A 57,671-nucleotide genomic window follows, 5' to 3' on the forward strand; every position below is an offset into this window, starting at 1 on the left:
GTTACACGGTGAGACTACTGCCAAAGGAGCTTGGCACGCCAGATGAAATATTGGAACGATATGGGATCGAACGGTCAACTTAGCACACGTTCTTTCTTTTTTCCCTGGGCTTATGTCAAAACCCCAGGATTTTTGTCTGAGAAAGAAGGGATTCGCGGGAATTTAGCGAATATGTTGTTAAGAATTTATGTTAAGGAATTCATCGCGGTACTGAAGATAACAATCGAATAGATCTCAACGATAAAGGCAAACCCATCGTGAGGTGGGGACGCAAAGCCTCGGGCCTACTGTCAGAGTAGGAAGCCGGGTTACCGAAAGAGACTATCTTTGTATAGTAGGGGCAGTCCAGGTCCTTTCCTTTATTGTTGGGATCTGGGCTGCTTCTTGTATCTATGTTCGGAAGGAGTGAAGACAATGCAAACTAAAGCCATCGCTGGTTTGGCCTATGCCTTGGATGTGGCGGCCCTCAGGCACGAGATCATCAGTGAGAATATCGCCAACATCCATACGCCGAAATACAGGCGGAAGGACCTCCAGTTTGAGGAGACCTTGCAGCAGGCCCTGGGCCAAAGCCAGCGGTTGCAGCTCGTGGGTACCAATGAGAAACATATTGGGGCCCGGCTCAGCACTGGCCCCTTGGTGCAGGAAGTCCGCACTAAGATCCGCCAGGACGGCAACAATGTGGATTTGGAGTACGAGAATGCTACCCTAGCGAAGAATACCCTCTATTACCAAGCGGTCTCGACGGTGTTGACTAGTCATCTGAAGATGCTAGGGGCGGCCATTACCGAAGGGAGACGATAATCCATGGGTTTCTTCAGCTCCTTTGATATCAGCGCTTCTGCCCTGACCGCCGAGCGGTTGCGGATGGATGTGATTTCGGCGAATATCGCCAACGCCCAAAGTACCCGCACCGAAACCGGTGACGTATACCGCCGGAAAATGGTGGTATATCGTCCCGCAAGCTATGCGCCCAGCTTCGCCCAGATCCTAGCGGGCTTGCAGGGGGACAAGGCGGCGGTGTCCGGCGTACGGGTGGCGGCCATCGTGGAGGACCGGTCAGAACTGCGCCGGGTCTATGAACCGGGACACCCCCACGCGGACCCCGAAGGCTATGTCACCTATCCCAATGTGGATGTAATTCGGGAAATGGTGGATATGATCGGAGCGGTCCGGGCCTATGAGGCCAATGCCACGGTGATTCAGGCGGGTAAGACCATGGCCCAAGCGGCCCTGCAGATCGGCCGATAGGGAGGGATGCTGGGATGAGAGTCGAGAATATTCGTCCGTTACAGATCGAAATCCAGCAGCCCCTTAACCAGCGGGTGCAGGGAAATGGACGTAGTTTTGCCTCGTTCCTCAAGGAAGCGGCAGAGGAACTTTTGCACAGCCAGCGGGTGGCCCATGAGGAGGCTTTGGCTTTGGCCCTTGGCCAAAGGGACGATCTGCACAATGTGATGCTGACAATGCAGAAGGCAGAGCTGAACTTGCAGCTTGTCATTCAGATCCGGAACAGAGTAGTAGAAGCTTACCAAGAGATTATGCGGATTCAAGTTTAAAATACCCAAGGATTGAGTGGCTCTTATGGAAATGTTCCAGCAGCTATTAGGCAGATTAAACGCGTTACCCCGTTGGACGAAAGTGTCCCTTGGGATTGGCCTGGTGGTCTTCATCGGGTTGGTGGTGGGCCCTATCCTTCTGTCCGGACGTCAGGAGTTGGTTGCCCTCTTTACTGGTCTGGATCCTAGGGACTCCGGGGAGATTGTGCGCAAGCTGGACGAACAAGGCATTCCTTACCGTCTCAGCGACCAGGGCAGGACCATCCTTGTTCCCCAAGACCAGGTGTATAAACTCCGGATTGACCTTGCCGCGGAGGGCTTACCCAGCGGTGGAGTGGTGGGGCTGGAAAGCTTCAAGGAAGCTAGTTTTGGCAGCACCGAGTTTGACCGGAGGGTCCAGTACGCCGCAGCCTTGCAGGGGGAACTGACTAGGACTTTGAGGCAATTGGAGGAAGTGGAAGACGCCCGGGTGCACCTGGTGATTCCCGAGCAGAGCATTTTCCTCAGGGATCGCTATGAGCCCACCGCTTCGGTGTTGGTTAAGCTGCGGCCTGGACGGACCCTGAGCGAATGGCAGATTCGGGGAATTGTGAACCTGGTGGCCTACAGTGTGGAGGGTATGAAGCCCAAAAACGTCACCGTGGTGGACACCCAAGGGAACACCTTGTCTGCTTTCCTGGCGGAGGACGGGGTCTTCCAGGTATCCGGTATGCAGATGCTCACCCAGTTTCAGCTGCAGCAGCAATATGAGCGCCATTTGGAGGATCGGCTCCGTGGTCTTTTGGAGCAGGTCTTCGGTTTCGGTCGAGTGGTGGCCCGGGTGAGTGTCTCCATGGACTTCGATTACCGGGAGATCACCAGTGAGGTTTTCGAACCCGGGGAAGAGGGGCAATTGATCCGCAGTGAGCAGTTGTATGAAGAGACCTTCCGGGGTAGCACCGAGATTCCCGGGGGGATTGCCGGCATCAGTTCCAATATCCCCACCTATGAGCAGGCCGAGGGAAGTACGGTGGGGGATTACGCCAAAAGCGACATTACCCGGAACTATGAGTTGAATCGGCATGTGGAAAGGACCATCGTCGCGCCAGGCAAAGTTACCAGTTGTTCCGCCGCGGTTTGGATTGATGGGGAACTGACCCCGGAACTGGAACAGCAAGTGCGGGAGACGGCTCTGGCCACCTTGGGTCTTGGGGACCGGGTACCGTACCAGGTAGCGGTCTACTCCACTGCCTTTGCTGCCACCCCCTTCGATCAGCCAGATATTTGGGAAGAGCCGGTGGTAGAACCCGTACGTGATTATCTGCCCTGGGCCCTATTCGCCGCCGCATTAGCAATAATTATTATTCTCGTTATAGTTCTGATAAGGCGGCGGAAGCATGCACCGGCGGAAGAGAGCGCAGTTCCCGAGTGGTTGAAGGCTGCCATCGAGGCGGCCGCCGATGACGGCGCTTCACAGGAAGCAAGGAATACGCAGCACGACCTACAACAGGAAATTTCTCGGATGTACAAGGAGCAGCCGACGCAAGTAATAGATGCTTTACGAGCCTGGTTGGGGGATGTATGAGATGAAGACACGCATGTCGGGGTTACAAAAAGCAGCAGTGCTGATGATTTCCCTTGGAGCGGACCTGTCCGCGTCCATGATCCGCCAGTTGGATCCCACCGATGTGGAAGCCCTGGCGGCGGAGGTGGCCTCCACTAAGAGCGTGGACACGGAGACCCGACAGGCCGTTTTGCAGGAGTTTCGGGACATGTGCTTAGCCTTCGATTACGCCTCCCGGGGTGGTATCGATTACGCCCGGGCCATTTTGGAGAAGGCCATGGGACGGCAACAGGCGGAGGAGATCCTCTCCCGCCTGAAGAGCCGGTTCCAGCAGCGTCCCTTTGAATTTGCCCGGCGGGCTTCGGTGGATCAACTCCTCAGTTTCCTAGAGGGAGAACATCCCCAGACCGTGGCCCTCACCCTGTGCCACTTAAGTCCCGGTCAGGCGGCCGCCATTTTGGCCGAGCTGCCGCCGGAACAGCAGGCTAACGTGGCCAAAAGGATCGCCAGTATCGACCGGATTGCTCCCGATGCGGTGGCTTTGGTGGAACAAGCCCTCAAGGAGAAGCTCGCTTCCTACGAAGGTCAGCATGTAAACGTCTCCGGGGGTATCGACGCCATCGTAGACATCCTGAACCGGGTGGACCGTACTACGGAAAAGGCGATCCTGGATCGATTGGCCCAGAATGATCCCGACTTAGCCGAAGAGATCCGGGAACGGATGTTCGTCTTTGAGGATATCATCTTCCTGGACGATCGGGCAGTCCAGCGGGTACTGCGGGAGGTCAGTTCCCGGGATATCGCCTTGGCCCTCAAGACCGCCAGCGAAGATGTGGCCAATGTCATCTTCAACAACATGTCTTCCCGGGCTGCCGAGGCTCTTAAGGAAGATATTGCAGTGATGGGCCCCGTGCGACTACGGGAAGTGGAAGAGGCCCAAGGTCGGATTGTCAATATCATTCGTCGGTTGGATGAACTGGGCGAGATCGTCATCGCCCGGGGAGGGGAGGATACCGTCGTTGTCTAGCTTAGTGAAGGGTCAATTTGTTTGTAAGGTGCAAAACGGCAGTGTTACCTATGCCCTGTATCCGAAAGAGGTACGCACCCTGGAGGAGATTCGCCACGAACTGATGGAAATCCAGCAAAAACTGGCGGAAAAGAAACGGCACCTCCAACAGGAATTGGCCAGGGAGAAGGCCATGGTGTTGGCCCAGGCCCAAGAAGAGGCCGAGGGGATCGTGGCCGCAGCCAAGGCCGCCGCGGACGAAATCCGGGAAACCGCCAGGGAAGAGGGTTTCTCTGCGGGGTACGCGGAAGGCTTTGCCCAAGGCCAGGCAAAGGCCCAGGAGCTCATCGATCAAGCCCAGCGGGTTTTGGACGCGGCGGTGGCCGACCGACGGCGTAAGATGGAGGAGTTGGAGCCCCAATTGATCGGGCTTCTGTGTGAGCTTGCTGGCAAGCTGGTGTCCTATCAGGCCAAATTCGACGACGATGTGTTGGCCGGGATTATCGAAGGGGTGCTCACGGCCGCGGAACAGGCCCGGCAGATTACCCTCCGGGTCCATCCTCACCGGGTGGCCTTGACGAGGGAACTTACGGCCCAGCTGCCCTACGAGGTGGCAGTGTTGGGCGATGACACTTTGGGTCTTGCTGATTGCTATCTAGAGTCGGATATCGGGGAGTACGATGGCCGGCTAATCAGTCAAGTGGCGCGGCTGAAACAAAGACTGATTGAGACGGCGTAGGAGTTTAGCTATGGAGTTGTTGACCAAGTACCGTTCACGGATCAGGGAAGTAGATCCCATCGTCCGTCTGGGGCGAGTGACCCGGGTGGTGGGGATCATTGTCGAGTCCATCGGGCCCGATGTACAGGTAGGCGAGTATTGCCTCATTGAAACCGGCGAGGGCCAGGAGCCCATCGGTGCGGAAGTGGTTGGTTTTCGGGATGGGCGCATTTTGCTCATGCCCCTAGCTGAAATGGATGGTATCAAGCGAGGCAGTCGGGTCATTGCCACCGGCGGCCCCCTGAAGGTCCAGGTGGGAGAGGCCCTCTTGGGCCGGGTGGTGGATGGCTTGGGACGCCCCATCGACGGCAAAGGACCCCTTACCGGTTCCTGGCGTTCGGTAAACGGACGGGCGCCGGAACCCTTGAGCCGGGAGGTTATTGATGAACCCTTGTCCTTAGGGGTTCGGGCCATTGATGGTCTACTTACCATTGGTAAGGGCCAACGGATCGGCATTTTCGCCGGTAGTGGTGTGGGTAAGAGCACCCTCATCGGAATGATCGCCCGGAATTGCGCCGCCGATGTGAAGGTCATTGCCCTGGTGGGGGAACGGGGGCGGGAAGTGAAGGAGTTTGTGGAAAGTCAGCTTGCCGCAGGCCAGGAATCGGTGGTGGTAGCCGCCACCAGTGACACTCCCCCCTTGATTCGACTGAAGGCCGGCTTTACTGCCACCACCATCGCAGAATACTTCTGCAATCAGGGGGCCGACGTGCTTTTGATGATGGATTCGGTGACTCGTCTGGCCATGGCCCAAAGGGAAATCGGCCTCAGTGCTGGGGAACCTCCCACCACCAGGGGCTACACCCCCTCCATGTTCAGCCTTCTGCCCAAGCTGATGGAGCGGGCGGGAAAGGCGGAACGGGGGAGTATCACCGGGATTTACACGGTGCTGGTGGAAGGAGACGATTTTAACGAACCCGTCTCCGATACAGCCCGGGGAATTCTGGACGGACACATCGTCCTTACCCGGAGACTGGCGGAACAGGGCCATTTTCCGGCCATTGATGTTCTGGCCAGCATCAGTCGGTTGATGCCGAAGCTGGTCAGTAAAGAACACTTGGTCAATGCCCGCAAGGTGGTTAAGCTTCTGGCCGCCTACCGCGAGGTGGAGGACTTGATCCAAGTGGGGGCCTACAAACCGGGCAACAACCCGGAGACCGACTTGGCGGTGGAGATGTATGGTCCCTTGAACGGATTTCTGCAACAGGACCAAGAGGAAGCCATACCCTTTGAGGAAACCTACCAGCAGCTACAAGCCCTGGTGGGACACCTGTAGATAGAAGAGAACTGAGAGGGAAAGGAGGTGAAAAATGATGGAATTATCCCTGGCCATTGGGTCAGTACACAATCTGGTGGAACAGCTGGCACCGGGACAATCCACTAAAACTTCGAAAGAACACTTTCAAGCCACCCTGGCTGGGATCTTGGAGCTTTTGGTTCGGGGTGAGGCCAAGAGGCCTCCGGAACAGGCCTTGAAACAGCTTAAGTTGCCCATTAAGGGATTGAATGCTACTGGGGATCAGGAGATACCCCTGGATCCCAAGGAACTCTTGCAGGCGGTACTGGCCGTACCCATAGGGATGAGTCCCCTGGAGACTGTGGAGTTGGTGCCGGCCAAGGAAGGAGAAGGGGTTGCCATTGAACCCATCGGTGTTGGAGATCAAGTTTCTGTCCAATCTGCCAAGGAGGCTATGGTACAGCCCAGGTCCTTTGTCCATGGGCCCGAGATGCTTAGTGACCTGCCGGTGGCCTTTACAGCCCCCTCCGAGGAAGGGGTGCGCAACCCCCAAGCCCCAAAGATGCCACTGGCAGGAGCCGGGGATCCGGCACTGGAAACCTTCCCCACGGTCGACCCCAGAGGGACGGAATTGGAACTGGACAGGGTCCAGTCCGTAGGGGAGGAAGAGGTAAGCCTCCTGTTCCCAGATTCCGTGGGGGAAGGGTCAAGGGAGACCACGGTACAGCGGCCACCCTTAACCCAGGGGGTGGAAGGATCGGTACCGGGCATGGTGCCTAAGGAGACTCCCTTGGAGGGTCCCCAGGGGATGCTGGTACCCAAGTCTTCCCAGTCCCCAGATCTTCTCCGAAGCCGTGGGATGGTCCAACAGGGAACCATCCTGGATCAGAAAACCGAGTGGGAGTCCGGTTCCTTGTGGCAAGCCCTAGGGGAGAGGTTGGTGGTAGAGGTAGCGCCTGGACCAAGGGAGTTTACCCTTTCCCCAGAAAGACCCCGTCGTAATCACTGGGTTCCCGGAGAGCTGCGGTCCAGTCAACCCTCGGGACCCCGGGAACTAGGGATCCGGGTCAATCCACAGCCACATAGACCCTTGGGGCAAGCGACCATCCCGGAGGTGGAGGCCTTCTCGACTTCTCAAGTAGCTTCCCCGGAGGAGACCCCGCGGGTGCAAAGGCCGGTGGATCTTTCGGTCTTCCCGGAGCAAGTCCTAGAAAGGGAACTGTTGGTTTCGACGGTGTCAAGGAATAGGGAAACCTTCAACCTCGTCGTTGGCGGCCAAAGGGAGGATACACGGCCTAGGGAAGTTGGGGAGAGGGTCCTTGTCCAGGAGCCCGCTACTGTGGTTTTTGAGGTGGTGCCATCTCCCAAAACGCTGGAGATACCTCTGATGATGCTTGGGTCCCGGGATCTTACCCCGGTGGAGGACCTCACCCGACAAGAGGAAGACATAGCCCATGGGGAACCTTTGGTTTTCGTGGAAGAAGAGCAAGGACAACCCCAACCGGTGCGCATGAAGACTCCTGTCCTGGTGGAGACAAGTTCCGGTATCGAGGTGCCAAGGGGAGGATCCCAACGGGTGGACACCGTCCCTTCCGAGGATACTCCAGAGCAGAACGGACAGGTTTTGGAGATGGAAAGGAGCCGCTTCTTACCGGAAGCTTTAGAGGGTGTAGCCTTTATTGAGGAGACAAGCTTCGCCGAGGAGATAAGCTCTCCGGAATTGGCAAAGGTCCAGACTGCGGAACCGGAAGGGCAAAGGGTTCGGGAAGAAGGGCCGTGGTGGATAGTTCGGGAACCTAGCCCGGAGCCAGCACCCCGGGCCGTATCAAACCCAGTGGCAACACCACAGGGGGACCGAGGCTTTGAGCCTACGTTGGACGTGCCCCCACAGGCCCCAGCCCAAGTCTTGGACAGAGCGATTTCCAGAGGGCCTTTGGAAGAAGGAACGCAACCCTTGTCCGGGCCGGCTACCGAGCAACCCAGGGAAGACGCTTCGGGCCAGAGAACGGCACCGGCGTCGGCGCAAGTGCCCCAACCGGAGCAGTTTACCGACCGGGTCATCCCGGAACAAAGGGTAGTGGAGCCGATGGGGCAGGCAAACACCACCCAGCCGGTGGTGACCGAAGTGGAACCGAAGGCTGCGGAAAGGATCGTAGCCCACGGTTCCCGGGAGCAGCCTTTCTCCGGAGAAAGGCCCAACTCCCGGCTGATCGGGGGGACGGAAGCGAAGGAGGCTTGGGTGGAAGACGTTTCCGTCGTCACTTTTCTGGACCAAAACCCTGCGGCCCGTGAAGAGACCGGTGATCACCGGCGGGATGAAACACCACTGGGAGCCCGGCCGGAGGTCGTTCGGAGGAGCGAACCGGTTTTGCAGGAGCCTGCCTATGGAACAGAAGCGTTGCAATCTCCAGGTTCCCGGACGCCGGCGGTTTCGCTGGAGGGGGCTTTAGGAAAGGCCAGCGGTGAACCAGGGAACTTCCCGGTAGAGGAACTGGTGGAGGAAATCGTGCAGGCGGCCCAGCTGGTCTCGGCGGGGGAGGAACGGACCTTCCATTTGAAACTGGCCACCGACAAGGCGGAGATTAAGGTGGTTCTCAGTTTGGCCAATGACCGGATCAGCGGCCGGTTTGTGGTGGAAGAGGCGGCCTTGCTGCAGGTTTTGGAGGAGCGCTTGCCGGAACTGAGGGAAAGCTTCACCCGGGCCGGCGTGGATTTGGCCTCCTTTGATGCTTTCCTGCACCAGGAGCAAGGTCAACAGCATAGACAGAGTTTTTCTGCTGAACCTTGGCCCACTGTCGGATTGGCGGTGGTGGTGCCCCAGGTACAGCACCGGAAACCGACCAGGCAACTGGTTGGCACCAGTATCAATTTGCTAGCGTAGGGAGGGAGAATGATGTCTGTATCGGCGGTCAATCGGCTAACGGGAGGGCAACCTCAGACCACTGTGGAGAGCGCGGCCATGGCCGGTGAGGATTTCTTGAGACTGATGCTGACCCAGCTGCAGATGCAGGATCCTACTGAGCCGTTGGACAACTCCGAGCTTTTGCAGCAGTTTCTGGCCATGACTACTATCCAGTCGCTGCAGGAGTTGTCCACCAGTAATAATCGGATTATGTATGATTCCTCCAAGTTGCTGGGTATGCACTTCCTAGGCCGCGAGGTCACGGTGGTAACCCAGGATGAGGAGATCAGCGGTCTGGTGAAGGGCCTCCGTTACGACGCGGGCAAGGTATTCTTAGTCATTGACGGCAAAGAGTACGCTTTGAGTGATGTGGTGGCGTTGTTGGAAAACCGTTAGGAGGCATTGCCTTGATCCAGAAAGTCGGTAATGTACGGACGCAGGTGGGGGTACAGGCGCCGGGCCGTGGGGCTTCCGAATCCTTTGAGCAAGTGCTCCGGCAGACCTTGCACCCCCAGAGTACGGTGCAATTTTCCGCCCATGCCAAACGCCGGATGGCGGTACGGAACGTTACCCTTTCACCGGAGCAGTTGCAACGGCTAGATAGCGCTGTGGGGCAGGCGGCGGCCAAGGGGCTCAAGGAACCCCTGGTGCTGATTGAAGATCTGGCCCTGGTGGTTAGCGTCACGAACCGCAAGGTGATCACGGTGATCAAGGGTGGAGACGCAGAACAACGGGTATTTACCAATATCGATGGGGCGGTGATCGGCTAGGCTGGCCCTTTTGGAGGAGAGCCTATAGCCTAAGTCAGAAGGATTTAGGCTACCCATTGACTTCAAAGGAGGTTGACGCAATGCTAGGTTCACTTTATTCCGGTGTCACGGGGATGCGGGTGCATCAACAAAAACTAAATGTGATTGGTAACAACATTGCCAATGTGAATACCATCGGGTTCAAGAAAGATCGGGTGGTCTTCCAGGAGACCTTTGCCCGGACCTTGCAGGCGGCCTATGAGCCGGCGGGCAACCGGGGTGGTGTAAACCCCATGCAGGTGGGTACAGGGGTGGCCTTAAGCAGCATCGACACCATCCACGAGCAGGGGGATCTGGCTAGCACCGGCCGGATGCTGGATCTAGCCATCCAAGGGGAAGGGTACTTCATCGTGGCCCAGCCCAACGGAGTAGTCTATACCCGGGCTGGCTCCTTCGATATTGACGCCGCGGGCAACCTGATCAATCCAGCGACGGGAGGTTTTGTCCAGGGCTGGAACGCGGTGGGAGGCGTCATTGACACTTCCGGTGCCCCCACGAACATCACCATTGACCCCAGGCATCTGGGATTGGGCGGGGGCAGTGCCAGCGAGCGGTTGGAGCAACTGACCATCGATGACCGGGGTCGTCTCATCGGTGTGTTGGCGGATAACACCCCCATCATCCTGGGACAGGTGGCCTTGGCGATGTTCCCCAATCCCGCCGGGTTGAACAAGGTGGGTGGCACCAGCTTCAGTCAGAGTCTGAACTCCGGTGCTCCCCAGGTGGGCGAACCCCAAACCGGTGGTCGGGGCCGGATCATCCCCGAGAATTTGGAGATGTCCAACGTGGATCTCGTACAAGAATTCACGGAAATGATTACCACTCAACGGGGGTTCCAGGCCAACTCCCGAGTGATTACCACATCGGATGAACTGCTCCAAGAGACCCTGAACATCAAGCGGTAGTTTGGTGGGAGGACCTCGGGCGGGTCCTCCCGCAAAGAGGTGTAGACATTGGATAGAGCAACCATAATCGGTCTTCTTCTTGGGATTGTCGTTATCGTGGGTGGAATTCTCTCCAGTGATGGTTTTGGGGGCTTTTGGAACTGGCCCTCGGCGGTCATTGTGGTCGGAGGGACACTAGCGGCCACGGCCGCTGCCTTCCCATGGGAACAGCTGAAGCGGATCCCCCGTGCCATCCGTACAGTGCTGCGGCCGGACAATTTCCAAGTGACGGAGATCATTGACCAGATTATCCAGATGGACGATCTGGCCCGGCGCCACGGGCTTTTGGCCCTGGATGAGCAGCTGGATGATATTGCAGATTCCTTCCTGCGCCGGGGCGTGATGCTGGTGGTGGACGGGACCGACCGGGAGGATTTGGAGTATACCCTGGAGACGGAGATCATGCGTACCAAGCAGGAGATCAGCGGGGATTGTCAAGTCTTTGAGACCATGGCGGGCTATTCACCGGCCTTCGGAATGTTGGGTACTGTCATTGGGTTGGTGAATATGTTGGGGAACCTGTCGGATCCTGAGTCCATCGCCCCGGCCATGGCGGTGGCCCTCATTACCACCCTGTACGGGCTGATCCTGGCTAACCTTCTGTTCGGCCCCGTGGCTACCAAGCTTGCCGCCCGGGGGGAGGAGCGGCTCCAGACCATGGAAGTGATCTTCGCGGGGGTGTTGGGGCTGCAGGCGGGAGAAAACCCCCGGAACCTCCGGGAGTCCTTGGAGGTCATTGCTGGCCTGCGGCGGGAGGTGAGTGACCCTGGTGGAACGGAACGGACAAGGGAGACGCGGGGATCGCTGGAATGGCCTGCCTAAACGTAGCGCCCCCAATTACTGGCTGACGACCTATTCCGACTTGGTGACGCTGTTGTTATGTTTCTTCGTTTTATTGTACAGCTTTTCCAGTTTGGATGTGCAACGGTTTCACAGCGTCATCCGGGGATTCCAAAGCCTCTTTGGCTCTGGGATCATGGACGGGAGCTCCGGGATGTTTGAGGAGACCGCGGAGATCATGGACACTGGCCCCGCCGACTATTCTGCTACGCTCTATGGCCTTTTGAAAAGGGATTGGGAGCAGTTGGCGAAGGTGGAACAGGAACTGGCCCATCTGCTGCGGCTTAGGGGTTGGGAGGAATTGATCAGTGTTCACCGGGAGGAATGGGGGTTGGTGCTGGGTTTCAAAGACAGCGTGTTATTTGAACTGGGGAAAGCAGATTTAACCCCCGAGGCCTTGGGGATCTTAGCCGAGATTAGCCACTTCCTGTCCCAGTGGCCGAATCATGTGCGGATTGAGGGTCATGCGGACAATCTACCGATCAATAACGAACGCTTCCCCTCAAACTGGGAATTGTCCACGGCTAGGGCCACTACGGTACTGCGCTACCTGCTGGGGGAAACAGGCTTTGACCCAGAACGGATTTCCGCAGTGGGTTACGGGGAGTACCGGCCGGTGGCGCCGAACGATACGCCCGAGGGCAGGCAGCAAAACCGACGGGTGGATATTGTCATCCTTCGGCAGTCCCTGTGGGAGGCCCATGGATTGGATATTGAAGAACTCTTGAGTGGGGAGGAGACGGCCAGTGGCGGAGACGACCAGTAAAGTGGCTGGACGCTGGGGGTTTGTTGTCCTCGTCATCTTTCTTGCGGTGGGGGTGACGGTGGGCTCGGCCCTGTTCGCATATTATCTCATCCTCGGCGAGGTGTCCTTGCCCTTCTCGGGTAAGGGGGACGTCGCCACCGGTCCCATCGTGAAGTTGGGTGAGTTCATGGTGAACTTCGGTTCGCCGGACCGAATTGGTTATGCCCGGTTCGCGGTGGAATTGGAGTTGTACGAGAAGAAGGGCGTTGACATGGTGGAGAAGCGGATGGCGGCCCTACGCAACGCCGTGATTTTATACATCAGGGATTGCACCTACGACGACTTTGGTAGCAGTGCTAGTCTGCGGCAAGTGGCGGAGGCCTTGATGGACAGGTTGAACAGCATCTTGCCCACGCCCATGATTGCCGACCTGTACTTTGTTGAATTTGCGGTGCAATAGAAGGTAGGTAAGGAAGTTGGGAAAGCCACAAGTGGAGATTCGCCCAGTGAAGTTTGTGGAATTTGCCCCGCCGGAGGGGGCTGACGGGTTGGTGGAACGGGAAGAGATGGTGGATCTACCGGTAGAGGTAGTCTGTGAGTTGGGGGCCACCAGTTTGACCTTGGAGGAGATCGCCCAGCTGAAGACCGGCTCGGTGATCGTCTTGAACCGGGGAGCCGGCGAGCCCATTCCCCTCAAGGCCAACGGGCGGCAGATCGCCGAAGGAGAGATCTTCCTACTGGATAACCGGCTAGCCTGCCGGATTTCCCGGACCACGTTGACAAGACAAGAGGAGCAGAAGGGGACAAAACAGTGAAGCTGCCGCAGAGAGGGTTAATCTTGGGAGGTTGTGGGGTGCTGGCCCTGGTTTTGGCGCTGGTGTTTCCCCAGGAGGGGGAGCTAGGCTTCTTCCGCCAGCTGTTGATGGTGCTGGCGATCCTGCTGTTTTTGCTGATGGCCCGGGAGTGGTTGCTGGACAGCCAAGGGGAGGCCAAGTTCCGGCGGGATATTCTGAAGGTGGTGGCCTGGCAGAAGCTTAGCCCCAGCAGTGGCATCTGCGTGGTGGAGGTTATGGACCGGGTATTGGTGATCGGGTACACCAAGGAGCAAATCCAGCTGCTTTATGCGGTGCCCGTTGAAGGAGAAAAGAAGGATCGTGAAGATGCGTAAGACCATCGGCAAGTACAGTTTGATTCTGCTGGCCTTGGGACTTTGTGTGGCCATTGGATTGGAGGAGGCTTCTGCCCAGCCGGAGACCCTTTTGGACCTCATCGAGGAGCCGGGTTCCCGGGAGGGCTTTTTGGCCCTGGAGATCCTAGGGGTGCTCACTTTACTGTCCCTGGCGCCGGCTTTGTTGATTACCCTCACCTCCTTCACCCGGATCGTCATCGTTTTGTCCTTTGTCCGCAGTGCCATGGGCACCCAGCAGCTGCCGCCCAACCAGGTGATTATCGGTATGGCGCTGTTTTTGACCTTCTTCGTCATGGCACCGGTGGGTCAAGAGATTAACGATCTAGCCCTGCAACCTTACCTGGCTGGGGAGCTGAGTTTGTCCGAGGCCTATGATGCCGCCGTTAAGCCTTTGCGGGACTTTATGTTTTCCTTTACCCGGGAGCAGGACTTGGCGGTGTTTGTGGAGCTGGCGGGGATCGAGGAATTATGGGATGAGGATGATGTTCCTACCTATGTATTGGTGCCGGCCTTCATGGTCAGTGAACTGCGCACGGCCTTTCAGCTGGGGTTCTTGCTGTTTATTCCCTTCTTGGTCATCGATATGATCGTGGCCAGCACCTTGATGTCCATGGGCATGATGATGCTCCCGCCGGTGATCATCTCCTTGCCCTTTAAGCTTTTGTTATTCGTACTGGCTGACGGGTGGAATCTGGTGATTAGATCCTTGCTTTTGACGTACCAACGATAGGAGCGACCGCATGAACGAGCTTTGGGTAATCAACATCGCACGACAGGCCATCACCACCACGCTCATGGTGGCGGGACCTTTACTGGGGATTGGCCTTTTGGTGGGCCTGGTAATCAGCATCATCCAGGCGGTGACCCAGATCCAGGAACAGACCCTGGTCTTTGTGCCCAAGATCCTGGCGATCTTGCTCACCTTGCTATTTCTGGGTCCTTGGATGCTGCGGATTATGCTGGATTTGGTGCACCGCCTTTGGGTGGACGTCTGGTTGGGGTTGTTCTAAGGGGGAAGGGCGATGGATCTGCAGCTTCATCTAAACCATGTCTTCCTGGTCTTTACCCGTACCGCTGGGATTTTGGCCGGCACGCCGGTGCTCAGTGGCCGGACGGTGCCCACGGTGGTGAAAATCTGGGTGACCTTGACGGTGGCTTTGTGTCTGGCCCCCATCGTCTCCCTGGAAAGGCCGGTGCCCGCCCACTGGACGGATCTTGTCCAGGCCATCGTGCAGGAGGCACTGATTGGGATTAGTATCGGCTTTGTGGTGCTCCTCTTCTTCTTGGTTATGCAGATGGCTGGTACTTTCATCGATCTGCCCATCGGCTTTCGGATGGCGGAGATCCTCAGTCCCCAGGTGGATGCCCGCTCTGCCCCCTTGGGCCAGTTGTATTATCTGGTGGCGGTTTTGATTTTACTGGCTACCGATGGGTACCAGTGGATCTTTCGGGCGATTGCCGAAAGCTTCGAGCTGTTGCCCCTGCTTACGCCCCCCAGTGGGGTGTGGGCCTCCATGGCCGATGGGTTGGGACGGTTGATCTACCAGCTTTTCAAGATTAGCCTGCAGATCGCCTTTCCGGTGATGGCGGCCATTTTCGTGGCGGATGTTTTGTCGGGGATTATTGCCCGGGCGGTGCCCCAGATTAACATTTTTATCCTGGGGTTTCCCATCAAGATCGTCTTGGGCCTGTTGATGGTATTCTTCACCCTGCCCTATTTTGCCGGCCTATTGCGGGGGGTCTTCGAGTTCATGGGCCGGATGTTGTTGGAAGTTGTGCTTGCTTTGGGAGGCTAGGACCATGGCACCCTTGCGGTGGGATTTGCAGCTGTTTGCGGAGAAAACGGAACAGCCGACGGAGAAGAAAAAACGGGATACCCGGAAAAAGGGTCATGTGGCCAAAAGTCAAGAGTTAAGCGTGGCCGCCAGTGTCCTGGTCCTTTTTGCTGGTTTTCATCTATGGGGAGATCACCTGGGGCGGGGGGTGTACCAGTTTTTCCACCGATGGCTGTTTACCCTGGGGGATCAAAGGGTAGATGCGGCCAGTGTTGGTGCTTTGGCCGAGACTACAGTGCAGGGTTTGGTGTCCATGTTGCTACCGGTCTTCTTGGTGAGTCTGTGTACAGGGATTGCGGTCCAGTTGGTGCAGGTGGGGTTTATGTATAACCCCGGGGGATTGGCTCCGAAGCTGGAGCGGATTAACCCCGTGGAAGGCTTCAAACGGATCTTTTCCAAACGGGCCTTGATCCAGTTGATCAAATCCCTCGCCAAGTTGATCCTTTTGGCCGCGGTGGCCTTTGTGCAGATTAGAAGGGATTACCCCCTGTTTGTGGCGAGCATGGGTAAGCCCTTGGAACAGAATCTGGTCTTCTTTGGCCAGTGGGTGTTAAAGCTTGGGGTACGTCTGGGCTGGATTCTGGTGGCCCTAGCCCTGCTGGACTATGCCTACCAGCGGTGGGAATTCACCCAGAACCTGAAGATGACCAAAGAGGAAGTGAAGGAAGAACTGAAACAGACCGAGGGGGATCCCGTGGTGCGGGCCAGCATCCGCCGCAGGATGCGGGAGTTGGGCACCCGCCGAATGATGCAGATGGTGCCCCATGCCGATGTGGTCATCACCAACCCCACCCATATTGCGGTGGCTCTGCTTTATGACCTCAAGCAGCGGCCTGCTCCGGTGGTGGTGGCCAAGGGCAAGGGTCATGTGGCGGAAAAGATCAAGCAAATCGCCAAGAAGCACGATGTGTACATTATGGAGAATCCGCCTTTGGCCCGGGCGTTGTACCAGTCGGTAGAGGTCAATCACATGATCCCCGAGGAGCTGTTCCAGGCGGTGGCCGAGGTGTTGGCCTTTGTCTATCGGCTGAAGGGTAAGGTTTTGTAGGGAGGAATGGGCAAGTGAACGGGAAGAAGGGGCTGCGGGATTACCAAGATGTGATCATGATGGTGGGGATCGTGGGGATCGTTGTAATGATGGTGATCCCTTTACCACCCGCTGTCCTTGATCTGCTCTTGGCGGGGAATATCAGCTTTGCGGTGGTGCTGTTGCTAATCAGCATGAATGTGAAACGGCCCTTGGACTTCTCCGCCTTTCCCCCGGTGTTGTTGGTGGCTACCCTCTTTCGCCTGGCCCTCAATGTCTCCTCCACCCGGCTGATTCTCCTCAGGGGCTATGCCGGGGAGATCATCAATGCCTTTGGGAACTTCGTGGTGGGGGGTAACTATGTCGTAGGTTTTGTGGTGTTCTTGATTCTGGTGATTATTCAGTTCATCGTGATCACCAAGGGTGCCGAACGGGTGGCGGAAGTGGCGGCTCGCTTTACGTTGGATGCCATGCCCGGCAAGCAGATGAGTATCGATGCGGACCTCAATGCGGGTCTCATTGGGGAGGACGAGGCCAGAAGACGCCGGGAAGAGGTGGCCCGGGAAGCGGACTTCTACGGAGCCATGGACGGAGCCAGCAAGTTTGTGAAGGGTGACGCCATCGCCGGCATCGTGATTACCTTTATCAACGTTGTCGGTGGGCTGATCATCGGTGTGGTCCAGGGGGGCCTGACGGTGGACCAGGCCATTAAGAAGTATACCTTGCTTACGGTGGGAGACGGATTGGTCAGCCAGGTGCCCGCCCTGCTCATCGCCACCGCCACCGGTATGATCGTTACCCGCAGTGTCTCCACGGGCAACCTGGGTGAGGTGGTTATCGGGCAGGTGGGCGGGCAGCCCAAGGCCATGGGAATCGCCGCGGGAGTGCTTTTGGCCTTCAGCTTGGTGCCCGGCATGCCCTTTGTGCCCTTCATGGTGTTGGGGCTGATGTTGGGGTTCTTGGCTTATCAGATGACTAATATGGCTAGGCAGGAAGAGGAGCAAAAGCAGCAGGAACTGGCCCAGGAGCAACTCCAGCGGGCGGAAATCGTCACCCCAGAGGACGTGCTGGACATGATCAAGGTGGATCCCCTGGAACTGGAAATTGGCTACGGACTAGTGGTCCTCACCGACGAACAGCAGGGTGGCGATCTGTTGGGCCGGTTTGGGGCCGTCCGGAAGCAATGTGCCTTGGAGCTGGGTATGGTGGTTCCCATGATCCGGATCCGGGACAATGTACAATTGGGGGCCCATGAATATGTAATCAAAATCTACGGGGCCAAGGTGGCCGGAGGCGAACTTCGTCCCCAGCGGTTCCTGGCCCTCTGCGGGGGGCCGGTGGAGCTAGCTGGGGAACAGGTGAAGGATCCCACCTTTGGGATGCCCGCGGTGTGGATCGAAGAGGACCAGCGGGAAGAAGCCGAAGCGTTGGGTTGTACTGTGGTGGATGCTTCCACGGTACTGGTAACCCACGTCACCCAGGTGATCAAGGATCATGCCCATGAATTGATCAGCCGCAGTGACGTACAAAAACTGCTGAACAGTGTCAAGGAGGAGCATGGGCCCTTGGTGGAAGAACTGGTGCCTGGTCTTTTGAATGTGGGACAAGTCCAAGGGGTACTGAAGAATCTGCTGCGGGAAGGGATCAGTATTCGCAACCTGGTGGGTATCTTGGAGGCCATGGCGGATCATGCCGCCACCGCCGATTCCCTGGAGACTTTGACGGAACTGGTGCGTCAGTCCTTGGCCCGGCAGATTACCGACACCTACGTGGGCCCCGATGGGATCCTGCGGGTGATACGGTTAGATCCCGCCTTGGAAGAGGTCCTCCGGGAGGAGGCCCAGGAGGGAGGCACCGTGGATTCCCAGTTTGTCCACCGGCTGATGCACCGCCTCATGCAGGAGATCCAGAAGCTAGCCGCCGGAGGTTATCCCCCGGTGGTGCTGACTTCGCCGATGGTCCGACGGACCTTCCGGCGGATCATCGAACCGATGGTTCCCCAGCTGGTGGTCCTCTCCTTTGGGGAGGTTGACCCCCGGGCCCAGTTGGAAGTGGTGGGGATGGTCAAACTTGAAGGTTGAAAGGCAAGGAAGTGATTGGCATGTTTGCGAGGGAACACATCGAAGCATACAAGGTGCAAAGTCCGCGGGAGCGGCAGAAGGAACAACTTATTGAAGAGCATCTCCCCCTGGTACGCCGGATCGCAGAACGGTTGGCTATCGGCCTGCCCAGCCACATGCAGGTTGACGATCTAGTCAGCTACGGCTACTTGGGCTTGTTGGAAGCTGCGGACCGGTACGATCCCAGTCACGGCGTGCTGTTTTCCACCTTCGCCTCCAAGCGGATCCGCGGGGCCATGCTGGACGGGATCCGCTCGGAAGATTGGCTGCCCGATAGCCTCCGGCGGAAGATTAAGGCCATGGAGCGGGCCTATACCCAGCTGGACAACCAATACGGTCGTCAGGCCACCGATGAGGAAGTGGCCAAGTTCCTAAAGATCGATCTGGATCAACTGTATGATCTTCAGAAGAAGGCCGCTTCCACCATGATGCTGTCGTTGGAAGCTATGATCAATTCCCCCGACGGGGACGGAGGTCCCCTGGCCGATGTGATCCCGGACCAGCAAGCGGCCAATCCCCAGGAGGAACTGATCGAAGAGGAGCTAAACCAGCGTTTGGCCCAGGCCATCAGCACCCTTCCCGAAAGGGACCAGATGATCTTGTCTTTGTATTACTACGAAGAGCTGACGGTGAGTGAAATCGGCGAGGTCCTTGGGATCTCCAAAGGGAGAGTGTCCCAATTGCATACCAGAGCCATTATGAGGCTTAAAGAACTGCTTAGTGATGAGGAGTGCACGCTGGGAGGGGAGGTGTGTTAGATGATCCGTGGTCTTTATACGGTGGCCAGTGCCATGGTCTTGGGGGATGTGCAGATGAATGTACTGGCCCACAACCTGGCCAACGCGTCCACCGACGGTTTTCACCGGCAACTGTTGATCCAGCAGGGCAGCCTGGGCCAAGCGGTCCATCGGAATGATGGCACCCGTACCACCTATATCGGCGATCTGCCCACGGGAGTGGTGGCCCAGGAGCTCTTCGTGGACACTAGCCAGGGTTCCCTGGTGGACACCGGCCACAGTCTGGATTTTGCCCTGGAAGGGGAGGGGTTCTTTGTGGTCCAAACTCCCCGGGGCCTGCGTTACACCCGCTGTGGAGCCTTCACCCTTACCGCGGAGGGGTTGCTGGTTACCAAGCAAGGTTACCGGGTCCAAGGGGAGCAGGGGGATATTTACCTGGAACCGGGTACCTTCCAGGTGAGCACCGCGGGGGAGATCACCCAGGGGGACGACCTAGTGGCCCGCCTGCAGATTGTGCGTATTCCCCCTGGGGACTTGCAGCCGGAGGGTCATGGCCTTTATGCCACCGGTGCCTCAGAACGGGTAACTTGGGCCCAGGACTACATGGTGGTTCAGGGGTCTTTAGAACAGACCAACGTTAGTGTCATTGAGGAAATGGTGAAGATGATCAGTGCCGTGCGGGCCTATGAGACGGCCCAGCGGATGATCACCGCCCAGGATGAAGTCTTAGGACATGCAGTGGAAATTGGAAAGGTATCTTAAGAAATCAATTTATAGGAGGTAATGCCCTATGATGCGCTCATTATGGATTGCCGGTTCAGGAATGACTGCCCAGGAGCTGAGTATTGCCACCATCGCCAATAACCTGGCCAACGTGAACACCACCGGCTTCAAGAAGGCCCGTGTGGACTTCCAGGACCTGCTGTACCAGACGGTGCGGTACGGTGGAACCCCGGTGGTTCAGGGGGCCCAGATCCCTACAGGCATCCAGGTGGGTCATGGTGTGCGGCCGGTGGCCACCCAGAAGATCTTCACCCAAGGGGACTACCAACAGACCGATAACCCCTTGGATCTGGTGATTGAAGGCGAAGGCTTCTTCCAGGTCACCTTGCCCGACGGTTCCACCGCCTACACCCGGGACGGAGCCTTCAAGGTGGACAGCAATGGTCTGTTGGTGACCTCCGACGGCTTTGTGCTGGAGCCGGAGATCCAGATTCCCGCCAACGCCCTGGATATCTCCGTCAGCACCGACGGGACCGTCTCTGTGCTGACCTCCGATGATGGGGTACCGGTGGAAGTGGGGCAAATCACCCTGGTACGGTTCATGAACGCGGCGGGCTTGCGGAACATTGGCCGGAACCTCTTCAAGCAGACTCCCGCCTCCGGTGAGCCCATCTATGGTACTGCGGGACTTGATGGCTTTGGGACCATCGCCCAGGGGTACCTGGAAATGTCCAATGTGAAGGTAGTAGAGGAAATGGTGGCCATGATCACCGCCCAGCGGGCGTATGAGGTGAACTCTAAGGCCATCCAGGCCTCTGATGAGATGCTGCAGACCGCAAACAACTTAAGAAGATAAGGTGAATACCCATGGTACGGATCTTTCCCCTGATTCTCCTGTTAGTGCTCCTTAACGGCTTGCCGGCGACGGCGGGCCAGATCCGCATTGAGATCGCAGAACAGGTGGAAGTATCCGGCAGCAAGATTTACCTTGGGGACATTGCGGAGATAGGGGGAGCGGACCCGGAAACACTGGCCCTCCTGCGGGCGGTGTACCTCGGGGAAGCCCCCCTTCCGGGCCAGCGCCGGACCATGACCCTGAGTCTGCTGCGAATGCGTCTGCAGCAGGCTAAGCTTCCCCTGGGGGAGCTGGAGCTTGTGGTACCGTCCACCTTTCAGGTGACCACCCGGTCCCAGCTTTTGGCAGGGGAACAGCTTCTGGGACTTGCCCAAAGGGTGCTGCAGGAGGCCTTAGCCCCCTATCCAAAGGCCCAGTGGGAACTGAGTAGTGCCGTGACGGATCTGTCTTTGCCCGCAGGGGAGGTGCAGTTGGTCCCTGCCGGACTGCCTTCTTTGGCCCGGACCATGGGGGTGCCCGTGGATATTCTCATCGACGGGGTCATGTACCGACGGGTGGTGGTTTCCTTCCGGGTGACTTTACCCGTGTCGGTGGTGGCGGTGGCGGATTTTCACTCCAAACACGAGGTATTGGAGCCCGAACGCTTGGTGTTGGTGGAACGGGATTATTTCACCCTGCCGGGGATGCCCTTCGAAGGCTTGGAAGACCTGGTGGGAATGCGGGTGAAGCGCTGGGTCACCCCAGGGACGGTGCTCACCAGGGAGCTGGTGGAGCCCATTCCCGAAGTGGTGGCCAACCAAGTGGTGACCCTGGAAAGCATCTATGGTAATGTGCGGGCCGTAACCCAAGTGTTGTCTTTACAGGATGGTTACATTGGTGATTGGATTGAGGTGGCAAATCCCCAGTCGGGGCGGGTGATCATTGCGGAGGTGGTGGGTCCCGGCCGGGTGGTGTCCATTATGGTAAAGGGGGTATGACGATGCGAAAGGCGCGCCTTGCTAGTGCCATGATTCTTGTTTGGTTGTTCGTCTTTTCCCAGGTGAGCCATGCTTCCTTCTTTGCCGGTTTGCTCCGGGATCGTAAGGCCTACAAGGAAGGGGATTTGGTGACGATTGTGGTGGTGGAACAGGCCCAGGCTACCCAGACGGCCTCCACCCAATCGGGGAAGGAGGGTTCCGTGGGGATCGGTCCGGGATTGGGCCTGTTGGATTTTATCCCCCTGCTGCGGGCCAGCGGCGGCGATGATCTGAGCAGTCGGGGGACCACCTCTCGGGGTAGTTCCCTGCAGACGAAGATTACTGCCCAGATTGTGGAACGCCTGCCCAACGGCAATTTTGTAATTGAAGGGAAGCATTCCTTCACCTTGAACGGGGAAAATCAGCAGATTTACATCCGGGGCGTGGTCCGTCCCGATGATATCGATGGGAATAATCAGGTTTTGTCTACCCAGATCGCCGATGCGGAGATCAGCTACGAGGGGTTCGGCGTAGTGGGAGACAAACAAAAACCAGGGATTCTAACGAGGCTGTTTCAGTGGCTGTTCTAACAGGAGGGATTTGTGTTGAAGCTGCTTGCCATCTTGTGTAGTTTGTGCCTACTGTTCAATGCCGGTTTCATCGAGGCCGCCGATTCCCCAGGCCCCACCGTGCGGCTGAAGGACATTTTGCGGGTGGAAGGGGTTCATCCCCAGCAGTTGGTGGGGGTGGGCTTGGTGACCGGTCTGGCCGGTACCGGGGATTCCAACCGAAGCCCCACTTCCGAAGTGTTGAGCAACCTGCTCAAAAGTTTTGGCATCTCCGCGGATGCTGTACCTAGCCGCAACGCGGCCCTGGTGATGGTCACCGCCGAGCTACCCCCCTTTAGTCGCCCGGGGGACCGGATTGATGTCACCGTGTCCTCCATCGGTGATGCCCGGAGTTTGGCCGGCGGCATTCTGTTTTTGACACCCCTGATGGGGGATGATGAAGAGGTTTACGTTTATGCCCAGGGGCCTGTCTCCGTCGGCGGCTTTTCCGCCACGGGACCCACAGCTTCCGTGGCCCGGAACCATCCCACGGTGGGGGTTGTCCCCGGTGGGGGTCTGGTGCAGGTTCCCGGTGCCACACCACAGCTAGATGCAGGAGGATACTTGATTCTGGTATTGAATAATGAGAATGCTGATTTTACCACCGCCGCTCGGGTAGCGGAGGTCTTGAACCGGACCTTCACCCCCGACACGGCCCTGGCCCTGGATCAAAGCCGCATTGCGGTGATTATCCCGCCGGCCTACGAGGATTACCGGATCGTGGACTTCATCTCGGACCTGGGGCAGCTGGAGGTCAACCCCGACAGCGTGGCTAAAGTGGTGGTGGATGAGCGCACCGGTATTGTGGTGGTCGGTGAACATGTGCGGATCGCGCCAGTGGCGGTGGCCGCCGGCAACCTGCAGGTGACCATCCAGACCGAGTACGGGGTGGTGCAGCCGCCGGCCTTCTCCGATGGGGAGACGGTGGTGGTACCAGACACCCAGATTACGGCCACCGAAGCCCAGAGTCAGATGACGGTGCTGCAATCGGGAAGCACCATCCAGGATGTGGTGGCGGCGCTGAACGGTCTGGGTGCCAGTCCCCGGGATATTATCGCCATTTTGCAGGCGATCAAGGCCGCCGGGGCTTTGTACGGCCAGCTGGAGATTCGCTAAGGGGGATGGACGATGGAGATTCGTGCTGTTTCCGCGGGGTTGAGGAATGAAGAGGCTACTCAGCTGAAAAAGGCCTGCCAGGAGTTTGAGGCCATGTTCTATCGTCTGCTCCTTAAGGAAATGCGCAAAACCATTCCGGAGGGCGGCCTGATCAACCGTGGGTTGTCCATGGAGATCTATGAGACCTGGCTTGATGAGCGCCTGGCCGATGAATTTGCCCTCCGAGGCGATTTGGGGATCGGACGGGCCTTGTATGCCCAGTTGAGCGGCTTACTCAGGTAGTTTGACGCAAAGGGGACAGTGTTGTGAGTGAAGTATTAAGTCAGAAGGAAATCGATGAACTAATTGGTCAGCTATCGGAAGGGACTGTGGCGGAACGGCTCCCCGATGTGGTGCCCTACAACTTCAAACAGCCCAACAAATTCTCCAAGGACTTGATTCGTAGTATCGAGCGGATCTTTGACCAATTGAGCAGGAGCCTGAGTAGCAGCCTGTCCATGCTGATCCGTACCCGGGTTACCTGCCGGGTGGTGTCAGTGGAGCAGTTGAGTAACGATGAGTTTCTGCGGTCCATTCCGAATCCCTGTATCGTGGCCGCCTTCGAAATCGATCCTTTGCCCGGTGTCGCGATGATGGAGATGGGTATTGACATCGGCCTGGTCCTGTTTGATATCCTCTGTGGGGGACCAGGGGAAGCGGTGGATCAGCGCACTGAACCCACAGATATTCAGCTGCGGGTCCTGCGCTACCTGATCAATACGATTCTGCAGCGGGATTTCCCCAATGCGTGGCGGGACGTTGTGAATATGCAGCCGGCTCTGCAGAGTATTGAGACCAACAGTGAATATTTGCAGCTAAACGCACCGGAGGAAATGGGGATCTTAGCCTCCCTGGCAGTGCAGGCCGGTCACCATGAGGGGATCCTGAACTTTTTTATGGGTTATAGCAGTCTGGAGGGGATCATTCCCCGCCTGCAGCGGGGATACCGGGGAGAGACCCGCAGTGTTTCCTCCGTGGAAGCGAAGGATTTAGAATCAACGGAACTGGCCAACGTGCGGGTACCGGTGGAATTGGAGTTAGGGCAGGCGCGCCTTACCTTGGCCGAAGTGAAGGCCTTGGAGAAGGGTGACGTCATTTTGCTGGGCGATCTTGATCAACCATCCCTTGTACGCATTGCCGGCCTGCCCAAGTTCCTGGCGGTACCGGGAGTATATAAAAGGCGGCTGGCCGGTAAGATTATTGGCATATGGGAAGGGGAAACCGATGAATAGGTACGAAATAACGGACCAACACAGGGACATATTGGGAGAAATCGGGAATATTGCTATGGGATCTGCCGCCACGGCCCTGTCGCAGATCCTCCAGGAAGAAGTGTTGATCACCACCCCCGATGTGGAGCTGGTGAATCTCGCTGAGCTGGAGGAACAGTTTCCCATACCTTGTTTGGTCTGTGAGATCAATTACGTTGCGGGACTGACCGGTTCCAACATCTTGATCCTCAAGCAGGAGGATGCTCGACTGATTGCTTCCCTCATGATCGGCGAGGAGGTTTCCGAGGACTTGGAAAATGACGAGCTGGCCCTCAGCGCCTTGGGGGAAGCGATGAACCAGATGATGGGCTCCGCTGCCACTGCCATGTCCCAGTTCTTTTCTACAAGGGTGGTGATCTCGCCCCCGGCGGTGCAGGTGAACATGGTGCGGGGCGGGAGTGGCTTCTTTGCAAACTTTAGCAGTGATCACAGCGTGGTGCGGATCCGGTTTGAGATGACCATTGGTGATCTTTTGGCCAGTACCATGGTTATGGTGATTCCCATCGAGTCCGCCATGGCCATGACCGATGAATTGTTGGGGGGGTTAGGGGAGGAAGCTAGTCCGGAACCGCCACCCCAGAAACCAGAGGTTCCAGAACCCAAGCCGGTGGAGCCGGTGAGATTCTTTGCCGAAGAAGAGGAGCAGAAATCAGAAACCCAGTTCGACTTCCAGGTGTTAAAGGATACTACGCTGAATGTGAAGGTGGTCCTGGGGCGGACAGAGATGACCATGGCCCAGATTCTGGCCCTGAGTAAAGGTTCCATTGTGGAACTGGATCGCCTGGAGGGCGAACCCGCGGAGATCTTGATCAACGGTAAAAGGGTGGCCTGGGGCGAAGTGGTGGTGGCCGGCGAACAGTTGGGTGTGCGCATTACAGAATTTGTCTAATATCCGAATCAGGGCGCGCCTGCGCCCTGAATTTGGCCCCTGTGTTGCTTCTTGTCTTCCTCTTGTTTTACCTCCCTGCCACGCTACTGGGCATTGGACAAATCCTGTAAGTTTAATTGTATGTCTGAAGGGCAAAGGGTGGGGGAGAGTGGTACCCCGCGATGGAATGTGATATACTAACGTTGTTATGCTGGTGGTAGCGGAAGTTGCCGGTGGTTTTTCCGTGTTCTTACAGGGTCCTTGGTTTACAGGGGACAAATAGGGCAAAGGGAGGCATTTTTATGCAAGTGCTTTTCATCACGCTTTCCCGAACTGATGTGTTGCACGATATCCTAAGCGATTTCGTGGAGGCCGGCATCAAGGGTGCGACGGTCTTTAACACCCACGGCTTAAGTGAGCTGATCCCTGAGCGATTGCCTCTGTTCGGAAGACTAAGCCACCTCACCGCCGGAGCGCCAAAGGAACATCGGACGATCATGACGGTGATCGAGGAACAGCAAGTAGAAGAAGCCATCCGGATCGTGGAAAACTACGTCGGGGACCTGGATGAACCGGACACCGCGGTGGCCTTCACCGTGCCTGTACTTTTCGCGAAGGGGCTGAGCGGTCACGAATGGCACGAGCAGGAATAGGAGAGTAGGTCTACTTTCCCCCAAAGCTTACGACAGGTATGGTGTCCAGTGGTGGGATTCTCTCTCCTGTGCCGACTATGTCCCGACAGAACGATTTTTCCGCCGCTGTTTTATACTCCCCAATAAAAAGAACGGCCTGGATAGACATCTGAGCTGTGCTTGTCCAGCGGAAGTTCGCGGGCCGTAGCCGACTAGTGAATTTGCCAATCCTGGTTTCAGGTTGCCAGGTTCATCGTCAATGGAAACAACCCATGCTTCCTTTCCATTCCTAGCATCAACCTGATAGACACTTCTTAGGGTTACTACGCCTGTATATTTGTATAAATATACATGTGTGTTTATCTATGTCTTGGTGTGTGTCAGACGAAGCCGATTACTATGTCTGAAATCATATAGAAAGATGGAGTTGAGGTCTTGATGTTGGCAGCTGCAGGTGTATTGATGATCTTGGCCCTCTTTGGGGGTAAATTGGTCAACAGGGTCCATCTACCCAGCATCACCGGTTGGGTTATTGTCGGACTGTTGCTGGGTCCTTCGTGTCTGCGGGTGCTCACCCCTGAAATTACGGAGCTGCTCCAGCCCATTGAGGGGCTGGCCCTGGCGGTAATTGCCCTGGCCATTGGCGGCGAGTTGACGGTGCGCTCTCTAAAGAAGCTGGGCAATGCGATCATTACCATCACTTGGGTGCAGATGCTGGTCACCTTTGGGTTAGTCACCTTGGGCACGTACCTGGCCTGTGGTTCCTGGGCCCTGGCCGCATTACTGGGGGCTATGTCTGCGGCCACGGCACCCGCGGCCACCGTAGCGGTGATCCATGAGTTGAAGGCCAAGGGGCCCTTTACTAGGACTTTGCTGGCGGTGGTGGCCCTGGATGACGCCTTCACCATTGTCCTTTTTGGTATAGTCATGAGCTTTGTGGAGACCGCCTTGGGCGGTTCTGCTTTGAACGTTAGTTCTCTGGCCGCTCCCTTCTTGGAGATTCTCCTGTCCACTTTGCTTGGTGTGGGCGCGGGTCTGTTGGGGGTGGTGGTTCTGGACCGACTGCAGCACCGGACCGAAGTGTTGCCCTTTGTGCTGGGCCTTGCCCTGTTGGTGGGGGGAGTGGCGGAACTTTTCGGCTTGTCTTTGCTGCTGGCGGCTATGGTGGCGGGCTCGGTCATCGCCAATCTCGGCAAAAGACCCCGGGTCATGTTTGAAGCCTTGGAGTCGGTGGAACAACCCATCTACATCCTCTTTTTCTCCCTGGCGGGGGCTAAACTCCAGCTCGGTGCCTTGGGTGCAGTGGGCCTGCTTGGGATCAGTTATGTTCTGGCCCGCAGCTTCGGGAAAATACTGGGTAATTACCTGGGAGCCTGGCTTGCCAAATCCCCCGAGGCGGTGCGCAAGTACTTGGGATATGCTATGCTGCCCCAGGCCGGTGTGGCTATTGGTTTGGCTATTGTGGCCTTCGAACGGCTGCCTCAGTATGCTGATGTGATCATGACCACCACCTTGGCGGCAGTATTCATTTATGAGCTCATTGGTCCCCTAGCGGCCAAGTATGCCTTGGTTAAGGCCGGAGAGGTGCCTCAACGGGCAGAACCGGAGGTTACTTCCACCCCATAGAAGGATTTCTCCTCCCGCTTTTTGTAAACGGCGCATATAGTGATATGAGAGCCGTTTGACGCTAGGAGGTAACCTATGGGAGGAGAGCGCAACCTTGTGATTGTAAATGGCTATTGGCTGCCCGAATCCGGAGTGGAACTGATTGATAACAACGTGTATGTGGAGATTGGGCTGTTGGCTGCAAGCCTCGGTATCAACTACCAAAAAGAAGAGAAAGGATACATCCTCAGCCGCATCGAGCCGGCCCTGTTCGGTAGAATAATCGCTATTGATCCTGCCCACGGCGGAGCGGACTACGGAGTGGTGGGACCCAATGGGGTGCTGGAGAAGGATGTGAATCTGGATGTGGCCCTGCGCCTGTCCATCATGTTGGAGTTGGCCGGGGGGACCGTAGTCCTCACCCGCAAGACCGATTCCGCGGTGACACCGGAGGCCCGACAATCCACGCTCCTGGAGGCAGGGGTGGAGTGTTTGATCATCATCCATCAAAGTGATGCCCCGGGCATCCGGGGGTACCACCGGGGGGATCTGGAATCCCACCGCTTTGCCTCCGCCATGCATCAAGAGCTTGTTTCTGACCTTCAGCTTAGGGATCTGGGGCTTCATGTAGCCACCATGGACCTTCTGCACCTGATCCCAGTACCCGGGGCCATTGTGGAAACCATGTCCTTAGCCGATGCCTCCACAGAGAAGATGACCACTTGCATCCGAAAGCGACAGCAGGCAGCCGCAGCCCTCTACCGGGGCATCCGTGCTTTCTTCGAAGGGATCTAGTCTGTTTCCCTCCTGTCCCTTGCCGTTAGCTCCTACGGTGGAGGAATGGGAGGGAGACCCTCGGGCCCGGGGTTTACACAATCACTGGTAAAGGGTCATAAACGGGGACAAGCCCTGGTTTTCCTGTGACCTCCCATTTGGAAAAAGCCATTTTTCCCCTTTGGCAAGTGGAACAGTGGTTCTTCTGTGTGAAATTCTTCGGTACTTACGGGGATAGAGCGGCACAATCGTAAGGTTTTTCAATAATAATTGGGCACTTGCTTCTTGACAGTCTGCTTGTCTATGTGATACATTATCTAGTTTATTGACATGGGGCACCACCTGTGGTATCATATAGGGGACTACGTGGAGAAGAAGGTGATCAAGTGACAGCAAAGGTTAACTCTCTTCAGGCAATTCGCCATGATTTGCAGAACTACGTAGGAAAGCCCATTCGATTGAGAGCTAACCGGGGACGTAAAAAGATCCTGGAAGCGGAAGGTATTCTGGAGAAGACTTATCCTAATCTGTTTGTGATTCGCTTGGAAGATGGCAGTCCTGTGCAACGGATGTCCTACACCTATGCCGATGTTCTCACGGAGACCGTAGAGCTTAAGTACCTCGATCGGAGAATTGGCGTCAGCTGATTCTTGGCCGTTCTTAGTGTTTTCCTCCTCTTGTTGTGCCCTGGGGTGAAGTTTGCCCCGCAGGGGCGTGGGCTAGCGTGCCCGTGTTTTCATGACCGTGTTTCCCAAATCCAACAAGCATTCTTAGCGGAGTCGGTGAATATATACAGACATAGACCAACCTTTTGGGGAGATGGCTATGTCTTGGATACAGAGAGAGCCCGGCCGGCGCATCCTGAAAGAGGGGATGCGGGGGACCGATGTGGTTTGGCTCCAGGAGCAGCTGATCCAATGGGGTTATGCCCTTAATGGGGTCGATGGACATTATGGTCCCTTGACCGCTGGAGCTGTGAAGGAACTCCAACGGGATTTTAAACTCAGGGCCGATGGGATCGCTGGGCCCATGGTGTTCTCCCTGTTAAAATCACCACCTCCCTTTCATATCCATACTATTACCCAGGATGTGACCTTAGGCAGTATCGCGCGGCAATGGGGAATCGGGATCGTCGGGCTGAAGGAGACTAATCGCCGCGTGACCCGCGCCGGCCTTTACCGAGGCCGTAGGCTGATTATCCCTTGCCGCCATATACTGACCTATGGGGATCCCGTTGGGCCTCGTCTGCTCAGCCGACTGACGGAAAACGCCCCGCAGATTACGGGTTTGCTTCTGCCGGTTTCCTCTGGTGAAAAACCGAAGGAAGAACTCTTGCGCCTTGCCCTAGACCAGGATCTTGGGGTCTATCTGCAACTTTGCATCGATGAGCAGTTTCCTCTTTTTGTGCGGTGGCGACGGCGCAAGGAGCTTCTGCAGGAGATCTCCCGGCTTTGTCATCGGACGATGGCTAGGGCCGTGTTAGTTGATTCCTTGTCCAACCCCAGGTTCTTTATCCTTTCCTTCCTAGGCCGCCTACGGCAGGTCCTGAACGAAAGACAACGTCAACTGATGGTTACATACACCCACCGCCGGAAAGGGCCGGTGTTTACGGGTTTAGCCCAGGGTGATTGGGTGGTACTCCAGCTTCCCCAGGAGGGATCCGCCCCTGGGCTGCCCCCCTGGTCCCTTTTGCGGGCAGGGATCCTGCGTCTTCGCCAACTGGTGCCTCCCTGGCGCATCCTCCTTAGCTTGCCCCTTTGCGGTTGGCGATACGACCCCGACACACAAAGGACAGAACCCATCAGCCACTGGGAAGGTTTGGAGCTGCTACGCAAGGCCCGCAGCAAGCCCGGCTTTTCCGAGGAGTTCAAGGCCATGGAGTTTTCCTATGGCGCGGTCCAAGTGTGGCTGCCCACCGACTCTACCCTGGCCCACTGGCTGTGGCTGGTGAACCGGTATAATCTCGGAGGTGTTGTCCTTACGGGTGTGGGACTGGAGGATGGTCGCCTGTGGCGGAATTTTAAACAGCATTTCTTAATTCATAAATGACCCCGCGGACAAATATATTTAAGTATCCAACCCCGGAGCGATTCCGTGGCAAGTTTGGGTTGCAACGTGCATATAGTTAACTGAATGGTCAAGCTTCGACAGGGAGGGGAATGCCGTGGGTTGCAAGGCAACGACTCGCATACTTACACTGGAGGAAATAATCGGTACGAGTGTGGAGGAATTTAGGTTGGACGGCATGCTGGTGATTGGGGAGGACAGTCCCAGCGCCGAGGAGATCGTCTATTGCCGGGTGGAACCGAAGCTAACCCAGGTGAATGTAGCCAAGGACGCGGAGGGGGTGGAGGTCCGCGGGGTTGTAGACGTTTCCTGTGTTTACGTGGGCCGGAACAGCCCCGAGGCAGAGGCCGCGTTCACCAGCGTGCGGTGGGAGCAGGCCCTTACCTTTCACCGGGTAATTGAGATCCCGGGCACCGAGGACACCATGCTTCCCTACGGGGAGGTCTGTGTCACCGGGATGAGTCAGGAACTACAGCCCGATGGGCGAACGGTGGATATCCACTTGGATCTGCGAGTAGATGCCAAGGTTACCGCCCTGCGCCGTCCCACCATCATCGAAGAGGTGTTGGTGACGGAGCCGGAGAAGGCCAAAGTGGATAAAGAACAGGTGCGGGTGGACGAAGTGATGGAACAGCTGAAGGCGGAGGTCCAGGCCCAAGGCACCTATGTCCTGGAGGAGGGTCAGCCCGCGGTGGGCCGGGTCCTGTCCTACAGCGCCGTCCCCAGGGTCAACAGCACTAGCCTTGACGGGGACTGGGTGGTGGTGGACGGGGACGTGGAGTATAAGGTGATCTACGTGGTGGAGGAGGAGCAAAGGTCCGAGGATGCGGCCCCGGTGGAGACCACCCTCGAGGAAGAGCTCTATAACAGTGAGTGGGCCCAGTGGCAGCAGGAGACCGCCCCTATTGCGGTGCAGGAAAAGGTGGCGGTGGTGACCTTCCGGGGGGTATCGCCCTTCGTCTGTCGGATGGAGGCCCGGCACACCAAGGAAGGGATGCGTTTTCATCCCCAAGTTACCCTGCGGGACCTTACGGTACAGGGCGAAGGCCGGGAGCTTGCGGTGTCCTGTAAACTTGAGTTGCAGGGCAACACCATCCACCGGCACAAGGTGACTTTGGTGAAGGATGTGGTTTCCAGCCAAGGGCGGGAGGTGTCGGTGCGGAAGGAGTTTATCCCCGTCACCGAAGTGGGCAGCGAGGGTCTGGCCCGGCGGAAGGCGGAACTGACGGTGGATATCCCGGAAGGAAAGCCTGCGGTGGAGCAGATCCTAGATATGACCGCCAAGGTTTGGACCGAAGACTACCAGGTGTTGGAGGATAGGGTCCTGGTGGAGGTGGGGGTGTTCTTGGAAGCCTGGTACACGCCCCATGACGGGGGAGGTTACGCCCCGATGCAGATGGCCAGCTGGAATGTGGAGAACCAGGTGACCATGGCCATTGAGTTGCCGGTGAACGACACCACCATGCATCCGGACCTAGAGCTTTCGGTGGAGTCCGTTGATTGGGATTTGGTCACCCGGGGTCAGATCGAGGTGAGCTTGATCATCCAAGCCAACTGTACCCTGAAGAACCACGGGGAACGGGAAGTGGCTGTGGAGTTGGTGCTGGTGGAGCCCGAAGAGGACCGGCCGCCTTCCTATCGCTTTGTCATTGTGCAGCCGGGGGACACCCTGTGGAAACTAGCGGCCAAATACCGGACCACGGTCCAAAGGATCATCGAAGCTAACCAGTGGCTGTTGGAGCAGCAGAATCTAGACGACCTGCAGCAGGGTTGGAAGCTTTTGATTCCCACCGAGAAAGTGAGCGAACTACGGCCCATCTCCTAGAACCGAAGAACAGCAGTTTTCTTGAAGACCCCAATTTCAGCGGGGTCTTTTTTCATGGTGTTTGGTCGGTGGTTTTCGGACCATTGCCAATGCCCAAGGATTACAAGCAGGAAAACTGTCCAGGGAGGCGAAATGTAGAATATACATTGATGAGTTATCTTGCATCTTTTGGAGGCTTTTAGCATGCGGAAGCACTTCGCCTTATTTCTCATTGTCATGATCCTCTGTGCAAACTTCGGTTTGCTTTATGCCCAAGATTTCGATTTGCCCGCCCGGGCGGCGATCCTAATGGACGCGTCTACGGGGCAGATTCTCTTTGCTAAGAATGAACATGAGCCCATGCCGCCGGCCAGCATCGTGAAGCTGATGACTACTTTGCTGGTGTTAGAGGCCTTGGAAAGCGGCCGGGCCAGCCTGGATGACATGGTGGTCACTAGCCACTATGCCAGCAGTATCGAAGGTTCCAAGGTTTTCCTGGCACCGGGGGAGACCCATTCCCTGGAGAAGATGATGCAGGCCATCGTGATTTACTCCGGCAATGACGCCACGGTGGCGGTGGCCGAGTATCTGGCGGGGACCGAGTCCAATTTCGTACGCTTGATGAACGAGCGGGCCAAGGAGCTGGGGATGCACAACACCCATTTCATCGATTCCAACGGTTTGCCCATCGGAGAAATGGATAACTACAGTACCGCCTACGACATCGCCCTTTTGAGCCGGGAAGTGGTGAAGTATCCTAAGGCTTTGGAGTGGGCTTCTACGGAGTTTGCCATCTTCCGGGAACAGCCTCGGTTTGACATGCCGAACCGGAATCGATTGATCAGACTCTACCCCCATGCCGATGGATTGAAGACCGGGTATACTAGTGCCGCAGGATATTGTCTAGTGGGTACCGCACAGAAGGGCGATTTGCGCTTAATTTCCGTGGTGTTGGGTGCCGAAAGCGATGATGATCGGGTACAGCAGACCATCCGACTGCTGGACTATGGATTTAGTTATGACTATCGTGATGTGGTGACCCAGGGGAAACTGCTGGGTCAGGTGGAAGTGATCGACGGCGTCAAGACCAAAGTGGACGTTGTGGCCGCGGAAGACGTGCGGTTGTTGGCCTCCCGGGGTGAACGGGATCCCTTCGGTCTGCACGTGGTTACCGATGAGTCGGTGCAGGCACCCATCGAGAAGGGACAAGTGGTGGGTACCTTGGAGATTACCTATCGGGGAGAGAAGGTCAAGGAGATCCCTGTGCTGGCCGCCGAAGATGTGGCGCGGGCCGGATTCTTCACCCGCCTGTGGCGTACCATCTTGGGTTGGTTTAAGTAGAACCGGAGTGGGTGATTTGCAGGCAGTTTCGTTAAAGGCCTATGCCAAGATCAATTTGGCCCTGGATGTGCTCCGACGCCGGGAAGATGGTTATCACGAGATCCGCTCTGTGGTGCAGACAATCAGCCTGGCCGATGATCTGCGGTTGATTCTGAAGGACTCCCCGGAAATCCAGCTGGTTTGTACTGGGGATGTGCCCCGGGATGAGCGTAACCTAGCCTACAGGGCAGCTCGCTTGTTACAGGAAGAGACGCAAATCCCTAAGGGAGTGCGGATCGAGCTGGAGAAAACCATCCCTGTGGGGGCGGGCCTTGGGGGTGGCAGTGCCGATGCCGCCGCGGTGGTTAAGGGCCTGAACGATTTGTGGGAATTAGGATTATCCGAAAGGGAAATGCTCAGGATATGTGCCCGGTTGGGTTCCGACGTACCCTTTTGTCTTTTGGGCGGTACCGCCTTGATGCAGGGCCGGGGGGAAGTGGTGGAACCCTTGCCGCGCCTGGGAGAACTGTGGTTGGTGTTGGTGCGTCCCCGGGTACAGGTGAGTACGGCCCAGGTGTATCGGGCGTGGAGCCAGTTTCCACCGGGACAGCCCATGGTGGACCGGATGCTGGAGGCAATTCGCTTAAGGACCCCAATGGCCATTGCCCAAAGCCTGGGCAATATGCTGGAGCCGGTGGCCAGCTGCTTGTTTCCGGAGGTTGCCCAGGTAAAGTGGTTTCTGGGGAACCATACCCTGGGGGCGGTGATGTCCGGCAGTGGTCCTACGGTCTTCGGGATCGTGGAGAGTGAAGAGGAAGCCAGGGACCTGGAGGAACGAATAAAGAGCCATCCTTGGGATGTTTTTGTGGTCCGAACGGTGTGATGGAACGGAGGTAAGAGCATGGGGGGTACAGTTTCCAATCTCGAGCGGGTAGATGCGGTGGTCTTGGCCGGAGCACCCAATGATGGTCCCCTGCAGGAGGTCAGTGATCTGCCCTATGAAGCCCTCATCCCGATGGCAGGCCGGCCCATGGTCTGCTATGTGGTGGATGCCTTGGAGGAAGCCCCACAGATCGGCCGGATTGTGGTGGTGGGCCCCCAGGAAGTCCGGTCGGTCCTGCGCCCCAGCACTGAAATGGTGGTCAGTGCCGGTAGCCTCGTGGACAACATTCAGGCCGGCTTGGCATACCTGGCACCCACCCGCCCCGTATTGGTGGTGACTTCGGACATACCCTTGATTACGGCGGAGGCCATTGAGGATTTTATCCATCGCTGTAAGCAGGTAGAGGCGGATCTGTACTATCCCATCGTGAGTAAGGAGGTCAATGAGCTGCATTACCCGAAGGTCCAGCGCACCTATGTCACTTTAAAGGACGGTACTTTCACCGGGGGCAATATGGTGCTTTTGCAGCCGGAGATCCTGGCCAAGTGCGAAGAGATTATCAGTCGGGCCGTGGGCATGCGGAAGAAGCCGGTCCAGTTATCCCGGATGCTGGGCTTGCGGTTCATCATCCGTTACCTGCTGAAGAGGCTGGAGATGGCGGAGATCGAAGACCGGGCCGGGATGATCTTGGGCTTTTCCGGGAAAGGTATCGTTTCTCCTTACCCTGAAGTAGGCATTGACGTAGACAAACCTAGTGATTATCACCTGGTGCAGGACAAACTCCTGGAACGGCAGGAGGCCCAACGGGTCCGGACCAATCACAATTAGGGCTAAGGTTTGTGTCGGCAAGGAGCCGGAACAGGGCAGGTGTTTTGGTCTGTCCTGTGGAGCTTTTTGGTTTTTCCCTATGGCGCCGGAGAGTTGACAGTCCGAGGTTTTTTTGATATAGTAAGACACGCCGATAGCAAAAACCTTCTTTTTTCATCGCTGGGGCGTAGCCAAGCGGCAAGGCAAGTGGCTTTGGACCACTCATCCCTGGTTCGAATCCAGGCGCCCCAGCCATTTTTTTATTCCCCCATCCACCATTCTTTTTCACCGGACGATCACTAGATACACGCAGGAAACCCTATTTACGACGTCGAATAGGTAGACCGAAACTAACTACAAGGTGTGATGTTATGTCCGGGATAGCCGCCATCGTGTTAGCTGCGGGCCTAGGGACGAGGATGAAATCATCAATGCCCAAGGCTTTGCATCCCGTGTGTGGCGCGCCGATGATCCGCCATGTGCTCAACGCCCTGGGGGGCTTAGAGGATCCCCAGATCGTGATCGTGGTGGGCCATCGGGGGGAAGAGGTGCGCCAAGCCCTAGGGTCCCAATATACCTACGCTCATCAGGCAGAACAATTGGGTACGGGCCACGCCGTGCTGCGAGCCGAGGAAGCCCTGCGAGATTTCACTGGGACTGTGGTGGTGCTGTACGGAGATACACCCCTGCTAAGACAGGAGACTGTGTCCAAGCTGGTGGCAGAACACAAGGCCACCGGTGCCGTGGCTACAGTACTGACGGCAAAGGTGGACTCTCCCCATGGTTATGGGCGCATTCTCCGGGATCCGGCGGGGGATTTTGTTGGTATCGTGGAGGAAAAGGATGCTACAGAAAGTCAACGTCTGATTGACGAGATCAATACGGGCATGTACTGCTTCGAGAAAGAAGACCTCTTTAGAAGCCTACAACTGATTTCGCCAAAGAACCAGCAGGGGGAGTACTATCTCACCGACGTATTTGCCCATTTTCAGGGCAAGATCCATACTGTGCGCCTGGAGGATCCCACCGAGGCCTTTGGCGTGAATGATCGGGTGCAGCTGGCCATCGCCCAAAAGAAGCTGGGTCAAAGGATAAAGGAACACTGGATGCGGGAAGGGGTTACCATCGTGGATCCCGATCAGACCATCATTGATGTGGGAGTGGAAATCGGGCTGGACACCGTAATCGCCCCCTATACCCTCCTGACCGGCACCACCCGAATTGGTGCCAACTGCGTCATCGGCCCCTTTAGCAGGATTCAGGATGCGGTCATCGAAGACAATGTGGTGGTCGATAGTTCGGTGATCGTGGGGAGCACCATCCACCGCGAGAGCACCATCGGTCCCTTCACCCATATCAGGCCTGGTTGTCATGTGGGTCCCCATGGGAAAGCAGGGTCCTACGTGGAGTTGAAGAACACGCGGGTTGGTCAGAATAGTAAAGTGCCCCATTTAAGCTACGTAGGTGATACAATTATTGGTGAGGGGGTAAACATCGGAGCCGGGACCATTACCTGCAACTACGACGGTATACAGAAGCACCAGACGCTTATCGATGATCGGTCCTTCGTGGGTAGCAATACCAGTTTGGTCGCCCCGGTGCATATCCATGAAGGGGCTTTCGTCGCCGCGGGTTCAACCATCACCTCCGATGTACCCAAGGAGGCTCTGGCTGTAGGCAGAGCAAGACAAAGAAACATCGAAGGATGGGTTTCCCGAAGGAAGTTGAGGCTGGCGGGAAGTCCAGGAGAGGAAATATGCAAGGATAAAAAGGGAGATGTGGCCAAGGGTGGAGACAAAGACCTTTGACAAGAAGATTAAGATTATCGCGGGAACGGCCAATCCCATGCTTGCCCAGGAAATCGCAGATTACTTGGGAATTCCATTGTTGGATTGCAAGATTAACCGTTTTCGGGACGGAGAGGTCAACCTGAGGATCAACGAGACAGTACGGGGCGCTGAAGTCTATATCGTTCAACCAACGGGTTCTCCCGCTGCGGAAAATTTGATGGAGTTGTTGATTATCATCGACGCTTGCCGGCGGGCTTCCGCCAAGGAAGTGGCCGCGGTAATTCCCTACTACGGTTATGCCCGGCAAGACCGTAAGACCCAACCGCGGGATCCCATCTGCGCGAAATTGGTGGCTAATTTGCTGACCGCCGCAGGTGCGGATCGGGTGTTGACCATGGATCTCCATGCCGGACAGATCCAGGGCTTCTTTGATATCCCTGTGGACAACCTATTGGCGCTGCCGATTATCACCAAGTACTTGATGAGCAAGAACCTGAAAGATGTGGTCGTGGTATCCCCCGATGTGGGTGGAGTCGGGCGCGCCCGGGAGCTAGCTCATAGGCTCGATGGTGATCTGGCTATCGTGGACAAACGGCGTCCCAAGCCGAATGTGGCCGAGGCTATGCACCTCATTGGTGATGTGGAAGGGAAAGTGGCCATCCTGATTGATGATATTATCGATACCGGCGGGACCATTGTGCAGGCGGCAAACCTGCTGCTCAAGAAGGGGGCCAAGGAAGTCTACGCCTGTTGTTCTCATCCTGTCTTTTCTCCTCCCGCTGCAGAACGATTGGCCGAGTCAGGGATCAAGGAAGTAATCGTTACCAACTCGATTCCCCTGAGTGAAGAAAAAAGACCGGAGAACTTGGTTGTCCTTTCGGTGGCACCGTTGTTTGGCGAGGCCATCCGGCGGATTTATCTGGAACAGTCCGTAAGCCGTCTGTTCTCTTAAAGATTTTCGATGTTGTGGCCGGGCAGTTTGTTAAGTCTTCGCCTGGGATCTGCTGGCGAAGACTTTCTTCGGGCCACAGTGGTAAGGGAATATCGTAGGTTGGGAGTAGTCTCATGGTCTATCTTCGGGAAGTGCGCCAGGTAGTGCCCCGGGGACGTGAAAAGGAGTATCCCTTTAAGGTCGCGGTGGAGAAGGTGCCTGCTTCCTTGGTCTTTCCCACCCCGGTGACCTTTTTTGTTGGTGAAAACGGATCCGGTAAATCCACTATTCTTGAGGCCATCGCTGCGGCGGTTCAGCTGCCCACCGTCGGTGGGGCTTCCATCCGCGATGACGAGACCTTGGCCAGTGCCCGGGAGTTGGCCAGACACCTTAAGTTGGCCTGGACCCGACGGACGCCCCGGGGCTTTTTCATGCGGGCAGAGGATTTTTTCAACTTTTCCCGACGCATGGCCCGCCTGGTCAAGGAGCTGGAGGCGGAGGCGGCCCAATATGAGGAGATCTTCAGTGGGTACGGATTGCACCTGGCTAAGGGTTCGATCCTGGCCCAACGGGAGGCCCTGGTTGAAAAATACGGAGAGAACTTAGATGCCAACTCCCATGGGGAGGCGGTATTGCACCTGCTTTTAGAGCGGATCGTCCCGGGAGGTCTTTATCTTCTTGATGAACCGGAGACGCCCTTTTCTCCCAATCGGCAACTGGCCTTATTGTCCCTGATCAAGGAAATGGCAGCGGAGGAAGACTGTCAGTTCGTTATCGCCACCCACTCCCCGATTCTCTTAGCTTTACCCGGTGCCACCATTTACAGCTTCGATCATGGTGCCATCAGTAGTGTGACCTATGAGGAGCTGGAACACGTCAACTTGACCCGGGACTTTCTGAATAATCCCGAGGCCTTCTTGCGGCATCTGTAACGGGGTTCTTTGGCTGGGAAAGCTTTCGTAACTTCTCCGGCCGGACGGTTGCAATTCTGGAAAGCCTCTGCTATAATACAACTACAATCAATTTTGCGTGCGCCTATAGCTCAGCGGATAGAGCACTGGCCTCCGGAGCCAGGAGCGCAGGTTCGAGTCCTGCTAGGCGCACCATTTTTTTGTCCTCCTATGGTGTCCCGCTGAGATTCTTTTACAGTGACCATAACCGAAAGAACCGCTCAAACACTGATTACATAATGGTCTGCGGTCTTTTTCCTTTGTCAGGAATATGTAGGGGAATCCCCTTTCTTTTTTTATCTTCCCAACACAGCCTAGCGGGGGATTTTGGCCGTTTCGAAGGTCCTAGCCTGTGGGTCCTTAACTTTTACAGCTATAGCCGGAAACAGAGGTCTCAAACCCTTGGTACGAAAGGGTTTGCAGACCTCTGGCCGTGTCGGAGTTATGTAGGGGAAACTGCATTTTTTGCCTTGCCCAGGATTTTTCCTGATGTCTCCTAGACGCAGAGGTTTCTTAGCAAAATCAATTCCTAGGGCTTGTCCAATAGTGTCTGAAAGGCAATCGATAATCTCTCGGCTGAATATCGATGTCCGGTCCTCTTCTGTAGGATCCGCTAAATGGCTAGGGCAATGAAACAGGTAAGGAAGTGGGTATTGATATGGTCTTCCACCGATACGTAGACCGGGTGGGTTTCTAGGATGTCTTTAGTAATCTTGGATGAGTCCTCAATTTGCCACAGACCACGATATGTATCTAATGATCTCCTCGGTGGGCATATCCAGCTTGTTGGTACCAGCCTGTAGGTCCGGAATGGGGTGGTTTTTTCTTTGCCTCTATTTTCCCTAGGGAAGTATATCTTTGGCGGAGGAGTGGGCTGTGGATATAGCGAAATGATCGAAGGAAGGGCACGCCCTGGATTACTACCGCGGGATGGTTTTTCTATTGTTTTTGGGCTATTGTGCACGATCCACGGGAAAGCGGTGGAGTTGCGCTGGGGATATGCGCTGGCACGCAAGGGTAAAGGAAGATGGCCGAGGAGGGAGTTTTGTGAAAATCGTCATTGCTACCGATTCCTTTAAGGGCAGTATTTCTGCGGAGGGAGCCTGTCGGCTGATCAAACAGGGGATGGAAGCCGTACTGGATGCGGAATATATTCCTGTGCCTATGGCCGATGGTGGAGAGGGCACGGTGGAGGCCATGGTGGCTGCTTTGCAGGGGGAGTTGAGGCAGGTGGAGGTCACAGGTCCCCTGGGGGAGAAGGTCCTCGCATCCTTTGGGTTGGTCCGGGACCGCAAAACCGCGATTATCGAGATGGCCGCAGCCTCCGGGTTGCCCTTGGTGCCGGAACCTTTGCGGAATCCCGAGGTGACCACCACCTATGGTACGGGGGAGTTGATCCGGGCTGCCTTGGAGCAAGGTTGTGAGGAGCTCATCATTGGCATCGGTGGTAGCGCGACCAATGACGGGGGAGCGGGCATGATCCAGGCCCTTGGCGGGCGTCTGTTGCGAGAGGATGGCAGTCCGATCCCGTGGGGAGGAGCGGGGCTTTTGGAGTTGGCCCGAATTGATCTTTCGGGTTTGGACCCCCGCTTGGAGCAGGTGCGATTGCAGGTGGCCTGCGATGTGGACAATCCTCTGTGTGGTCCCAAGGGCGCAGCCTACGTTTACGGGCCCCAGAAGGGAGCCACACCCCAGCAGGTGGAGCGACTGGATCGGGCCTTGGGTCATTACGCGGATGTGATCCAAAGGGAACTGGGCAAGGACGTCCGGCATATCCCTGGGGCGGGAGCCGCCGGCGGCCTAGGCGCAGGCTTTTTGGCCTTCACTAAGGCAAAGCTGCGGCCCGGGGTGGAGATCGTGATGGAGACTGTAGGTCTGGAGGAGCTCGTCAAAGACGCGGATCTGGTGATTACCGGTGAGGGTGCCATCGATGGTCAGAGCGTCCGGGGCAAAACCCCGGTGGGGGTCGCTAGGGTGGCGGCCAAGTACGGGTGTCCGGTGATTGCCATTGTGGGCTCGGTGGGACCCGGTAGCCACGAGGTCCATACCCAGGGGATTACCGCCTACTTCTCCCTGATCAACCGGCCCATGTCCCTGGCTACCGCCATGGCGGAAACCGAGGATTTGATCCTGGATTTGGCCAGTCAGATCGGACGTTTGGTGAAAGCCCTTGTCAGGCTGTAAATTTCTTCTGTTCTCGTCGATACTTGTGATATAATAACCGCAAGTGTGGAAAGTGCACTGGGGAAGGAAGTGAGCATTAGTTGTATTTGGTTCGCAAGAATGAGGAGATTGGGCCGCAAATCAAGCGGATCGAAATAGAAGCACCATTGATTGCAGCCAAAGCTAAGCCCGGTCAGTTTGTGATCATCCGGGTAGATGAAGGCGGAGAACGGATTCCCCTCACGGTGGCCATTGCCGATGAGGCCCAAGGGACCATCACCGTGGTAGCCCAGGTGGTGGGGAAGAGCACCGGGAAACTAGCTGCCGTCCCTGCGGGAGAGTATCTTTCGGACGTGGCGGGCCCCTTGGGTACTCCCGCGGACATCCGCTATGTGGGGACCGTGGTCTGTGTGGCTGGGGGCGTGGGCAACGCCATCATTTATCCCGAGGCCAAGGCCTTCAAGGAAGCGGGCAACCGCGTGATTACCCTCCTGGGGGCCCGTAGCAAATCCCACTATTTCTTCACCGAAGAATTGGAAGGGGTTAGCGATCGGGTGCTTTATGCCACCGATGACGGCAGCTTCGGACACAAGGGTTTTGTGACAGACCTGTTGTCCGGACTTCTTGAACAGGGGGAGTCCATCGATCTCGTGGTGGCCATCGGACCTATCCCCATGATGCGGGCGGTGGCAGAATTAACCCGGCCGAAGGGCATTCCTACCACCGTGAGCTTAAATCCGGTGATGGTGGATGGCACTGGCATGTGCGGTGGCTGCCGGGTCACCGTGGACGGACAAGTGAAGTTCGCCTGTGTGGATGGGCCGGAATTCGACGGACACAAGGTGGACTTCGAGGAATTAATGGCCCGAAACCGTCAATATACTGAGGAGGAGCAGTTCAGTCTGGGACACCATCACGAAGGTAGGTGTGTACTGGATGTCTAAGATTCCACCAAGGACCAAAATGCCTGTGCAGCCTGCCGCAGAGCGGATCAAGAATTTTTCTGAAGTGAACCTAGGTTTTTCACCGGAAGAAGCGGTGGCCGAGGCCAAACGGTGTATCCAATGCAAGCACCGGCCTTGTGTCACGGGGTGTCCGGTTCAGATCGATATTCCCGATTTCGTTCGCCTGATTGCCGAGGAGCGTTTTGCTGAGGCCTTGGCGAAGATTAAGGAAAAAAACAGCCTGCCGGCCATTTGTGGGCGGGTCTGCCCCCAAGAGCGGCAATGTGAAGCGATGTGTACTTTGGGTAAGCGTTTTGAACCGGTGGCCATTGGTGCCTTGGAGCGCTTTGTGGCCGATTGGGGCCGCGCCCAGGGAGTCGGGGAGGCTGTCCCGATGGAAAAGCCTGCTCAAAGCCTGGGCAAAGTGGCCACGGTGGGATCGGGACCTGCGTCTATCACCTGTGCCGCGGAGTTGGCCCGGTTGGGTTATGAGGTGACCATCTTTGAGGCCCTCCATGAGCCCGGGGGTGTGTTGGTTTACGGGATCCCGGAGTTTCGTTTGCCCAAGGCCATCGTCAAAGAGGAGATTGACTACGTCCGTTCCCTAGGGGTGGAAATCCGGACCAATGTGATCATCGGGCAGACTTTGACCCTGCAGGAGCTGTTTACCCACGAAGGGTTCGATGCGGTCTTCTTGGGTGCGGGTGCCGGTACACCCTATTTCCTCGGGATTCCTGGCGAGAATGCCAACGGAGTCTTTTCCTCCAACGAATTCTTAACCCGGGTGAACTTGATGAAAGCCTATAAGTTTCCCCAGGTGGATACGCCGGTGAAGATCGGCAAGCGGGTTGTGGTGGTGGGTGGAGGCAATACGGCTATGGATGCCGCCCGCACAGCCCGTCGGTTGGGGGCGGAGGTGACGGTTCTGTACCGACGTTCCAGGGAAGAGATGCCGGCGCGAAACGAAGAAATTGAGCACGCGGTTGAAGAGGGCGTGGTTTTGGAGCTTCTGTCCTATCCAAAGGAGATCTTGTACGATGAGAATCGCTGGGTCACGGGTCTGGTCTGCGGACGGATGGAACTGGGGCCTGCGGGACCTGACGGGCGTCGTCAGGTGATCCCCATTCCCGATTCCACCTTCCAGTTGGCGGCGGATACGGTGATTGTGGCCATCGGGCAGGGACCTAACCCCTTGTTGCTCCGCAGTACCCCGGGACTGGACGCGGACAAACGGGGGTATATCGTGACCAAGGATCGGGTGTGGACCAACTTGCCTGGGGTATTTGCTGGCGGGGACCTCACTGGAGGTGCCAGTACGGTGATTAGCGCCATGGGGGACGGCAAGGCTGCTGCCTTTGCTATCCACCGTTACCTACAGGAAAAAAAGGCCGTTAAGATGCCGGAGGGGGAGACAACAGATGCAAGGTAAGGTGCTTGACGGTAAAGCCATCGCTGCGGAGATCCGAGCAAAGGTGAAGGAAGATGTGGCGCGGATGCAAAGGGAGCGGGGGATTACGCCGGGTTTAGCGGTGATCCTAGTGGGAGACGATCCTGCTTCCCAGATCTATGTGAACTCGAAGAAACGTGCCTGTGAGGAAGTGGGGATCTATTCCAGACAGTATCGGCTGCCGGCCGATACCTCTCAGACCGAACTACTGCAGCTGATCCATCGGCTCAATGTGGATCCTGCCATCCACGGGATCCTGGTCCAGCTGCCGTTACCGGCCCACTTGGATGAAAAGCTGGTGATTGATACCATCAGCCCAGCCAAAGACGTGGATGGGTTCCACCCCATTAACGTCGGGAAGTTGTCCATTGGGGAACCGAGCTTGCTCCCCTGTACTCCCGCGGGGATTATGGAGCTTTTGCGGCGCACCGAGGTGGATCTGGGGGGACGCCATGCGGTGGTGGTGGGCCGGAGCAATATTGTGGGCAAACCTACCGCGCTATTGCTCTTGCGGGAGAATGCCACGGTGACCATCTGCCATTCCCGCACCAAGGATCTGGCCAGTGAGTGTCAGCGGGCCGATATCCTCGTAGCGGCGGTGGGTAGACCGGAATTAATTAAAGGCCATTGGATCAAAAAAGGTGCCATCGTCATTGACGTGGGGGTAAACCGCGTGGAAGGCAAACTGTTCGGTGATGTGGAATTTGCGGCCGCAAAGGAAAGGGCCTCCTACATCACACCTGTGCCCGGCGGTGTGGGTCCCATGACTATTGCTATGCTGATGGTAAACACCTTGCAGGCTGCAGGTGGACGCGCAGGGGAATAGTTGCCTGGGGTTGAATGGGGGCGGCAGGACAAACCGTCCAAGCCTGCTCCACCTACGCCTGATCTGTAGCCTGTTTAGTCCTGGTTTAGGAGAAGATCCTGGACATCGCCCATGAGCCGGGTCCAGGGAGCCCAGGGTGATGAGCCTTTCCTGGAGGCTTGATGTTTTCCGATTACTGCTGAGGTGGTAGCTGAACCTTTGGGGAGAACAAGATCTTCCCCGAAAGCGCAAGAAGGTACAAAGGAATTCCTCCCGCGGATGTCAAAGGTGTTGAACGCGAAGGTGCTATCGTCATTTACGTGGAAATAGACCACGTGGGCGCTAGACTGCTTGGGCCGCAAAGAATACACCTGTTCCCGTTAGCGGAGTGCCCATATGATGGCCCTGTTGATGGCCAACACCTTACAGACCGCGGGGGCGGGGGCGAAATGGGGTAGTTACCTTGGGCTTAGTGACTTTCTACTACGAAACGACATTGGAAGATAGACAGCCTGTGGCACAGATGTCTGCTACCGTTGGCAGCCCGTTGCTGGCTGTGGCACGGGCGGCAGGGATAGAATTGGAAGCCACCTGTGCCGGCAAGGGGCGCTGCGGTCAATGCCGGGTACGGGCGGTGGGGGACCTGGCCCCGGTGACGCCCACCGAAGAGAAGGTGCTCTCCAAAGAGGAACTGGCGGACAATATCCGGTTAGCTTGTCAGGCCAAGGTAATCGGCGATGTGGAGGTTTGGGTGCCCAGGGCGGTGAAGGGGCAGCGGATCCTGAGTTCCGGCCTAGCCCAGGAGGTGGAAATCGCTCCGGCGGTACAGAAGGAATGTGTCACGGTGGCAAAGCCATCCTTGGAAGATGACTACTCCGATGCGGAAAGACTACAGATGGCTTTGGAAGCCTCTAACCGGCTCTCTTTGGATCTATTGCAGGCCCTGCCTTTGACGCTTCGCCAGGAGAATCACCTGGTGACGGTGGTGAAGGGAGCGGGGGAACTGTTGGGTATTGAGCCAGGGGATACCACCGATCGAGTCTACGGGATCGCGTTTGACATCGGGACCACCACGGTGGTGGGAAGCCTGGTGGATTTGAAGACCGGTCGGGAGCTTGCGGTCCATTCTGCCCTCAACGGCCAAGTGCCCTACGGGGCCGACGTGATCTCCCGGATCAATTATACTGTGGAGGAAGCCCAGGGTCTGGCCACCCTGCAGAGAGCCATCATCGCCACTTTGAATGAGATTATCCAGAAGTTAGTGGCCGAGACCAAAATCAATGCCGAGGAGATTTATCAGGTGGTGGTGGTGGGGAACACCTGTATGCAGCATCTTCTGTTGGGGATTCCTCCCCGGTATTTAGCCGAAGCACCCTACTCCCCTTGTTTCCGGGACAGTGTAAGCACCTATGCCAAGGATCTGGGGCTGGCAGTTTTCCCCCGGGCCCTAGTGCAGACTCTACCCAATATTGCCGGTTATGTGGGTGGAGATACGGTGGGTGTGTTGTTGGCCACGGACCTGCAACGAAAGGAAGAGCCCACTTTGATGGTGGACATCGGCACCAATGGGGAAATTGCCCTGGCGTGGAAGGGAAGGATCCTGGCCTGTTCCACCGCGGCCGGCCCCGCCTTTGAAGGGGCTCAGATCCGTCAAGGGATGCGGGCGGCACCGGGGGCCATTGAAGGGGTGCGTCTGGGGCCGGAAGATGTGGAGCTACAAGTCATCGGCAGTGAGGAACCGGTGGGCATCTGTGGTTCGGGCCTGCTGGATGCGGTGGCAGAACTGCTGCGCCGGGGCCTTTTGGATTCCACGGGACGTCTGCTTCAGCCGGAGCAAGTGCCGGCCGATGTCAGTGATCGGATCAAGAACAGGCTGATCCCCTCCGAGGGCGGTGTGGACTTTGTCCTTGCTTGGGGACCTGGGGGAAAGCCTAAGGTGACCTTGACCCAGGGGGATATCAGACAGTTCCAGCTGGCCAAGGGTGCTATTTACTCTGGGATCACCGTCCTGTTGAAGGAGATGGGTGTGACGGTGGAGGAGCTCGGGGAGGTCCTGCTGGCCGGGGCCTTTGGGAACTACTTGGACAAAAAGAGTGCCGTAACGGTAGGATTGTTGCCCAAGATTTCCCCGGCGAAGATCACTTCTGTGGGGAACGCGGCCCGCACCGGTGCCTATTTAGCCTTGGCCTCAAAGAAGCTGCTAGGCAAGGCGCAGGAGATCGCCCGCGGCACCGTGCACGTGGAGTTGTCGGGGCGGTGGGATTTTCAGGAGACCTTCATGGAGGCCATGATGTTCCCTGACTATGCTGAAGTGGCTGCTCTTTTCTAATTGATCGCAAGATCTTCCCTGAAAACGCAAGAAGGTCCAAAGGAAACTTGTTGCGGATGTCAAATCATAAGGTGTTAAGTGGTAGGGGAGTGAACGTTGTTGATTTTAATTGGTGAATTGATCAATTCCAGTCGGCAGCCTGTCGCCGAGGCGATTGCTGCCAAAGATGTGAAGTACATCCAGAACCTGGCCCAGGCCCAGGCGGCCGCGGGAGTACATTATATTGATGTGAATTGCGGTACCCGTCTGGCCGATGAGTCGCAGGTGCTGGTTTGGTTAACGCAGATCATCCAAGAAGTGGTGGATCTGCCCCTGTGCCTTGATTCACCCAACCCCGAGGCTTTATCGAAGGCCTTACAAGTCCATCGCGGGAAGGCCCTCCTGAATTCCATCAGCTTAGAACAGCAAAGGTATGAACAAATGCTGCCAATTGTCTTGGAATACGGGTGTAGTGTGATCGGGCTGTGCATGGACGATGAAGGGATGCCAGAGACGGTGGCAGACACGGTGCGCTGTGCTGAACTCTTGGTGGAGCGGTTGCTGCAACGGGGTGTGCCGATGGAGGATCTTTACCTGGACCCCTTGGTTCGCCCCCTGAGCACCAACCATCAAGCGGCAACCACCTTTCTCGGGGCGGTGGCGGCGCTGAGGGACAGGTTTCCAACAGTCCATCTGACCTGTGGACTGAGCAATATTTCCTATGGATTGCCGAAACGGAGGATCCTGAACCAGGCCTTCCTAGTGGCGGCGATGGCCGCTGGCTTGGACAGCGCCATCCTCGATCCCTTGGATCGCAACTTGATGGCTTTGGTTTGTGCCACCGAGGCGATTCTAGGAAAGGACCCGTATTGCGCTGGCTATCTAGCCGCGCATCGGGCGGGAATGCTAGAACACAAGGAAACTTAGGGGGTAGTGGGAATGGAAGCACTGTTGAAGGAGATTTCCGAAGCGTTAATCCAAGGTAACGCGAACAAGGTGAAGGAATTGACCCAGAAGGGCCTCGACGAAGGCCTCCGTCCCGGCCAGATCATCCAGGAGGGCTTGATTTCTGGTATGATGATCATTGGTGAGCGGTTCAAGAAGAACGAAGTCTATGTACCGGAGGTTCTGATCGCCGCTCGGGCGATGCATGCTGGTTTGGACATTGTGAAGCCGTTGCTGACCGAAGGGGAAGTGACGGAGCTGGGTACGGTAATCATCGGTACTGTGAAGGGTGACCTCCACGACATCGGTAAGAACCTGGTGGCTATGATGTTGGAAGGGGCCGGGTTCAAGGTCATCGACCTCGGTGTTGACGTTTCACCGGAGAAATTCGTGGAAGCGGCCAAAGAGAACAATGCCGATCTCGTAGGTATGTCGGCTCTGCTGACTACCACCATGGTCAATATGAAGGAAACCGTCGAAGCCTTCGAGAAGGCGGGGATCCGGGACCAGGTGAAGATCATTGTTGGTGGCGCACCGGTAACCCAGAACTATTGCGATGAGATCAAGGCCGACGGCTATGCTCCCGATGCCGGTCGGGCGGTGAACGTAGCTAAAGAGTTGCTAGGCCTGGAGTAAGGCAGTGATGTCAGTGGGCCGGGAGGGGTCTTCCTTCCCGGCTATTTTTCTATCCCGTTTACGGCTGAAAGTAGGTCAGGAGCTTTCCGCGTTTTACGCCTCGGGTGCTTGTCATCTTGCCCGCGATCTCTTCGATTTCCGTGAGTCTTCCCCGCAGGACGATTACCTCCATACAGAGAGAATGATCTAAATGCACATGCAGGGTGGAGATAATGTGCTCATGGTACGCATGTTGCAGGTCCATCAGTTTGTCCGCAAGCTCCCGCACGTGGTGATCATAGACCAGGGTGAGGGTGCCCACGGCGGGGGTCTCGTCCCTGCGGGGACTGTTTGTCGCAAGATACTCCCGCATAAGATCCCGAATCGCCTCGGAACGATTGGTGTATCCCTTCGTGGCAATTAACTGATCAAAGTGATCCAAGAGGTCTTGTTCCACCGAAACACTAAATCTAGTTAGCTGTTCTTTCACGGGCAATTTCCCTCCCTTAGGCTAAGAGCAACTTGGTATACCCATGGGTAGGATGGGCAAATACCTTCCGGGCGGGACCCTCCTCCAGGATCTGTCCCCCCTGAAGAATATAGACCCGATCCGCGATCTTTTGGGCCAGGGCTACATCATGGGTGATGAAGAGCATGGAAAAGCCCCGGGCGTACTGCAGCTCCTTCAGGAGCCGGAGGAGGTTGGCTTGGCCCGAAGGGTCCAAATGGGCCGCGATCTCATCCGCGATGAGTAGCTTCGGATCCATCACCAGGGCCCGGGCGATGGCCACCCGTTGCAGTTGCCCATGGCTAAGTTCACCGCATTTTCGTTCCATGGGGAGGTTTGTCAGTCCCAGTTGTTCCATAGCCCTTTGTACTTTCCGCAACCGAGACCCTTTGTCTTCCTTCCATAGCAGCAAAGGCTCCTCGATGGCGGAGCGGATGCTGAAGCGGGGATTGATCGCCCCCTCCTGGAAGACGATCTGGATCCCCCCCGGAGTGCGGGTGGCCCAGTGGTCCTGGACCGGTCGCTTGAGGAAAAGGACCTCTCCCCGATCGGCCTTTGTGATCCCCGCACTGATCGCCGCCAAGGTGGACTTTCCCGAACCGGTTTCCCCCAGTAGGGCCACCACTTCACCGTGGTCGATGGAAAGGGTCACACCCCTAAGGGCGGTGACGTCTCCTTGCGGGGTGGGGAAGGTCTTATGGAGATCCCTAACTTCCAGCAGTGTCCTAATCCCGCCGAAATGGCAAGCGATTTTGCGGTCTGCTTTCTTGTGCAAAGGGGGACGACTTTCTTGGCAAAGGCCTTCTTTTTGGGTGCAGCGGTCAGCGAAGGCACATCCGGACCGGTGCTGGACCTTTCCTTCCGGTGGCTGCATGCCCCACAGGTCCTTGTAGGGGAAATAGGCCGGGGAGGCGTAAAGTAGGCCGCGGGTATAGGGATGCTTGGGGTGGTTGATGATCTCCGGGGTCGGTCCCTCCTCCATAATATTTCCCCGGCACATCACTAAGATCCGTTGGGTCATCTCTTCGATCAAAGTCAGATCGTGGGAGACGATTAGGGTGGTGATTCCCATTTCCCGCTGCAATTCTAGCAGGAGCTTCCGGATCTGAGCCTGGCTAATGGGATCCAAAGCCGAGGTGGGCTCGTCGATGAGCAAAAGCCGGGGATTTGCTGCCAAAGCCATGGCGATTAAGACCTTCTGGCGCATCCCCCCCGAAAGCTGGTGGGGATAGTGCTCCCCATGGCTAGGGTTTAGACCTACCGCGGTGAAAAGTTGTCCTAAGGAGGGAAAGTCTTTGGATGGACGGAACACCTCCCGGACCTGTTCTCCCACCGTTAGCACTGGATTTAGCACCTGCTGGGAATTGGCTAGGACCATGCCGATCTCTTTCCACCAAAGGCGCCGTCGTTCCGCCAGGGGAAGTTCCAGGAGGTTATGCCCTTGGTAGTAGATTTGACCGGAAATGTGGGCCTCTGGTCGGTAACCGAAGATACTCTCAAGTAGCGTGGTCTTCCCGCAGCCCGATTCCCCCACCAGTCCCGTGGCGGTGCCTGGGTGCAGGGTGAAGGAAACGCCTTCCACGGCCCGTATCCCTCCGGCGTATTCCACCGTCAAGTTCTTGATTTCCAGTAACGGTTGTGTCATCCCTAAGGAGGGGAACAAAGTTCCCCGTGGCCTCCCTTCGGTGCTTTCCACCAAGCTATTTCCCATGGGTCGTTCCGTCAATTCCCCGATAAACTAAAGCCAAGGCCAGCAGCACCCAGGTGATGGCCACCTGGGGCGCCAGCAGCCACCATTTCCAAAAGTCTGTGTGCCAAAGGGCGGGAAAGGCCAGGGCTTGGCGGATCAGTTGTCCCCAGCTGGGGACCGTGGGATCCCCCAGTCCCAACAGGGCCAGGCCTGCCTCCGCCATCACGGCGCGGTTGGCTACCCGCAGGGCCGAAAGTCCCATTAATGGCGCCAAGGAGGGCAAGAGATGCCGAAAGAACAGGTACAGGGGTCCGGCGCCATAGCTGCGGGCGGCTTTCACAAACCGGGCTTCTTTCAACTGCGCGGTGTTGGCCCGGATGAGCCGGGCAGGCATCATCCAGGAAAACAGGGTTAAGACCAGGATGGTATTTCGTAAACTGGGCCCTAACCACGCCGCCAAGACGATTATTACCAAAAACTGGGGCAAGCCCAGGGTCAGATCAATCAGGCGGGAAAGGACGGCGTCCCAAAGGCCGCCGTAGAACCCGGCCACAAACCCCACCACGGTGCCCAGGAGGGTGGCACCTAGGCTTACCGCGAAGGCCACCTGTAGACTAGTGCGGCCGCCCAACAAAAGCTGATGGGCAATGTCCTGCCCCAGATCATCGGTCCCTAAGGGATGCTCCTTGCCCGGAGGGGCCAAGGGGGGACCCTGGTTTTGGAGGGGGTATAAAACAGGTCCTAATCCCACCAAAAGCACCAGCCCAAGGAGTAGGCCAACTCCCATGAATCCTGAGGAGCCCATGGTCATTCCTCCCGGACCCGGGGATCTAGACGCCGGCAGAGGGCATCCCCCAGGAAATTTGCGGTAACAACTCCTACGGAGGTAAACAGGAGGATCCCCTGCAACAGGGGATAGTCTGCGGCCAGGACCGCCTGCTGCAACAGCTGGCCGATCCCGGGATAGGCAAAGAGGATCTCGATTAATACCGCACCGCCAAGTAAGGTGCCCAAAGAGGTGAAGGTACGGGTCACGATGGGGACCAGGCAATTGGCCAGTCCGTGCTTGAACAGCCGCACCTTTCCCGAAAGGCCTTTTAAGTAGGCTGTATGCATAAAGGGTTCCTCCAAGACCCCGATCATGGTGTTACGACAGAGAAGAAAACTGCTGCTGAGCCTGCTTAGGGACAAGGTGGCGATGGGCAAAGCCCCATGGCGGGCTAGATCCTTCACATAATCCCACCAACCAACATACTGGGCGAAATGGGTCCGGGCCCCCCCGAGGGGGAACCACTGCAGCCGCACGCTGAACCCGAAAAGGAGGAGAGTGCCAATCAGAAAGAGGGGCAATTCGCCCACAAGGACCAGAGCCCCATAAAGCACCCTCTCCCAGGGGCGCTTGCGGTACCAGGCCCCAAGACTCCCCAGGACCGTTCCGAGGATGGTGCTGATAAGAAGGCTTGGCACCACCAAAAGCAAGGTCCAACCCATGCGTTTTAGGACCAAGGGGAGCACCGGGGCTTTGAAGTAGATACTCTGTCCCAGATCGCCGGTCAGGATCCCTCGCCAATACTGCACATATTGCTGCCACCAAGGGGCGTCAAGGCCGTAATAGCGGCGGTAGTATTGGACCTGTTGCGCGGTGAGGACACTGATGGTATGATCCGCGTTGATCAGGGTTAGCAAGGGATCCCCGGGCAGCGCCCGGGGAAGGAGGAAATTCAAGTTGAACAGGATCAACAGGGTCAATCCATATTGGAGGAGCCGGTGCTTACTCATTGGTTTGGGCGCTGTCCTCCTGCATCAGGTAAGAGAGTTTGCTGTGGGTGGGTTCGTGGTGATCGAACATGTAGACCCAGCTGTCAAGCTTTGCCCTGTTGTAGACGAAAAAGTCAGTAGTGCAGAACAGCAAGATCTCCGGTACATTCTCCGCCAAAAGCTCCTGCAGCTGATTTAGCAGTTCCTGCCGGACCGCCGGATCGGTGGCCTCCCGCTGAAGCAAGGCTAGTTCCTTGATCTTTGGGTGGTGGAAGCCCGCCGATGTGAACTGGGAGACCAGCTGACTGGGTCCCTCCCAAGCAAAACGTAGGCGTAAGTAGTCTGGGTCCATGCCCATCCCACCATGGCCGAGGAGGGCCAACTGATAGTTCCCTTCTTGTACGAGGGTATCCTTTGTTCTGGCATCCACACTGCGCACCACCAGTTCTACGCCGATCTTCTCTAACTGTTGCTTCAGTACCTGCCCGATTCGTACCTCTCGATCCCCGGCAACCAAGAGGGTAAGGGGAGGAATGACCAGCTCCCCTTCCGCGATCAACTGTTCAGCCAATTCTACCGAGTGGGGATAGTCCCGCACCTGGGGGTAATAGTTGACGTGATCCCGGGGCAACAGGCCGAAGCTACCCGGTACCCCTGCGCCCCGGGTGATCAGTTCCACCAGCTGCTCACGATCAATGGCGTAGGCCAAGGCCTGTCGGAATTGCAGGTTCCCCAAGGGCTCCACGTTCAGGTTAAACAACAACCGATAACCCCAAAAGCCCGGGTTTTGCCTGATTCCGAAATTGGAGTTGGCGATGAAAAGGCCCAAGGCATCGGGGGATACGGTGGCTGCATCAACGGCCCCCTGGAGCAGGGCTAGCGTCTCGTCGGCCACGGGTACGAACTCGATCGCGGATACCCGCGGCGCGGGACCAAAGAACGCGGGGTTTTCCACAAAACGATAGGTGCCGTGTTCTTTATCGTAGGAGTCTAACTTGAAGGGACCGGTGCCGATGAAGGCCGCGGGTTCGGAAAAGGTATAAGGATCAGTAACTTCGGCATAGACGTGCTTGGGGATGATGCGCACCGACCCTAACTTGCCTAGCATGGTGCTGTCGGGGGTGGTCAGTTCTGCAATGAGACGATCCCCTTCCAGGCGGAAGGTTACCTCCCCGGGGGAAATATGGGCCAATACCGGTGGATATTTTAGGGCATACTCCATGGAAAACAGCACATCCTCCGGTGTAAGGTCCCGGCCATCATGCCACTTCACACCGGAACGCAAAGAGAAGACGATGGTGCGTCCGTCGTCTTTCACTTCGTAACTGCTAGCCAGCCAGGGAATGTAACCGGACTCGGTCCGCTCCAGGAGGCTGTCGAAGATGAGCTGCATTTTGTAGATGCCGGGACCCCGGGAGTAATGCAAATAGGGATTGGGTGCCCCCCAGTCCTGGCTGGGCAGACGGAGGACCGGCTTTTCTATCCTGGGTTCCTCTAAGGATTGTTCTGTGGGTTCTGCTGCGGACTGGGTGGGCAACTCCTCCCGTTCTTCCCAATGGGGGAGTTCCTCTGCCTCCTGTGGTCGCAGATTCCACGCCATGATTCCCGCAATCAGCACAGCACAGCCCAGAAAGATAAAAAGGGGAAGGAGCTTTTCTTTGCCTGCCATAGCTTTGCGACAACATCGCGGGCCCGTTTGCCTGCTGTTGTCTACCACCTTTCGTTTTATTGTCCAGATATTCCCTTGATGTCCAAAACCGGTGTATCCGGGAAGGCATCAAGACCGGCGACGGTAAGTATGTTGTCTTTGCGCAGGATCAACCGTACCTCTGTGACACCGATGGGATTGGGTCGATAGGGACTACGGGTGGCAAAGGAGCCTAAAAGGGGCTGGGTAGGATCGCCGTACCGATGTCCCTGCCAGGCATGCTCCCTGGGTATGAGGTGCAGCCAGTAGAGGACGAGCAGGTGGGAACAGTGTTCGACGCCCAGCAGTGCTTCTCGGTATGCCGGATCAACATGGATCTCCACCAGCTCCGGGAAGGGATACCGATCCCGGGGTCCAACTTCCTTGGGAGCGACTACTTCCTTCCGGTATCGTACGTACCCAATGGGTTTCACTTGCCACATGGTTACTGTCCCCGGGTCCTGTCCCAGCGGACCGGTTCTTCTTGGGCACAGGGAATGCAGCAGATCTGCCCGTCCCGTACCCGTAACCTTCCTTCGCTGGTGCTCTCGCCACAAAAGCTGCACCGGAAAGAAGGATAAATCCGGGCCTTGGGGGGCGATTCCCAGACTACTTCGGTAACTTGGGCAAACTGTTCCTCTGGCATTGCCAGGAGCTCATCAACGGACAAATCCTTCGGCCAATCCAGTGTCTTGGGACTGATGCGGATGGCCTTCTTTGCGGAGCGTAGTCCGAAGGTGTACACTTGCTTGCCGTAGTCCCGGAGAAATAGGTTACCCTTTCCTAGGGTAGCTCCCGTTACCACCGAGATGGCATCCACCGCACAGGAGGCATTTTCTACGATGGCTACTATCTCTTCGTCGGCGGCCCTTTCCGCAGCCAGCTTGTCCAGGGCCAAGGTCCCCACCCGATAACCAATGGCCAAGCCCTTGCAGGTATGGCCGTGAAACTCCTGACACCGCTCCCACATGTGGTATTCCTCCAGTATTACGAATCTCAAATTCGTGTTACTGACAGTATAGGGGAGGGGTTGCGGACATGTCAAGTATTAGTATGCTTGGTGAGGAAAGGATCTGGGTGAGCCGATGGGGGAAGGGGCCCAAGTCTCCTTGGACCCCGTTACGGTGTTAGTAACCGATCTCGATCTTGTGCTGTCCGGCGGGGAGGTTGAACTCCAACATCTCGTTGGCTCCCACCTGCCGGTAAAGGACCCACACATCACGGCCGTTGAGAAGTACCTTCCGGGGCCGAGCCGCGGTCCGCACTGCTACCTTGGTGAATTCCTCCACCACGGCCACTTCCAGGCAGAGGCCATCGCTTTCCTTGGTCAGGCTTGCGGCCATGGATTGATCGCTAGAAAGCTGCACCTGTCCTTCAAAGGTCACCTGGTTGCCGTTGAAAAGCCCTATCCGGTTCCAAGTGTCTTCTGCCCAACGGACATAGGCCACCTGGCCGGTGACCGCCAAATCGCCAAGGGTCAACGGGTTGGTACTACTCTTCTTATTGAACGCGATCTGATCTTGCCAGTCCGGGGAGACGATGTCCAGGTACAGGGCCTGGTCATCGTCCTGCCCTATTTGAGCCTGCAGATCCAAGGCTTGTTCTTTGGGGCCGAACTGGACCAGTACCAGGAACTGATCCTCCACCGCGGGTTCGTCCCAGCTTGCCACCAGGTAGGGATGGGGTTGGGCGGTGGTGGCCAGATAGCCCTCTTCCAGCCTAAACTGGGGCACCCGGGAATCCAAAAACTCCACCAGGGCATGGTGTTTGCTCCCCTCCAGCCGGTAACTGTTTTGGCTGTGCGGGATCAAATCCCCTTCGGTGTGTAATACCCACTCAAAGGTGACCGGTAGACCCGAGGACCGGAGCCGATCGTAGACCAGAAGATAATCCTCCTTGATGAAGACGTTATGCCGCTGGAAGCTATCTAGATCCGCGTAGCTGTAGCCCCCCTCTCCAGACACGTAATTGAAGGTGTCGGAACCGAAGTAGCCGAGGATCTCACCTTTGTAGGGCTTTTCCTGACCCATGCCGTTTACCAGGATCGTGTTGTGGGCTGCGGTGGTCTGGTAATAGGTGGCGTGTAAGGGATTGCCGTAGCTGGAGATCCCGCTTTCGGCGAGGAGCTTATCTTCCCCGACCCACAGGTTGATTCCGTTGCGGTCCGGGTGGTCGTGGGCGGGAACGTAGGGCTGGGAGTTAAAGGAGAAAAGGGCGGCATCCTTCTCCCAACTGGTCCGCATGGTGACCACCCCTATGCCGGCAAAAAGCTGGGAAGTGGCCAGAAGCCCTGCGGGTGATTTGGCCTCCAAGGTGGGGTCGTACCAGAGGAAGTACCAGATATCCAGTGGTGGGCCACCCAGTTCTGTCAGGTACCACTGATAGACCGGATCCTGGTACCGCTTGGCCGCTGCGGAGATATAGTACCTGATGTCTGTCCCCTGTACTACGGTGGCGGCGCAGTCGTTGATGTTGAGGTTATACTTCCGATCGGGACTGGTAAGGTGGATGAAGTAATACCCGGCGTTGCGCCAGAAGGGATGCTCCACGATCCTCAGGTCCCCCGCATCGGCTAGGGCCTCCGCAAAGGGGAGGATGTCCCGAATGGTGTGTACCGCGTAACCTACGCCCTCGGTGAACCCGCCACTGGGGCACTGTTCATCTAGGGACTGGATGGTGTTGTTCCGGGCCAGGATGATCCATTCCCGGGCCTCGGGGAAGTCGTGGTAGAAGGCCACGCCCGCCAAGCCCAGGGCACTGTAGACAATGGTCCACTGGTTGCTGTAGGCGGCGTTGCTCCGCACGTACCAGGGTACCTTGTTGACGAAATCGGAGATGATCTTCTGGCAGTGCCAGTAGACCGCCTCCTTGATGGCTTCTTTTTCTTCTGCGGTCAAAAGGTCCTGCAGCCAATCGTAGCCTAGGGCCATGGCTACCAACATGCTGGAGGTGCCGAACCATTCCCCATCGTCCCCGCCAGGGGGAAGTTGGGAGGTCGGACTGATTAAGGTCCAACCGGGCACCGTCCACCGGCCCCAGGTGGTGGCGGCCATCAGCCACTCCTTGGCCCGCATCCCCAACTCCTCTTGGCCCGTGAGCAGATAAGCGCCGGCCAGTTGAATGACTTGGGAGCGCACCCGATTTGCCCGGGCCACCGCGGCCATGGCCAGGGCGAACTGCTCCACGTTGTCCCCCATCAGTCGCGTCACCACCCGTCCGTCGATCTCCCAGGGCTCCAGATCTTCGAGCCGCTCCTTCACTGTGGGGATGGGCACAGTTAGGGCCTTGCGGGCATCGGCGGCGATGCGGTTGAGCAATTGCCGGTTGAGATAATTGCTGCTGAGCCGCTGGCGGAGTTCATCCAATTGGCTGGATTGTATGAACAAATAGGGGTGCGGTACGGGCAGGTCAATGGTTAACTCGTCGTCCATGGTGGAGATAACCCCCTCCAATCTGGCAAGTTGTTCCCGTTGTAGAAATAAGCTTTGCTGGGTCAAAGCTTCCTCCAATCGGATCAAGCGCATGTCGCC

The 57,671-nt window shown here is 56.9% G+C and carries 57 protein-coding genes, 2 tRNA genes and 1 riboswitch (1 of these 60 running past the window's edge); of the genes, 51 read left to right on the forward strand and 8 right to left on the reverse strand.

The annotated features are described in order from the left end of the window. The first annotated feature begins 235 nt into the window (after nucleotides 1–235). Nucleotides 236–316: riboswitch (cyclic di-GMP riboswitch) on the forward strand. A gap of 98 nt (nucleotides 317–414) precedes the next feature. From flgB to GXX57_02180, 51 genes are all read left to right on the forward strand, one after another. Then, a complete protein-coding gene (flgB, locus tag GXX57_01930; protein ID HHV43415.1) occupies nucleotides 415–804 on the forward strand; it encodes a flagellar basal body rod protein FlgB in 390 nt (129 codons plus the stop codon). A gap of 3 nt (nucleotides 805–807) precedes the next feature. Beyond that, a complete protein-coding gene (gene flgC / locus GXX57_01935) occupies nucleotides 808–1,251 on the forward strand; it encodes a flagellar basal body rod protein FlgC (protein HHV43416.1) in 444 nt (147 codons plus the stop codon). A 14-nt stretch (nucleotides 1,252–1,265) separates the two neighbouring features. Next, nucleotides 1,266–1,559: a flagellar hook-basal body complex protein FliE gene (fliE, locus tag GXX57_01940; protein HHV43417.1), complete on the forward strand. Its 294-nt coding sequence runs from the start codon at nucleotides 1,266–1,268 to the stop codon at nucleotides 1,557–1,559. Between the two features lie 25 nt (nucleotides 1,560–1,584). Then, a complete protein-coding gene (gene fliF / locus GXX57_01945) occupies nucleotides 1,585–3,123 on the forward strand; it encodes a flagellar M-ring protein FliF (protein ID HHV43418.1) in 1,539 nt (512 codons plus the stop codon). Next, nucleotides 3,116–4,129, forward strand: coding sequence for a flagellar motor switch protein FliG (fliG, locus tag GXX57_01950; GenBank protein HHV43419.1), 1,014 nt, complete (start codon nucleotides 3,116–3,118; stop codon nucleotides 4,127–4,129). Before fliF ends, fliG begins: the two co-directional genes overlap by 8 nt. Continuing rightward, nucleotides 4,122–4,847, forward strand: coding sequence for a hypothetical protein (locus tag GXX57_01955; protein HHV43420.1), 726 nt, complete (start codon nucleotides 4,122–4,124; stop codon nucleotides 4,845–4,847). The genes fliG and GXX57_01955 overlap by 8 nt, the downstream gene beginning before the upstream one ends. Nucleotides 4,848–4,857: 10 nt before the next feature. Next, complete coding sequence (locus GXX57_01960; GenBank protein HHV43421.1) at nucleotides 4,858–6,162, forward strand: FliI/YscN family ATPase; 1,305 nt, start codon at nucleotides 4,858–4,860, stop codon at nucleotides 6,160–6,162. A gap of 37 nt (nucleotides 6,163–6,199) precedes the next feature. Beyond that, nucleotides 6,200–9,004, forward strand: coding sequence for a hypothetical protein (locus GXX57_01965; GenBank protein HHV43422.1), 2,805 nt, complete (start codon nucleotides 6,200–6,202; stop codon nucleotides 9,002–9,004). Between the two features lie 12 nt (nucleotides 9,005–9,016). After that, nucleotides 9,017–9,421: a hypothetical protein gene (locus GXX57_01970; GenBank protein HHV43423.1), complete on the forward strand. Its 405-nt coding sequence runs from the start codon at nucleotides 9,017–9,019 to the stop codon at nucleotides 9,419–9,421. 11 nt (nucleotides 9,422–9,432) lie between these two features. Beyond that, entirely contained in the window at nucleotides 9,433–9,795 is a 363-nt protein-coding gene (locus tag GXX57_01975; GenBank protein HHV43424.1) for a hypothetical protein, read from the forward strand. An 80-nt stretch (nucleotides 9,796–9,875) separates the two neighbouring features. Next, entirely contained in the window at nucleotides 9,876–10,739 is an 864-nt protein-coding gene (locus GXX57_01980) for a flagellar hook-basal body complex protein (protein HHV43425.1), read from the forward strand. A gap of 48 nt (nucleotides 10,740–10,787) precedes the next feature. Beyond that, on the forward strand, nucleotides 10,788–11,600 hold the full coding sequence (locus GXX57_01985) for a motility protein A (GenBank protein HHV43426.1): 813 nt from the start codon (nucleotides 10,788–10,790) through the stop codon (nucleotides 11,598–11,600). Then, nucleotides 11,593–12,384 carry an OmpA family protein gene (locus tag GXX57_01990; GenBank protein ID HHV43427.1) on the forward strand — a complete coding sequence of 264 codons (792 nt, stop codon included), beginning with the start codon at nucleotides 11,593–11,595 and terminating at the stop codon, nucleotides 12,382–12,384. Before GXX57_01985 ends, GXX57_01990 begins: the two co-directional genes overlap by 8 nt. Next, entirely contained in the window at nucleotides 12,365–12,823 is a 459-nt protein-coding gene (locus tag GXX57_01995) for a flagellar basal body-associated FliL family protein (protein HHV43428.1), read from the forward strand. The genes GXX57_01990 and GXX57_01995 overlap by 20 nt, the downstream gene beginning before the upstream one ends. A 16-nt stretch (nucleotides 12,824–12,839) precedes the next feature. Continuing rightward, nucleotides 12,840–13,178 (forward strand): FliM/FliN family flagellar motor switch protein, encoded by a 339-nt coding sequence (locus GXX57_02000; protein ID HHV43429.1) that lies wholly within the window; start codon nucleotides 12,840–12,842, stop codon nucleotides 13,176–13,178. Then, on the forward strand, nucleotides 13,175–13,531 hold the full coding sequence (locus GXX57_02005) for a hypothetical protein (GenBank protein ID HHV43430.1): 357 nt from the start codon (nucleotides 13,175–13,177) through the stop codon (nucleotides 13,529–13,531). Before GXX57_02000 ends, GXX57_02005 begins: the two co-directional genes overlap by 4 nt. Beyond that, nucleotides 13,524–14,282, forward strand: a complete 759-nt coding sequence (gene fliP / locus GXX57_02010; protein ID HHV43431.1) for a flagellar type III secretion system pore protein FliP — start codon at nucleotides 13,524–13,526, stop codon at nucleotides 14,280–14,282. Before GXX57_02005 ends, fliP begins: the two co-directional genes overlap by 8 nt. Before the next feature lie 10 nt (nucleotides 14,283–14,292). Then, nucleotides 14,293–14,562, forward strand: coding sequence for a flagellar biosynthesis protein FliQ (gene fliQ, locus GXX57_02015; GenBank protein HHV43432.1), 270 nt, complete (start codon nucleotides 14,293–14,295; stop codon nucleotides 14,560–14,562). Nucleotides 14,563–14,574: 12 nt separating this feature from the next. After that, entirely contained in the window at nucleotides 14,575–15,348 is a 774-nt protein-coding gene (gene fliR, locus GXX57_02020) for a flagellar biosynthetic protein FliR (GenBank protein ID HHV43433.1), read from the forward strand. 4 nt (nucleotides 15,349–15,352) lie between these two features. Beyond that, nucleotides 15,353–16,435 (forward strand): flagellar biosynthesis protein FlhB, encoded by a 1,083-nt coding sequence (flhB, locus tag GXX57_02025; GenBank protein ID HHV43434.1) that lies wholly within the window; start codon nucleotides 15,353–15,355, stop codon nucleotides 16,433–16,435. 32 nt (nucleotides 16,436–16,467) lie between these two features. Further along, nucleotides 16,468–18,495, forward strand: a complete 2,028-nt coding sequence (gene flhA / locus GXX57_02030; protein ID HHV43435.1) for a flagellar biosynthesis protein FlhA — start codon at nucleotides 16,468–16,470, stop codon at nucleotides 18,493–18,495. Next, on the forward strand, nucleotides 18,492–19,292 hold the full coding sequence (locus tag GXX57_02035; GenBank protein HHV43436.1) for a FliA/WhiG family RNA polymerase sigma factor: 801 nt from the start codon (nucleotides 18,492–18,494) through the stop codon (nucleotides 19,290–19,292). Before flhA ends, GXX57_02035 begins: the two co-directional genes overlap by 4 nt. After that, nucleotides 19,293–20,033 (forward strand): flagellar hook-basal body protein, encoded by a 741-nt coding sequence (locus GXX57_02040; protein ID HHV43437.1) that lies wholly within the window; start codon nucleotides 19,293–19,295, stop codon nucleotides 20,031–20,033. It begins immediately after the preceding gene. Between the two features lie 28 nt (nucleotides 20,034–20,061). Then, complete coding sequence (flgG, locus tag GXX57_02045; protein HHV43438.1) at nucleotides 20,062–20,850, forward strand: flagellar basal-body rod protein FlgG; 789 nt, start codon at nucleotides 20,062–20,064, stop codon at nucleotides 20,848–20,850. Between the two features lie 11 nt (nucleotides 20,851–20,861). After that, the gene (flgA, locus tag GXX57_02050) at nucleotides 20,862–21,827 is read left to right on the forward strand and encodes a flagellar basal body P-ring formation protein FlgA (protein ID HHV43439.1); all 966 of its coding nucleotides are present in this window, start codon (nucleotides 20,862–20,864) and stop codon (nucleotides 21,825–21,827) included. Between the two features lie 2 nt (nucleotides 21,828–21,829). Next, a complete protein-coding gene (locus tag GXX57_02055) occupies nucleotides 21,830–22,396 on the forward strand; it encodes a flagellar basal body L-ring protein FlgH (protein HHV43440.1) in 567 nt (188 codons plus the stop codon). A gap of 12 nt (nucleotides 22,397–22,408) precedes the next feature. Then, the gene (locus GXX57_02060; GenBank protein HHV43441.1) at nucleotides 22,409–23,530 is read left to right on the forward strand and encodes a flagellar basal body P-ring protein FlgI; all 1,122 of its coding nucleotides are present in this window, start codon (nucleotides 22,409–22,411) and stop codon (nucleotides 23,528–23,530) included. Nucleotides 23,531–23,542: 12 nt separating this feature from the next. Further along, on the forward strand, nucleotides 23,543–23,812 hold the full coding sequence (locus GXX57_02065; protein HHV43442.1) for a flagellar biosynthesis protein FlgJ: 270 nt from the start codon (nucleotides 23,543–23,545) through the stop codon (nucleotides 23,810–23,812). Nucleotides 23,813–23,835: 23 nt separating this feature from the next. Continuing rightward, a complete protein-coding gene (locus tag GXX57_02070) occupies nucleotides 23,836–24,801 on the forward strand; it encodes a flagellar motor switch protein FliM (protein ID HHV43443.1) in 966 nt (321 codons plus the stop codon). Further along, a complete protein-coding gene (fliY, locus tag GXX57_02075) occupies nucleotides 24,794–25,729 on the forward strand; it encodes a flagellar motor switch phosphatase FliY (protein ID HHV43444.1) in 936 nt (311 codons plus the stop codon). Before GXX57_02070 ends, fliY begins: the two co-directional genes overlap by 8 nt. A 281-nt stretch (nucleotides 25,730–26,010) precedes the next feature. Continuing rightward, nucleotides 26,011–26,361, forward strand: a complete 351-nt coding sequence (locus GXX57_02080; protein HHV43445.1) for a hypothetical protein — start codon at nucleotides 26,011–26,013, stop codon at nucleotides 26,359–26,361. Nucleotides 26,362–26,778: 417 nt separating this feature from the next. Next, nucleotides 26,779–27,966: a cation:proton antiporter gene (locus GXX57_02085; GenBank protein ID HHV43446.1), complete on the forward strand. Its 1,188-nt coding sequence runs from the start codon at nucleotides 26,779–26,781 to the stop codon at nucleotides 27,964–27,966. Nucleotides 27,967–28,041: 75 nt separating this feature from the next. After that, the gene (locus GXX57_02090) at nucleotides 28,042–28,740 is read left to right on the forward strand and encodes an N-acetylmuramoyl-L-alanine amidase (GenBank protein ID HHV43447.1); all 699 of its coding nucleotides are present in this window, start codon (nucleotides 28,042–28,044) and stop codon (nucleotides 28,738–28,740) included. Between the two features lie 365 nt (nucleotides 28,741–29,105). Further along, on the forward strand, nucleotides 29,106–29,366 hold the full coding sequence (locus tag GXX57_02095; GenBank protein HHV43448.1) for a hypothetical protein: 261 nt from the start codon (nucleotides 29,106–29,108) through the stop codon (nucleotides 29,364–29,366). 178 nt (nucleotides 29,367–29,544) lie between these two features. Further along, nucleotides 29,545–30,768 (forward strand): hypothetical protein, encoded by a 1,224-nt coding sequence (locus GXX57_02100; GenBank protein HHV43449.1) that lies wholly within the window; start codon nucleotides 29,545–29,547, stop codon nucleotides 30,766–30,768. A gap of 187 nt (nucleotides 30,769–30,955) precedes the next feature. Next, entirely contained in the window at nucleotides 30,956–32,611 is a 1,656-nt protein-coding gene (locus GXX57_02105) for a DUF3794 domain-containing protein (GenBank protein ID HHV43450.1), read from the forward strand. Nucleotides 32,612–32,794: 183 nt separating this feature from the next. After that, nucleotides 32,795–33,931: a D-alanyl-D-alanine carboxypeptidase gene (locus GXX57_02110; protein ID HHV43451.1), complete on the forward strand. Its 1,137-nt coding sequence runs from the start codon at nucleotides 32,795–32,797 to the stop codon at nucleotides 33,929–33,931. Beyond that, the gene (locus GXX57_02115; GenBank protein ID HHV43452.1) at nucleotides 33,870–34,793 is read left to right on the forward strand and encodes a 4-(cytidine 5'-diphospho)-2-C-methyl-D-erythritol kinase; all 924 of its coding nucleotides are present in this window, start codon (nucleotides 33,870–33,872) and stop codon (nucleotides 34,791–34,793) included. The genes GXX57_02110 and GXX57_02115 overlap by 62 nt, the downstream gene beginning before the upstream one ends. A gap of 18 nt (nucleotides 34,794–34,811) precedes the next feature. Beyond that, complete coding sequence (locus GXX57_02120; GenBank protein ID HHV43453.1) at nucleotides 34,812–35,621, forward strand: NTP transferase domain-containing protein; 810 nt, start codon at nucleotides 34,812–34,814, stop codon at nucleotides 35,619–35,621. A gap of 160 nt (nucleotides 35,622–35,781) precedes the next feature. Continuing rightward, a tRNA-Gln gene (locus GXX57_02125) sits at nucleotides 35,782–35,855 on the forward strand. A gap of 116 nt (nucleotides 35,856–35,971) precedes the next feature. Next, the gene (gene glmU / locus GXX57_02130; protein ID HHV43454.1) at nucleotides 35,972–37,408 is read left to right on the forward strand and encodes a bifunctional UDP-N-acetylglucosamine diphosphorylase/glucosamine-1-phosphate N-acetyltransferase GlmU; all 1,437 of its coding nucleotides are present in this window, start codon (nucleotides 35,972–35,974) and stop codon (nucleotides 37,406–37,408) included. Beyond that, nucleotides 37,377–38,342, forward strand: a complete 966-nt coding sequence (locus tag GXX57_02135; protein ID HHV43455.1) for a ribose-phosphate pyrophosphokinase — start codon at nucleotides 37,377–37,379, stop codon at nucleotides 38,340–38,342. The genes glmU and GXX57_02135 overlap by 32 nt, the downstream gene beginning before the upstream one ends. 113 nt (nucleotides 38,343–38,455) lie before the next feature. Further along, nucleotides 38,456–39,253: an AAA family ATPase gene (locus GXX57_02140; GenBank protein HHV43456.1), complete on the forward strand. Its 798-nt coding sequence runs from the start codon at nucleotides 38,456–38,458 to the stop codon at nucleotides 39,251–39,253. A 99-nt stretch (nucleotides 39,254–39,352) separates the two neighbouring features. Next, nucleotides 39,353–39,427 (forward strand) — tRNA-Arg (locus GXX57_02145). A gap of 891 nt (nucleotides 39,428–40,318) precedes the next feature. Then, nucleotides 40,319–41,455 (forward strand): glycerate kinase, encoded by a 1,137-nt coding sequence (locus GXX57_02150; protein ID HHV43457.1) that lies wholly within the window; start codon nucleotides 40,319–40,321, stop codon nucleotides 41,453–41,455. Nucleotides 41,456–41,535: 80 nt separating this feature from the next. Next, nucleotides 41,536–42,378 carry a sulfide/dihydroorotate dehydrogenase-like FAD/NAD-binding protein gene (locus GXX57_02155; protein HHV43458.1) on the forward strand — a complete coding sequence of 281 codons (843 nt, stop codon included), beginning with the start codon at nucleotides 41,536–41,538 and terminating at the stop codon, nucleotides 42,376–42,378. After that, on the forward strand, nucleotides 42,371–43,807 hold the full coding sequence (gene gltA, locus GXX57_02160) for an NADPH-dependent glutamate synthase (protein ID HHV43459.1): 1,437 nt from the start codon (nucleotides 42,371–42,373) through the stop codon (nucleotides 43,805–43,807). Before GXX57_02155 ends, gltA begins: the two co-directional genes overlap by 8 nt. Beyond that, complete coding sequence (gene folD / locus GXX57_02165; protein ID HHV43460.1) at nucleotides 43,797–44,651, forward strand: bifunctional methylenetetrahydrofolate dehydrogenase/methenyltetrahydrofolate cyclohydrolase FolD; 855 nt, start codon at nucleotides 43,797–43,799, stop codon at nucleotides 44,649–44,651. The genes gltA and folD overlap by 11 nt, the downstream gene beginning before the upstream one ends. 502 nt (nucleotides 44,652–45,153) lie before the next feature. Further along, the gene (locus tag GXX57_02170; protein ID HHV43461.1) at nucleotides 45,154–46,959 is read left to right on the forward strand and encodes a DUF4445 domain-containing protein; all 1,806 of its coding nucleotides are present in this window, start codon (nucleotides 45,154–45,156) and stop codon (nucleotides 46,957–46,959) included. A gap of 99 nt (nucleotides 46,960–47,058) precedes the next feature. Next, complete coding sequence (locus tag GXX57_02175; GenBank protein ID HHV43462.1) at nucleotides 47,059–47,865, forward strand: methyltetrahydrofolate cobalamin methyltransferase; 807 nt, start codon at nucleotides 47,059–47,061, stop codon at nucleotides 47,863–47,865. A gap of 12 nt (nucleotides 47,866–47,877) precedes the next feature. Further along, on the forward strand, nucleotides 47,878–48,519 hold the full coding sequence (locus GXX57_02180) for a cobalamin-binding protein (GenBank protein ID HHV43463.1): 642 nt from the start codon (nucleotides 47,878–47,880) through the stop codon (nucleotides 48,517–48,519). Between the two features lie 58 nt (nucleotides 48,520–48,577). Here GXX57_02180 and nikR read toward each other — a convergent pair whose 3' ends face one another. The 8 genes from nikR to GXX57_02220 all read right to left on the reverse strand — a co-directional run. After that, complete coding sequence (gene nikR / locus GXX57_02185) at nucleotides 48,578–48,994, reverse strand: nickel-responsive transcriptional regulator NikR (protein HHV43464.1); 417 nt, start codon at nucleotides 48,992–48,994, stop codon at nucleotides 48,578–48,580. Between the two features lie 10 nt (nucleotides 48,995–49,004). Next, the gene (locus GXX57_02190) at nucleotides 49,005–50,651 is read right to left on the reverse strand and encodes an ABC transporter ATP-binding protein (GenBank protein ID HHV43465.1); all 1,647 of its coding nucleotides are present in this window, start codon (nucleotides 50,649–50,651) and stop codon (nucleotides 49,005–49,007) included. 55 nt (nucleotides 50,652–50,706) lie between these two features. Continuing rightward, nucleotides 50,707–51,501, reverse strand: coding sequence for an ABC transporter permease (locus tag GXX57_02195; protein ID HHV43466.1), 795 nt, complete (start codon nucleotides 51,499–51,501; stop codon nucleotides 50,707–50,709). Between the two features lie 2 nt (nucleotides 51,502–51,503). After that, nucleotides 51,504–52,475: an ABC transporter permease gene (locus tag GXX57_02200; GenBank protein HHV43467.1), complete on the reverse strand. Its 972-nt coding sequence runs from the start codon at nucleotides 52,473–52,475 to the stop codon at nucleotides 51,504–51,506. Then, nucleotides 52,468–54,123: a diguanylate phosphodiesterase gene (locus tag GXX57_02205; protein HHV43468.1), complete on the reverse strand. Its 1,656-nt coding sequence runs from the start codon at nucleotides 54,121–54,123 to the stop codon at nucleotides 52,468–52,470. The genes GXX57_02200 and GXX57_02205 overlap by 8 nt, the downstream gene beginning before the upstream one ends. Before the next feature lie 56 nt (nucleotides 54,124–54,179). After that, nucleotides 54,180–54,584 (reverse strand): tRNA (N6-threonylcarbamoyladenosine(37)-N6)-methyltransferase TrmO, encoded by a 405-nt coding sequence (tsaA, locus tag GXX57_02210; GenBank protein HHV43469.1) that lies wholly within the window; start codon nucleotides 54,582–54,584, stop codon nucleotides 54,180–54,182. A 2-nt stretch (nucleotides 54,585–54,586) separates the two neighbouring features. Then, complete coding sequence (locus GXX57_02215; GenBank protein HHV43470.1) at nucleotides 54,587–55,111, reverse strand: formylmethanofuran dehydrogenase; 525 nt, start codon at nucleotides 55,109–55,111, stop codon at nucleotides 54,587–54,589. A 157-nt stretch (nucleotides 55,112–55,268) separates the two neighbouring features. After that, nucleotides 55,269–57,671, reverse strand: part of the annotated coding region (locus GXX57_02220; GenBank protein HHV43471.1) for a DUF4962 domain-containing protein (this coding region is incomplete at its 5' end). 98 nt of the annotated region lie beyond the right edge of the window; 2,403 of its 2,501 annotated nt are in view.

It is taken from the genome of Bacillota bacterium, assembly GCA_012839765.1.
Lineage (GTDB): Bacteria > Bacillota > Limnochordia > DUMW01 > DUMW01 > DUMW01.

Excerpts from the sequence above, each read along its gene's own strand:
- flgB (HHV43415.1), top strand. The coding sequence starts at position 415 with ATGCAAACTAAAGCCATCGCTGGTTTGGCCTATGCCTTGGATGTGGCG.
- flgC (HHV43416.1), top strand. The coding sequence starts at position 808 with ATGGGTTTCTTCAGCTCCTTTGATATCAGCGCTTCTGCCCTGACCGCC.
- fliE (HHV43417.1), top strand. The coding sequence starts at position 1,266 with ATGAGAGTCGAGAATATTCGTCCGTTACAGATCGAAATCCAGCAGCCC.
- fliF (HHV43418.1), top strand. The coding sequence starts at position 1,585 with ATGGAAATGTTCCAGCAGCTATTAGGCAGATTAAACGCGTTACCCCGT.
- fliG (HHV43419.1), top strand. The coding sequence starts at position 3,116 with ATGTATGAGATGAAGACACGCATGTCGGGGTTACAAAAAGCAGCAGTG.
- GXX57_01960 (HHV43421.1), top strand. The coding sequence starts at position 4,858 with ATGGAGTTGTTGACCAAGTACCGTTCACGGATCAGGGAAGTAGATCCC.
- GXX57_01965 (HHV43422.1), top strand. The coding sequence starts at position 6,200 with ATGGAATTATCCCTGGCCATTGGGTCAGTACACAATCTGGTGGAACAG.
- GXX57_01970 (HHV43423.1), top strand. The coding sequence starts at position 9,017 with ATGTCTGTATCGGCGGTCAATCGGCTAACGGGAGGGCAACCTCAGACC.
- GXX57_01980 (HHV43425.1), top strand. The coding sequence starts at position 9,876 with ATGCTAGGTTCACTTTATTCCGGTGTCACGGGGATGCGGGTGCATCAA.
- fliP (HHV43431.1), top strand. The coding sequence starts at position 13,524 with ATGCGTAAGACCATCGGCAAGTACAGTTTGATTCTGCTGGCCTTGGGA.
- fliQ (HHV43432.1), top strand. The coding sequence starts at position 14,293 with ATGAACGAGCTTTGGGTAATCAACATCGCACGACAGGCCATCACCACC.
- fliR (HHV43433.1), top strand. The coding sequence starts at position 14,575 with ATGGATCTGCAGCTTCATCTAAACCATGTCTTCCTGGTCTTTACCCGT.
- flhB (HHV43434.1), top strand. The coding sequence starts at position 15,353 with ATGGCACCCTTGCGGTGGGATTTGCAGCTGTTTGCGGAGAAAACGGAA.
- GXX57_02040 (HHV43437.1), top strand. The coding sequence starts at position 19,293 with ATGATCCGTGGTCTTTATACGGTGGCCAGTGCCATGGTCTTGGGGGAT.
- flgG (HHV43438.1), top strand. The coding sequence starts at position 20,062 with ATGATGCGCTCATTATGGATTGCCGGTTCAGGAATGACTGCCCAGGAG.
- flgA (HHV43439.1), top strand. The coding sequence starts at position 20,862 with ATGGTACGGATCTTTCCCCTGATTCTCCTGTTAGTGCTCCTTAACGGC.
- GXX57_02055 (HHV43440.1), top strand. The coding sequence starts at position 21,830 with ATGCGAAAGGCGCGCCTTGCTAGTGCCATGATTCTTGTTTGGTTGTTC.
- GXX57_02065 (HHV43442.1), top strand. The coding sequence starts at position 23,543 with ATGGAGATTCGTGCTGTTTCCGCGGGGTTGAGGAATGAAGAGGCTACT.
- fliY (HHV43444.1), top strand. The coding sequence starts at position 24,794 with ATGAATAGGTACGAAATAACGGACCAACACAGGGACATATTGGGAGAA.
- GXX57_02080 (HHV43445.1), top strand. The coding sequence starts at position 26,011 with ATGCAAGTGCTTTTCATCACGCTTTCCCGAACTGATGTGTTGCACGAT.
- GXX57_02085 (HHV43446.1), top strand. The coding sequence starts at position 26,779 with ATGTTGGCAGCTGCAGGTGTATTGATGATCTTGGCCCTCTTTGGGGGT.
- GXX57_02090 (HHV43447.1), top strand. The coding sequence starts at position 28,042 with ATGGGAGGAGAGCGCAACCTTGTGATTGTAAATGGCTATTGGCTGCCC.
- GXX57_02100 (HHV43449.1), top strand. The coding sequence starts at position 29,545 with ATGTCTTGGATACAGAGAGAGCCCGGCCGGCGCATCCTGAAAGAGGGG.
- GXX57_02110 (HHV43451.1), top strand. The coding sequence starts at position 32,795 with ATGCGGAAGCACTTCGCCTTATTTCTCATTGTCATGATCCTCTGTGCA.
- GXX57_02115 (HHV43452.1), top strand. The coding sequence starts at position 33,870 with ATGTGGCGCGGGCCGGATTCTTCACCCGCCTGTGGCGTACCATCTTGG.
- GXX57_02120 (HHV43453.1), top strand. The coding sequence starts at position 34,812 with ATGGGGGGTACAGTTTCCAATCTCGAGCGGGTAGATGCGGTGGTCTTG.
- glmU (HHV43454.1), top strand. The coding sequence starts at position 35,972 with ATGTCCGGGATAGCCGCCATCGTGTTAGCTGCGGGCCTAGGGACGAGG.
- GXX57_02135 (HHV43455.1), top strand. The coding sequence starts at position 37,377 with ATGTGGCCAAGGGTGGAGACAAAGACCTTTGACAAGAAGATTAAGATT.
- GXX57_02140 (HHV43456.1), top strand. The coding sequence starts at position 38,456 with ATGGTCTATCTTCGGGAAGTGCGCCAGGTAGTGCCCCGGGGACGTGAA.
- gltA (HHV43459.1), top strand. The coding sequence starts at position 42,371 with ATGTCTAAGATTCCACCAAGGACCAAAATGCCTGTGCAGCCTGCCGCA.
- folD (HHV43460.1), top strand. The coding sequence starts at position 43,797 with ATGCAAGGTAAGGTGCTTGACGGTAAAGCCATCGCTGCGGAGATCCGA.
- GXX57_02170 (HHV43461.1), top strand. The coding sequence starts at position 45,154 with ATGTCTGCTACCGTTGGCAGCCCGTTGCTGGCTGTGGCACGGGCGGCA.
- GXX57_02180 (HHV43463.1), top strand. The coding sequence starts at position 47,878 with ATGGAAGCACTGTTGAAGGAGATTTCCGAAGCGTTAATCCAAGGTAAC.
- GXX57_02190 (HHV43465.1), bottom strand. The coding sequence starts at position 50,651 with ATGACACAACCGTTACTGGAAATCAAGAACTTGACGGTGGAATACGCC.
- GXX57_02195 (HHV43466.1), bottom strand. The coding sequence starts at position 51,501 with ATGGGCTCCTCAGGATTCATGGGAGTTGGCCTACTCCTTGGGCTGGTG.
- GXX57_02200 (HHV43467.1), bottom strand. The coding sequence starts at position 52,475 with ATGAGTAAGCACCGGCTCCTCCAATATGGATTGACCCTGTTGATCCTG.
- GXX57_02205 (HHV43468.1), bottom strand. The coding sequence starts at position 54,123 with ATGGCAGGCAAAGAAAAGCTCCTTCCCCTTTTTATCTTTCTGGGCTGT.
- tsaA (HHV43469.1), bottom strand. The coding sequence starts at position 54,584 with ATGTGGCAAGTGAAACCCATTGGGTACGTACGATACCGGAAGGAAGTA.
- GXX57_02215 (HHV43470.1), bottom strand. The coding sequence starts at position 55,111 with ATGTGGGAGCGGTGTCAGGAGTTTCACGGCCATACCTGCAAGGGCTTG.